At 49.5% G+C, this 57,671-nt stretch carries 51 protein-coding genes (1 of these 51 running past the window's edge); 32 read left to right on the forward strand and 19 right to left on the reverse strand.

From position 1 onward, the window contains the following. Positions 1-367: 367 nt before the first annotated feature. Positions 368-1,285 (reverse strand): LysR family transcriptional regulator, encoded by a 918-nt coding sequence (locus tag ACZND6_RS05530; protein ID WP_489524454.1) that lies wholly within the window; start codon positions 1,283-1,285, stop codon positions 368-370. Positions 1,286-1,401: 116 nt separating this feature from the next. On the opposite strand from ACZND6_RS05530, the gene ACZND6_RS05535 reads away from it, so the two are divergent. Further along, positions 1,402-3,567 carry a flavocytochrome c gene (locus ACZND6_RS05535; protein ID WP_281536922.1) on the forward strand — a complete coding sequence of 722 codons (2,166 nt, stop codon included), beginning with the start codon at positions 1,402-1,404 and terminating at the stop codon, positions 3,565-3,567. Positions 3,568-3,677: 110 nt separating this feature from the next. Here ACZND6_RS05535 and ACZND6_RS05540 read toward each other — a convergent pair whose 3' ends face one another. After that, positions 3,678-4,877, reverse strand: coding sequence for an aminotransferase-like domain-containing protein (locus tag ACZND6_RS05540; RefSeq protein ID WP_008811760.1), 1,200 nt, complete (start codon positions 4,875-4,877; stop codon positions 3,678-3,680). 247 nt (positions 4,878-5,124) lie between these two features. Here ACZND6_RS05540 and htpG point away from each other — a divergent pair, with 247 nt between their 5' ends. Continuing rightward, positions 5,125-7,029 carry a molecular chaperone HtpG gene (gene htpG, locus ACZND6_RS05545; RefSeq protein ID WP_489524455.1) on the forward strand — a complete coding sequence of 635 codons (1,905 nt, stop codon included), beginning with the start codon at positions 5,125-5,127 and terminating at the stop codon, positions 7,027-7,029. A gap of 112 nt (positions 7,030-7,141) precedes the next feature. Continuing rightward, positions 7,142-7,894 carry a spermine/spermidine synthase domain-containing protein gene (locus ACZND6_RS05550; RefSeq protein ID WP_489524456.1) on the forward strand — a complete coding sequence of 251 codons (753 nt, stop codon included), beginning with the start codon at positions 7,142-7,144 and terminating at the stop codon, positions 7,892-7,894. Here the strand turns inward: ACZND6_RS05550 and nth are convergent. From nth to fdxA, 4 genes are read right to left on the reverse strand one after another with little or no spacing between them, the layout of a single operon-like run. Beyond that, on the reverse strand, positions 7,891-8,574 hold the full coding sequence (gene nth, locus ACZND6_RS05555; protein ID WP_008811763.1) for an endonuclease III: 684 nt from the start codon (positions 8,572-8,574) through the stop codon (positions 7,891-7,893). The genes ACZND6_RS05550 and nth overlap by 4 nt on opposite strands. Next, on the reverse strand, positions 8,543-9,139 hold the full coding sequence (locus ACZND6_RS05560; protein ID WP_008863309.1) for an RnfABCDGE type electron transport complex subunit B: 597 nt from the start codon (positions 9,137-9,139) through the stop codon (positions 8,543-8,545). The genes nth and ACZND6_RS05560 overlap by 32 nt, the downstream gene beginning before the upstream one ends. Beyond that, positions 9,139-9,918: a ferredoxin--NADP reductase gene (locus ACZND6_RS05565; RefSeq protein WP_489524457.1), complete on the reverse strand. Its 780-nt coding sequence runs from the start codon at positions 9,916-9,918 to the stop codon at positions 9,139-9,141. Before ACZND6_RS05565 ends, ACZND6_RS05560 begins: the two co-directional genes overlap by 1 nt. A gap of 2 nt (positions 9,919-9,920) precedes the next feature. Beyond that, complete coding sequence (fdxA, locus tag ACZND6_RS05570; protein ID WP_008811766.1) at positions 9,921-10,250, reverse strand: ferredoxin FdxA; 330 nt, start codon at positions 10,248-10,250, stop codon at positions 9,921-9,923. Positions 10,251-10,470: 220 nt separating this feature from the next. Between fdxA and pncB the strand changes: the two genes are divergently transcribed. The 10 genes from pncB (at position 10,471) to alr (ending at position 21,648) form a co-directional block, all read left to right on the forward strand. After that, a complete protein-coding gene (gene pncB / locus ACZND6_RS05575; protein WP_489524458.1) occupies positions 10,471-11,631 on the forward strand; it encodes a nicotinate phosphoribosyltransferase in 1,161 nt (386 codons plus the stop codon). A 241-nt stretch (positions 11,632-11,872) separates the two neighbouring features. Continuing rightward, positions 11,873-13,294, forward strand: a complete 1,422-nt coding sequence (locus ACZND6_RS05580; RefSeq protein ID WP_278661251.1) for a sodium:proton antiporter — start codon at positions 11,873-11,875, stop codon at positions 13,292-13,294. Between the two features lie 190 nt (positions 13,295-13,484). Continuing rightward, positions 13,485-14,198 carry a hypothetical protein gene (locus tag ACZND6_RS05585; RefSeq protein ID WP_489524459.1) on the forward strand — a complete coding sequence of 238 codons (714 nt, stop codon included), beginning with the start codon at positions 13,485-13,487 and terminating at the stop codon, positions 14,196-14,198. Beyond that, positions 14,195-15,148: a cation diffusion facilitator family transporter gene (locus tag ACZND6_RS05590; protein WP_008811770.1), complete on the forward strand. Its 954-nt coding sequence runs from the start codon at positions 14,195-14,197 to the stop codon at positions 15,146-15,148. The genes ACZND6_RS05585 and ACZND6_RS05590 overlap by 4 nt, the downstream gene beginning before the upstream one ends. 145 nt (positions 15,149-15,293) lie before the next feature. Further along, complete coding sequence (gene pyrG / locus ACZND6_RS05595; RefSeq protein ID WP_278661254.1) at positions 15,294-16,937, forward strand: CTP synthase; 1,644 nt, start codon at positions 15,294-15,296, stop codon at positions 16,935-16,937. Between the two features lie 5 nt (positions 16,938-16,942). Beyond that, a complete protein-coding gene (gene kdsA, locus ACZND6_RS05600) occupies positions 16,943-17,797 on the forward strand; it encodes a 3-deoxy-8-phosphooctulonate synthase (protein ID WP_008811772.1) in 855 nt (284 codons plus the stop codon). A gap of 17 nt (positions 17,798-17,814) precedes the next feature. Continuing rightward, on the forward strand, positions 17,815-19,101 hold the full coding sequence (gene eno, locus ACZND6_RS05605) for a phosphopyruvate hydratase (RefSeq protein ID WP_008811773.1): 1,287 nt from the start codon (positions 17,815-17,817) through the stop codon (positions 19,099-19,101). 3 nt (positions 19,102-19,104) lie between these two features. Next, the gene (locus ACZND6_RS05610) at positions 19,105-19,410 is read left to right on the forward strand and encodes a septum formation initiator family protein (protein ID WP_008811774.1); all 306 of its coding nucleotides are present in this window, start codon (positions 19,105-19,107) and stop codon (positions 19,408-19,410) included. 172 nt (positions 19,411-19,582) lie between these two features. Then, entirely contained in the window at positions 19,583-20,485 is a 903-nt protein-coding gene (locus ACZND6_RS05615) for a ZIP family metal transporter (RefSeq protein ID WP_489524460.1), read from the forward strand. An 80-nt stretch (positions 20,486-20,565) separates the two neighbouring features. After that, positions 20,566-21,648: an alanine racemase gene (alr, locus tag ACZND6_RS05620; RefSeq protein WP_489524461.1), complete on the forward strand. Its 1,083-nt coding sequence runs from the start codon at positions 20,566-20,568 to the stop codon at positions 21,646-21,648. Here alr and ACZND6_RS05625 read toward each other — a convergent pair. Then, positions 21,641-22,402, reverse strand: a complete 762-nt coding sequence (locus ACZND6_RS05625) for a sulfite exporter TauE/SafE family protein (protein WP_278661259.1) — start codon at positions 22,400-22,402, stop codon at positions 21,641-21,643. The two genes, alr and ACZND6_RS05625, sit on opposite strands and share 8 nt — an antisense overlap. A gap of 210 nt (positions 22,403-22,612) precedes the next feature. Between ACZND6_RS05625 and ACZND6_RS05630 the strand changes: the two genes are divergently transcribed. From ACZND6_RS05630 to ACZND6_RS05645, 4 genes are all read left to right on the forward strand, one after another. Next, positions 22,613-24,637 (forward strand): sensor histidine kinase, encoded by a 2,025-nt coding sequence (locus ACZND6_RS05630; RefSeq protein WP_279173551.1) that lies wholly within the window; start codon positions 22,613-22,615, stop codon positions 24,635-24,637. After that, entirely contained in the window at positions 24,634-25,347 is a 714-nt protein-coding gene (locus ACZND6_RS05635; RefSeq protein ID WP_008811779.1) for a response regulator transcription factor, read from the forward strand. Before ACZND6_RS05630 ends, ACZND6_RS05635 begins: the two co-directional genes overlap by 4 nt. A gap of 100 nt (positions 25,348-25,447) precedes the next feature. Continuing rightward, positions 25,448-26,977 carry an FAD-dependent oxidoreductase gene (locus tag ACZND6_RS05640; protein WP_489524462.1) on the forward strand — a complete coding sequence of 510 codons (1,530 nt, stop codon included), beginning with the start codon at positions 25,448-25,450 and terminating at the stop codon, positions 26,975-26,977. A gap of 9 nt (positions 26,978-26,986) precedes the next feature. Continuing rightward, on the forward strand, positions 26,987-27,394 hold the full coding sequence (locus ACZND6_RS05645; protein ID WP_489524463.1) for a cytochrome c3 family protein: 408 nt from the start codon (positions 26,987-26,989) through the stop codon (positions 27,392-27,394). An 89-nt stretch (positions 27,395-27,483) separates the two neighbouring features. Here the strand turns inward: ACZND6_RS05645 and hslO are convergent, their stop codons facing one another. Further along, positions 27,484-28,434 (reverse strand): Hsp33 family molecular chaperone HslO, encoded by a 951-nt coding sequence (gene hslO, locus ACZND6_RS05650; RefSeq protein WP_008863297.1) that lies wholly within the window; start codon positions 28,432-28,434, stop codon positions 27,484-27,486. Between the two features lie 135 nt (positions 28,435-28,569). Here hslO and ACZND6_RS05655 point away from each other — a divergent pair, with 135 nt between their 5' ends. The 8 genes from ACZND6_RS05655 (at position 28,570) to ACZND6_RS05690 (ending at position 34,810) form a co-directional block, all read left to right on the forward strand. Beyond that, complete coding sequence (locus tag ACZND6_RS05655) at positions 28,570-29,415, forward strand: phosphatase (protein ID WP_008863296.1); 846 nt, start codon at positions 28,570-28,572, stop codon at positions 29,413-29,415. A gap of 80 nt (positions 29,416-29,495) precedes the next feature. After that, a complete protein-coding gene (locus tag ACZND6_RS05660) occupies positions 29,496-30,119 on the forward strand; it encodes an L-threonylcarbamoyladenylate synthase (RefSeq protein WP_008811784.1) in 624 nt (207 codons plus the stop codon). A 37-nt stretch (positions 30,120-30,156) separates the two neighbouring features. Further along, positions 30,157-30,810: a site-2 protease family protein gene (locus tag ACZND6_RS05665; RefSeq protein ID WP_278383859.1), complete on the forward strand. Its 654-nt coding sequence runs from the start codon at positions 30,157-30,159 to the stop codon at positions 30,808-30,810. An 18-nt stretch (positions 30,811-30,828) separates the two neighbouring features. Beyond that, positions 30,829-31,419, forward strand: a complete 591-nt coding sequence (locus tag ACZND6_RS05670) for a class I SAM-dependent methyltransferase (RefSeq protein ID WP_008863293.1) — start codon at positions 30,829-30,831, stop codon at positions 31,417-31,419. A 104-nt stretch (positions 31,420-31,523) separates the two neighbouring features. Then, entirely contained in the window at positions 31,524-32,405 is an 882-nt protein-coding gene (dapA, locus tag ACZND6_RS05675) for a 4-hydroxy-tetrahydrodipicolinate synthase (protein WP_008863292.1), read from the forward strand. Positions 32,406-32,498: 93 nt separating this feature from the next. Beyond that, positions 32,499-33,671: an NlpB/DapX family lipoprotein gene (gene bamC / locus ACZND6_RS05680; protein WP_008811788.1), complete on the forward strand. Its 1,173-nt coding sequence runs from the start codon at positions 32,499-32,501 to the stop codon at positions 33,669-33,671. A 64-nt stretch (positions 33,672-33,735) separates the two neighbouring features. Continuing rightward, on the forward strand, positions 33,736-34,212 hold the full coding sequence (locus tag ACZND6_RS05685; RefSeq protein ID WP_008811789.1) for a pyridoxamine 5'-phosphate oxidase family protein: 477 nt from the start codon (positions 33,736-33,738) through the stop codon (positions 34,210-34,212). Positions 34,213-34,291: 79 nt separating this feature from the next. Beyond that, the gene (locus ACZND6_RS05690) at positions 34,292-34,810 is read left to right on the forward strand and encodes an FKBP-type peptidyl-prolyl cis-trans isomerase (RefSeq protein WP_008811790.1); all 519 of its coding nucleotides are present in this window, start codon (positions 34,292-34,294) and stop codon (positions 34,808-34,810) included. Positions 34,811-34,882: 72 nt separating this feature from the next. Here ACZND6_RS05690 and mutS read toward each other — a convergent pair whose 3' ends face one another. Both mutS and ACZND6_RS05700 read right to left on the reverse strand, forming a co-directional pair. After that, positions 34,883-37,528, reverse strand: a complete 2,646-nt coding sequence (gene mutS, locus ACZND6_RS05695) for a DNA mismatch repair protein MutS (protein ID WP_489524464.1) — start codon at positions 37,526-37,528, stop codon at positions 34,883-34,885. A 112-nt stretch (positions 37,529-37,640) separates the two neighbouring features. Further along, positions 37,641-38,570, reverse strand: coding sequence for an inositol monophosphatase family protein (locus tag ACZND6_RS05700; protein WP_008863290.1), 930 nt, complete (start codon positions 38,568-38,570; stop codon positions 37,641-37,643). A gap of 87 nt (positions 38,571-38,657) precedes the next feature. On the opposite strand from ACZND6_RS05700, the gene ACZND6_RS05705 reads away from it, so the two are divergent. Beyond that, positions 38,658-39,455: an RNA methyltransferase gene (locus ACZND6_RS05705; protein WP_008811793.1), complete on the forward strand. Its 798-nt coding sequence runs from the start codon at positions 38,658-38,660 to the stop codon at positions 39,453-39,455. A 17-nt stretch (positions 39,456-39,472) separates the two neighbouring features. After that, complete coding sequence (gene cysE, locus ACZND6_RS05710; protein ID WP_008811794.1) at positions 39,473-40,171, forward strand: serine O-acetyltransferase; 699 nt, start codon at positions 39,473-39,475, stop codon at positions 40,169-40,171. Between the two features lie 70 nt (positions 40,172-40,241). Here cysE and ACZND6_RS05715 read toward each other — a convergent pair whose 3' ends face one another. The 5 genes from ACZND6_RS05715 to ACZND6_RS05735 form a co-directional block, all read right to left on the reverse strand. Then, entirely contained in the window at positions 40,242-42,074 is a 1,833-nt protein-coding gene (locus ACZND6_RS05715) for an AMP-dependent synthetase/ligase (protein WP_008811795.1), read from the reverse strand. Next, positions 42,075-43,922, reverse strand: a complete 1,848-nt coding sequence (locus ACZND6_RS05720) for an AMP-dependent synthetase/ligase (RefSeq protein WP_293738449.1) — start codon at positions 43,920-43,922, stop codon at positions 42,075-42,077. It abuts the gene before it with no gap. Between the two features lie 6 nt (positions 43,923-43,928). Next, positions 43,929-44,228, reverse strand: coding sequence for an addiction module antidote protein (locus ACZND6_RS05725; RefSeq protein WP_008811797.1), 300 nt, complete (start codon positions 44,226-44,228; stop codon positions 43,929-43,931). 5 nt (positions 44,229-44,233) lie between these two features. Then, positions 44,234-45,517: an RNA-guided endonuclease IscB gene (gene iscB / locus ACZND6_RS05730; protein ID WP_489524465.1), complete on the reverse strand. Its 1,284-nt coding sequence runs from the start codon at positions 45,515-45,517 to the stop codon at positions 44,234-44,236. 332 nt (positions 45,518-45,849) lie between these two features. Continuing rightward, a complete protein-coding gene (locus ACZND6_RS05735; RefSeq protein WP_489524466.1) occupies positions 45,850-46,662 on the reverse strand; it encodes a hypothetical protein in 813 nt (270 codons plus the stop codon). A 1,368-nt stretch (positions 46,663-48,030) separates the two neighbouring features. Here ACZND6_RS05735 and ACZND6_RS05740 point away from each other — a divergent pair. From ACZND6_RS05740 to ACZND6_RS05755, 4 genes are all read left to right on the forward strand, one after another. Next, entirely contained in the window at positions 48,031-50,052 is a 2,022-nt protein-coding gene (locus ACZND6_RS05740) for a ribonucleoside triphosphate reductase (protein WP_008811800.1), read from the forward strand. Positions 50,053-50,105: 53 nt separating this feature from the next. Beyond that, positions 50,106-50,285: an anaerobic ribonucleoside-triphosphate reductase gene (nrdD, locus tag ACZND6_RS05745; protein WP_008811801.1), complete on the forward strand. Its 180-nt coding sequence runs from the start codon at positions 50,106-50,108 to the stop codon at positions 50,283-50,285. Between the two features lie 70 nt (positions 50,286-50,355). Further along, positions 50,356-51,123, forward strand: coding sequence for an anaerobic ribonucleoside-triphosphate reductase activating protein (locus ACZND6_RS05750; RefSeq protein ID WP_293738333.1), 768 nt, complete (start codon positions 50,356-50,358; stop codon positions 51,121-51,123). A gap of 164 nt (positions 51,124-51,287) precedes the next feature. Further along, positions 51,288-51,914, forward strand: coding sequence for a thermonuclease family protein (locus ACZND6_RS05755; RefSeq protein WP_293738332.1), 627 nt, complete (start codon positions 51,288-51,290; stop codon positions 51,912-51,914). A gap of 87 nt (positions 51,915-52,001) precedes the next feature. Here the strand turns inward: ACZND6_RS05755 and ACZND6_RS05760 are convergent, their stop codons facing one another. From ACZND6_RS05760 to earP, 4 genes are all read right to left on the reverse strand, one after another. Then, positions 52,002-52,475, reverse strand: coding sequence for a hypothetical protein (locus tag ACZND6_RS05760; protein WP_021867569.1), 474 nt, complete (start codon positions 52,473-52,475; stop codon positions 52,002-52,004). Positions 52,476-52,610: 135 nt separating this feature from the next. Beyond that, the gene (locus ACZND6_RS05765; protein ID WP_293738331.1) at positions 52,611-54,188 is read right to left on the reverse strand and encodes a Na+/H+ antiporter NhaC family protein; all 1,578 of its coding nucleotides are present in this window, start codon (positions 54,186-54,188) and stop codon (positions 52,611-52,613) included. A 301-nt stretch (positions 54,189-54,489) separates the two neighbouring features. Then, positions 54,490-55,047, reverse strand: coding sequence for an elongation factor P (gene efp, locus ACZND6_RS05770; RefSeq protein ID WP_293738330.1), 558 nt, complete (start codon positions 55,045-55,047; stop codon positions 54,490-54,492). Between the two features lie 221 nt (positions 55,048-55,268). Beyond that, positions 55,269-56,357: an elongation factor P maturation arginine rhamnosyltransferase EarP gene (gene earP / locus ACZND6_RS05775; protein ID WP_293738329.1), complete on the reverse strand. Its 1,089-nt coding sequence runs from the start codon at positions 56,355-56,357 to the stop codon at positions 55,269-55,271. A gap of 263 nt (positions 56,358-56,620) precedes the next feature. On the opposite strand from earP, the gene uvrC reads away from it, so the two are divergent. Beyond that, positions 56,621-57,671, forward strand: partial view of an excinuclease ABC subunit UvrC gene (uvrC, locus tag ACZND6_RS05780; protein WP_293738328.1) — the 5' portion only. It continues 839 nt past the right edge of the window; only the first 1,051 of its 1,890 coding nucleotides appear in the window; it begins with the start codon at positions 56,621-56,623; its stop codon lies beyond the right edge, outside the window.

Raw genomic sequence — 57,671 nt, forward strand, 5'->3', positions numbered from 1 at the left:
GGTCTCTCGAAATAAGGGGCTGGCCCGGGAGACCAAATTTAAAAAATCGTAACCTGTTCCGCGGAACAGGGAATGTTGTTCCAAGACCGTATCCTGCGACAGTTTTTCCCTTTATAGAAATGATTCTTTAAAGAAAAGCTTTTGGGATCTAAAAAACAAACTTTAAGAAATTTAAAAAGGTCAATCAAAAGATTCGGAAGGGGGGTAAACTATCAGTAAGTTAACTGTTTAGCATTAAAGAAAGGCCAGAGGTAGGAACAAAATTGGCTTTTCAAATGATGTCGCTTCGGCTTTCGTATTTCTTCCCAACGCCAGGGTACGAGTTTTCAAGACGTCACCGGCTTGATCCTAACTAAGATACAAATAGCTAAGAAGTCAAATGAACGCCTTGAAGCACCTCAAGATGTTTTTTCTCTAAGGGTCGAAGATCATCGACAATTTCTTCATACAAACCTTTTCGACAGATTCGCATAAACTTTAGGGAAGGACCGTCGCTGATAGAAATTTTTGTCAAGGTTTCTGGCAATGATTCCGTAGCAGGCCGAGGTAACAATGCAAATCCTCTCCCTAAGCCAACATGCGCACTTTGCGCAAAATAATTGCGGATGCTATGGTTGGTTTTTATTTCAAACCCCCACTTTCTGGCCAGGGTGCTCATGATCCGATAGAGGTCTGGGGACACGTCAGAAGCAATACATACGCAGTCCTCCCCTTTCAACTGCTTCATTCGAATTTGTTCATAATTTGCTAAAGGGTGCTCATTTGAAACAACACAGACGCATTCAATTTCTGCAATTGTTTCGGTAACTAATCCGCTATTTTCAAAGGGTTCCGCATATGCATAACCGATATCCAATTTTTTATCTTTGAGCAGATTAGGGACATTGATACTCTCTATTTCCAAGAAGTCGAAACGGTCATTGGAGAATTTTTTGCTTAATTTAAGAATGATAGGAACAGCGAATAAATGAATTGCCCAAGAGAAAGTGCCTATTAGGATTTTTCCTCTTTTCCCTGCCAAACTAGCTTGGACCTCCGAGAAAAAGTCGTCTGTTTGATTCAAAAAATTCTCAACTAACGGGAAAAGTCTTTCCCCTTCTTTTGTCAAAGTAAGCTTTCGAAAAGACCGATCTATCAGCTGCTTTCCTAACTTAGCTTCCAGATTCTGAATTTGCATTGAAAGAGGCGGCTGGCTCATATTCGCAATCGCAGCGGCCTTTGTAAAACTCTTTTCCCGGGCGACCAAGTAAAATAGCCAGAAGGCATGTAGAGACTTAAGATCCATATATTAATCGAATGATAGGTATAAGTTAATAGTATTTCCATATTCTACAGAGGGATCCTAGAATACCGCGTGTTAGCTCAGCCTTCGGCATGACTAATTTACCAAGGAGAATTATTATGAAAACCACATCCCTAAGTGCGGCTATCGCATTAGCCGTATTTTCAACCGGTGCATATGCCTACACACCGGGCACTTACACAGCCGCTATTGCTGGTCAGAACGGTCCGGTCAAAGTCGAAGTCACGACTTCTGCTGACAAGATTCTTTCCGTTAAGATCGTTGATCAAAAAGAAACTGAAGGTATCGGGTCCAAGGCAGTTGCAGCACTTCCGGCCGAAATCGTTAAAGCGCAGTCTGCCAATGTTCAAAGCATTGCAGGTGCGTCTGTCTCTTCTGCCGCTATTAAGAAAGCTGTTCAAGAATGCCTGAATCAAGCTCAGGGCAAAAAAGCAGCTCCGCTCGCCCTCAAGAACGGCACTTTTGAAGGAAAGGCTTACGGCAACAACGGTTGGCTTACTGTTGAAGTCACCATCAAAGACAACAAGATTACTGACATCAAAACACCAGGCCAGAGAGAAACGAAGTATTTAGGCGATACAGCTATCCGCGAAATCGGTAAAGACGTTCTTCAGTACCAGACACTCAATGTCGACAACGTCGCCGGTGCTACCGTCACCAGTACCGCTCTGAAAACCGCAATCGCTCAGGCTATTGAAAAAGCCGGCGGTGATATCGCTGCATTCCAGAAACCGGTTCCTGAAAAGATTAAAAAAGTTGTCGGTATTACCAAGGGCAGTGCAGACCTTATCATCGTCGGTGCAGGGGGCGCCGGTCTTTCCGCTGCTGTTACGGCTAAAGATTTAGGCGTCAAGAACGTTCTGGTCTTGGAAAAGATGCCCGTGATCGGCGGAAACACACTTCGCTGCGCATCTGCATTTAATGCAGCTGACCCTGATAGACAGAAAGCGCTTCCGATGACCGAAACACTGAAGGAAGCTGTGGTTAAAGCAATCAGCGAAAAACCTGTCAGCGAAGAACACGCCAAGCTAATGGCCGACGTCAAAGCCAAGTATGAAGCCTACTTGAAGAGCGGTTCTAAGACTCTCTTTGATTGCCCTGAATGGCATGCTCTCCAAACTTATAACGGCGGCGACAAAGTCGGTCAGATTCCTCTGATCAGGCAGTATTCCAACAATGTACTCGATACGCTGCACTGGATGCAGTCTAAAGGTTCTCCTGTGATGGACCGCGTCAGCCAGGGCGCTGGCGCTCTCTGGCAGCGTACACACCAGCTCGATGCTCCTGCAGGTCTCGGCCTGATTGATCCTCTGTATCAGTCTGCCGTCAAACAGGGCGTTAACTTCAAGCTGGGTATGCGCGTTCAGGACCTTATCCTCAATGACAAGGGCCGCGTGATCGGCGTGACTGCAACCGACAAGGTTGGCAATAAGTACGAATTCACATCCAAGGACGGTGTCATTCTGGCTACCGGCGGCTATTCCCAGAACAAAGAAATGCGTCGGAAGTCTGCTCCGCACCTCACTCCGGAAATGGTTTCTACGAACCAGCCGGGTGCAACCGGTGACGGTATTGTTATTGCCACAAGACACGGCGCAGATACAACCGGCATGAACTACGTTCAGGTTTATCCGCTGGCTACTCCGGGTACCGGCGCTCTGCAGGGCCGCGCCCGCAAGATGTCAGGTTTGGACGATGTGATTGACGTCAACAAGAACGGTGAACGCTTCGTCAAAGAAGATGCGCGCCGCGACGAATTCGTTGCCGCGATCAAGAAGCAGCCCGGCGGAGTTGTTTACGATATCAACGATTCCTCGATCGTTAAACCGCTCAACAGCTTTAACGAAGATGTTGAAACTTTGGTCAGCATCGGCCGTATCTACAAGGCTGATTCTTTAGCTGATTTGGCTAAACAGCTCGGTATGCCTGCTGATAAGCTCGAAGCAACGGTGGCTGAATTCAATAAGATGGTTGAAGCTAAGAACGATCCGAAGTTCGGACGCAAACTCTTTGATCGTCCTATCGTTAAACCTCCGTTCTATGCTACTCCGCGTGCACCTTCGATCCATCACACTATGGGTGGTTTGCAGATTTCGACCAATGCTCAGGTCTTGGATAAGAACGGCAAGCCGATCCCCGGCCTCTATGCAGCCGGTGAAGTGACAGGCGGTATCCATGGCTCTAACCGTTTAGGCGGTAATGCCACGGCTGATGTTTTAACGTTTGGCAGAATTGCGGCTAAGTCTGCTGTTGCTCACAAGTAAGATAGAGCCAAATAATTGACGATTGCGGCCGGATTTTTCGGCCGCTTTAGTTTGCTGCATAGCAAAACAGATCCCGAAGGACCTGTTGACATCGCACTGCTTAACGCGGATTAAGCGTTGTGAGCAGCCATTTTTTCCTTAATAAGGTCAGCTAGAACCTTAACGCCTTGGTCAATCTTTTCCGGAGGAACCGTCACGAAGGACAAGCGCATCTGGTTGAACTTCGGCTCATTGGCGTAGAAAGCGGAGCTCGGAACATAAGCGACTTTTCTGTCGAGCGCTTCTTTCATCATGTCGTCGGTGTTGATGTATTCCGGCAGTGTGACCCAAATGAACATACCGCCGTCAGGTTTAGTCCAAGTTGTGCCTTCGGGAAAGTAACGTTCTAATGCATCGAGCATGCAGTGGCACTGAGTTCTGTAAAGAGCGCGGACATCCGGCATGTGCGTCTTCATAAGGCCTTCATCAAGGCAGCGGGCAGAAATCAGCTGCGTGAATGTAGACGTATGGAGGTCAACGGCCTGCTTAATCGTTGTGAGAGGATCAAGCGCAGGCTTCGGCCCGATGATGTAACCGAGACGGAAACCGGGAGACAGAACTTTGGAGAATGTTCCCATTGTCAGAGTACGTTCCGGGGCATAGCAGCGAATCGGCTTCGGAGGCTGACGGTCATACCAAAGTTCGCCGTAGGGGTTGTCTTCCAAAATCCAGAAATCGTATTCACGGGCTTTTTCAGCGAGTTTCTTACGTCTTTCTTCAGTAATCGTGATGCCTGTCGGGTTCTGGAAAGTCGGCATGACATAGGCAAAACGAATGCCGCTGAATTCCGGTCCGATTAAATCCGGGTTCAAGCCATGTTCATCCGTCGGGAGCGTGACAAATTCAGGACGCTGGAGTTTGAAAGCAGACAATGCACCGAGGTAAGTCGGATCTTCGACTGCAACCTTGGAACCTTCATCGATGTAGGCGAGGGCCATTAAATCCAAAGCCTGCTGAGAACCGGAAACGATTTGAATGCAGTCAGGGTCAACGGGAGCACCTAATTCAGCTTCATGAGCGGCAATGGCCTTGCGAAGAGCGGGTTCACCTTCGGTACTGGAGTACTGGAGGGCACGGGTGCCTTGTGTTTCTAAAACCCAGTCGGTCGCTTTTTCAATGGCTTTGACCGGGAAGCTCTTAGGAGAGGGCAGGCCGCCGGCAAAAGAAATGACATCGGGCTGGCTCGCCAGTTTGAGGAGTTCACGAATAATGGAACGCTGAGAGGATCTTGCGCGGATCGATTTTGGAGGTGTTAAAGAATTGTCAGACATAGTGCGCATTCCTGCGATAAATAAAAACATCGGAGCCAAAAAGCTCCAAAAAATAAAGACCTTGTAGTTGAGCTGTTTGTGGCAGCCTTTATTGCGGGTATCGGAAAACCAAAATGGGCAGAAGTGGTGATAATCACTCCCCTTATTGCCCGCATTCAGAAAATCTTACATCAGCAGAGGTTGAAAATACGAAAAGTGACACCAAATAGTGTCATAAGCCTGAATTATTCAACAGAGGTATCGCTTAATGTCTGAAAACAAGAAAGAGACGCTCGGTTTCCAAACCGAGGTGAAACAGATGCTCCATCTGATGGTGCATTCTCTTTATTCCAACCGCGAGATTTTCTTGCGTGAATTGGTGTCCAACGCTTCGGACGCCATCGACAAGCTGCGTTTTGCCGCAATCGACAATCCTTCCTTGCTTGCCGACGATCCGCATCCTTCGATCCGAGTCGGTGTAGATGAACAGAAGCAGGAAATCACGGTCAGCGACGATGGTATCGGCATGACGCATGCAGAAGTGATTGAACACTTAGGTACGATCGCCAAGAGCGGTACAAGAGAATTTTTTGCCCGCTTATCCGGAGATCAGAAGAAAGACTCTCAGCTTATCGGACAGTTTGGTGTCGGTTTTTATTCTTCCTTTATCATCGCCGACAAAGTAACCGTTATTACCCGTAAAGCCGGTGATCCGGCCGATGCCGCTACAAAGTGGGAAAGCAACGGCGAAGGCGAATTTACGGTTGAAAATACAACCCGCGATCATTTTGGTACGGACGTCATTCTCTCTGTTAAGAGCGAGGACCGCGATCTGGTGAGCAAGTATCGTCTGCGCACGATCCTTCAGCGCTATTCCGACCATATCTCCACGCCGATCTTAATGGGCAAGGATGAATACAAGGACGATAAAGTTATTGACACCGGAGAATGGGAAGCCATCAACACCGGTGCAGCTCTTTGGGCACGTCCGAAGAATGAAATTACTGAAGACCAGTACAAAGAGTTCTATCACCACGTTTCTCACGACTCTACTGATCCGCTTTGCTGGACGCACAACAAGGTTGAAGGCAAGAACGAATACATCCAGCTTCTGTATGTTCCGTCTGCCGCTCCGTTTGACCTTTGGGACAGAGAAAACGTACATGGCGTGAAGCTGTACGTGAAACGTGTCTTCATTATGGATGACACGAACCAGCTGCTTCCGCACTATCTGCGCTTCATTAAGGGTGTGATCGATTCCGAAGATCTTCCGCTCAACGTCAGCCGTGAAATTCTTCAGCAGACCCGCGACCTTCGTATCATTCGCGACGGTACGACAAAGCGTGTTCTTTCCATGCTGGAAGACCTTGCCGCCAACAGAGCTTCCAATTACGACAAGTTCTGGGCGCTGTTCGGCAATGTGCTGAAAGAAGGCCTGGGCGAAGATCCGACCAATAAAGAGCGTATCGCCAAACTTCTGAGATTTGTTTCCACGGGAAGCGAAGGCAAGGCCGATGTCACCCTTGAAGGTTATATCAGCCGTATGAAGACCGGTCAGGACACCGTTTACTATGTGATCGGTGATACACCTGAAGCAGCCGCCAAGAGCCCGCTGCTCGAACTCTTCAAGAAGAAGGATATCGAAGTACTGCTCCTCAGCGGCCCGATCGATCGCTGGATGATGCAGTTCTTGACTGAATTCCAGGGCAAGAAGCTTGTCAATATCGCAAAGGGCGACCTTGATCTCGGCGACTTGGCAGACAAGGAAGAAAAGGAAGAGAAAGAAAAAGTTCAAGCCGAGTACAAACCGCTCGTCGACGAATTCAAAGCCGCTTTGGGCGACAGCGTCGAAGATGTTCGTATGACTTTGCGTCTGACCGATTCTCCTTCCTGCATCGTGACGGACCCGAACGGCTTGGATCCTGCTTTTGTCCGCATGATGAAAGCAGCTGGTCAAGACGTTCCCGAACCGAAACCTATTCTTGAACTGAACCCGAACAATCCTCTGGTTTCTAGACTGAAAGAACAGGGTGCCTTCTCTCCGGAATGGGCTAAGCTCTTCCTTGAACAGGCTCAGCTGATGGAAGGTGAACAGCTCAAAGACCCGGCCGGATTCATCAATCGTATGAATACGATGCTGATGGATACGATCGGTAAGAAGTCTGTGAACTAATCTCGGTTAAAAACGGAAACAATAAGCGCAGCTCCAATTCGTTGGGACTGCGCTTAATTTTTTGTTTTCGGCGTTAGACTCACACAAATTCAAAAGGTTACAAGAGCAGGAAATGGCTAAAACTAAGAGAACACCGGTGGACTTCTCCGAGCTCGGAGGTTTCCGTTATCTTCATTTCGGATCCGAGTGGATTCAGGGCGGCATGAGAATTAACCGTCCATACAGTTTGGCGCTGGAATACCAGCAGTACATGCTGGCGCTTCTTTTCTTCCGTCCGGAACCTAAAAATATTCTCCAGCTCGGGCTCGGCGCCGGCGGACTTGCGAAATACACTTGGAAGTATTTTCCCGAAGCGCACACGAAAGTGGTCGAGATTTCCGAAGATGTCTATATGGCTTCGAGGATGTGGTTCAAGATGCCTGACGATGATGATCATTTGGAAGTCGTTTTTGAAGACTGCAAGAAATATCTAGCCCGAGCTGCAAATACAGCCGATTGGCTTTTAGTCGATATTTATGATGCGGAAGCCTGGGGTCCGGTCTATGACGATGTTCCGTTCTATCGACTTTGCAAAAAGGCGTTGACGGACGGAGGCATCTCTTCTTATAACGTGTTCGGCGGGGAAGATTTCACCAAGAGTCTCGATAACATCTCGAAAGCATTTGACGGACGAGTGCTCGTCATGCCGGATGTAGCAGAAGGCAACAGAATTATTCTTGCCAAGAAGGGACCGAAGGAAACTTATTCCGTCGAGCTGCTTGATCAGAGAGCTTCAGAGCTTCAGGCTTCAAGACACCTTCCGGCTAAGAAAATTTGGAAAAAGCTGAAACAGGAAAACAACCTTAGAGGTGAGTTCGAGTTTTAGTCTTCGATAGGAAGCAGACGTTTCTTGGGCTTCTTCGGTTCGGGAGGCTCAAGATTCTTTTCTTTGTATTCGCAGTACTGCTCAATCGGGCACTTCCAGCATTCGGGCTTTCTGGCTTTGCAAATATAGCGGCCGAGCAGAATGAACCAGTGATGAGCATCTGCACGATAGGGGAGCGGAGTGTACCGCTCCATTTTTTTCTGGACGATTTCAGGCGTTTTGCCCTTTGCATAGCCGGTGCGGTTAGCGACACGGAATACATGAGTGTCCACGGCAATGGTCGGCTTTTCGAACGCAACGTTCATGACGACGCTGGCGGTTTTTTGGCCGACGCCGGGAAGCTTGATCAGGGAATCAAAGTCCGTAGGCACCTGACCGTTGTGATGCTCGATCAAGTCCTCACAGAGTTTCATCACGTTCTTCGTCTTGCTTCGGTAAAGCCCGATGTGCTTGATGATGTCCGTGAATTTTTCCGGGCCTAAATCCAAAACGGCCTGGGGCGTATTGGCCAGCGGGAAAAGCACTCGAGTGGCTTCATTGACGCTTTTATCCGTTGCCTGTGCAGAAAGCACGACGGCAATCAGCAGTTCAAAGTTCGAATGGTATTCGAGCTCGGTCTTCGGCGTGGGATTGTCCGCTTGAAGGGCCTTAAGAATTTCGAGGCGTTTTTCCTGATTCATTTAAGATTTTCCGGCGAATAAGATTTGCCACGAAGTCGCGCTTGTCACTCGTCAAGCTCTTGGCATTGAGGAGATTTTCTTCCTCTTGACGAATCTTGGCGCGCCTTTGATTTCGTTTCAGGTAATTTTCCTTAGATTGACGCGCAAGCTCATCCGTCCACTCTCGGTCAATGCGAACCATGGAAATGCAGTCGACAGGGCAAGCGAGCTGACATAAACAGCAGCCGTTGCATCGTTCGGCGTCAACACAATGCATATGTTTCGGGGAGCCGATGATGGCGTCCGTCGGACAGGCGTCCGAGCAAAGTCGGCAGCCGATGCACTTGTTCGGATCGATTTCCGCGATCTCAGGCGGAACATGCACACCGCACTCTTCATTGAGGGAAAGTTCTTCTCGACCTAAAAGGGCGGACAGGCGGGAAATTACCTGAGGGCCTCCCGCCGGGCAGCGATTATGCTGTTCTCCGTTAGCAATGGCCTTTGCATAGTCAGCGCAGTCGTGATAACCGCACTGCCTGCACTGAGTCTGCGGGAGGATTTCTTCAATCTTAGAAATTTCGATCATCACTGCCAAAGGTTTTCTGCGATTAGGTTGCCGGGTTCGCCGCGTCTCGGTGCTTGGAAACCCATAGGTTTAAGCAAAGCGCGGACTTCCTTGATCATGGCAGGGTTGCCGCAAAGAAGCACGCTGGAAAGAGAACTATCGAACTTAACGCCTGCGGTTTCAGCCAAATCACCGGAGCTGATCAAATCCGGAATTCTTCTGGATAAGAACTGTGTTGCTTCTCGTGTGACGATGGGAATATAAACCAGGTTTCTTCCGCTTCCGCCGCCGAGTGAAGAGTCATCCTTGATTTTCTGAATCAGCTGGGTGTAGGTCAGATCTTCAGCCAAACGCACGGAATGGACAAGAACGATCGTAGGCCATTTTTCCCAAACGGATTCTTGGCGAAGAATGCTGAGGAACGGCGCTAAGCCGGTTCCGGTGCTGAGACACCAAAGATTTTGAGAAGCAGGAAGTCTTTCCGGCAGCAGGGAGCCCCAAAGATCGGTTTCCAGCCAAAGTTCAGAGCCCGCTTCCAAGGCGCACAGGCGAGGGGAGACAAGGCCCTGCGGGACTTCGACGATGAAGAATTCAAGGAACGGGTCAGAGGGGACGGAAGCTATGGAGTAGCCTCTGGCGGCGTATTCCGTTTTTCCGTTCTCTTCAATATCCAGTCCCAAACGGACAAACTGTCCGGGCGTGAAGGTAAAGCCTTCCGGTTTGGTCACTCTCATAGAGACCAAACCTTTTCTCCAAACCTGTTTTTGAAGCAGGCGGACTTTGGTGCGATTTTCGGACACGCTTAGAGTTCCTTCTTCAGGTACTGACGCTTATCGAGGACGTCACGCCATTTTTCGGCTTCGTCCGTGTGCGGTTTCATTCTGGTGATGGACGGCCAAACGCGAGCCAGTTCTGCATTTAATGCGATGAATTCCTGCTGATCTTCAGGAACATCTTCTTCAGCCATAATGGCGTTGGTCGGGCATTCAGGAATGCAGACAGCGCAGTCGATGCATTCATCCGGATCGATCACGAGGAAATTCGGACCTTCACGGAAGCAGTCGACCGGGCAAACGTCAACGCAGTCGGTATATTTGCAGAGGATGCAGGGTTCGGTCACTACATGTGCCATTGGAAAACTCCGTTTTCTTAATTCATTACTAAAACTCTATATTTTAGTAGATTCCGATCTGTAGAGAGCTCATACCGTAGCCGAATCAAGACTAAGAAATCCGAAACGCTTTGTTAACTGCGGAGCGTGAAGAAGTCTCAACTGAAAAACTCCTCCGTCCTTTCGGTTCGCGCCAACTCGAGACTATAGAATAGGGAACGTAGTTGCCAAGGAGCATGCTGTGATTATTGATTCTTTATTAGATACAGACTTATATAAATTTACGATGATGCAGTGCGTACTGCATCAGTTTCCGGCTGCTCAGGCGGAATATAAATTTAAGTGTCGGAATCCCGGAACCGACCTTCAGGCTGTGATCGGGCCGATCAATGAAGAAATTGATCATTTGTGTGCATTGCATTTTCGCAAGAATGAGCTGGATTATTTGCGCAGTCTGCGCTTTATGAAGAGTGACTTCATCGACTTTTTGGAGCTCTTCCACCTTAAGCGCTCAAGTATTGTGGTTAAAAAAGCGGAAGGGAGCGACACCGATATCGAGATCCGTATCCGCGGTCCCTGGCTGCATACCATAATGTTTGAGATTCCGGTTCTCGCTATTGTCAATGAATGCTATTACCGCAAGTTCTATCCCAATCAGGATTTGGCGGAAGGGCGCCGGCGCCTAAAAGCAAAAATTGAGTCCATTAAGGATATTCAGGACATCGGCATTTCTGAATACGGCACCCGCAGACGCTTCTCGAAAGCCTGGCAAGAAGAGGTTATCAAAACCATGCAGGTCACCATGGGTAAGCAGTTCACCGGCACAAGCAATGTTTACTTCGCGATGCAGCTCGGTCTCACACCTCTGGGAACCATGGCTCATGAATACCTCCAGGCATGTCAGGCCTTAGGTCCGAGACTTCGGGATTCTCAGAAATACGCCTTCGAAATGTGGGCTAAAGAGTATCGCGGTGACTTGGGAATTGCGCTCTCCGACGTGTACGGCATGAAACCCTTCCTGCTGGACTTCGATATGTACTTCTGCAAACTCTTTGACGGCGCCCGCCATGACTCCGGTGATCCCTTCGAATGGGGCGAACATCTCATCGAGCATTATCGGAAGAACCGCTGCGATCCGAAAACAAAGACATTGATTTTCTCGGACATGCTCGACTTCCCGAAAGTGATCAGTTTGTACAACGCATTCCACGGAAGGATCCGGCTTGGCTTCGGCATCGGTACAAATCTCGTCAACGATTTGGGAATCCCATCGCTGCAGAATGTCATTAAGCTGATTCGCTGCAACGATCAGCCCGTGGCAAAACTATCGGACGATCCGGTAAAAAGCATGTGCGAAGACGAATCATATTTGCGCTATCTAAAAAGTGTTTTCAACATCTGATAAAGCTTACCGCAATCTGAAAGTTACAAACTTAACCCAGTGAATTTGTTAAACTTTTACCTTTTCTTTTAGGCAGTTATTCAAATTTTGACTGTTTGAAGGAGCAGAATTTATTTCTGTTGTTATTAAAGACAAACGGACTTTAAATTCTGCTTTGGTTTTGTTTTGCGGTACATCGAATCATTTGATGGTTTCGGTTCCGGCATTTTTGTTCTGCCGGCCGCGAACGTAGAAAAGGTAAATGATGAACAAGAAAACAACATTCCTCGGAGCAGTGGCGGCGTTATCCGGCTTGCTTCCAATTTCTGCCCATGCGGCGCTTCCCGGTGCCGAACTGAGCTTGTGCTGGGCGATTCCTTTCGCCGGTATTTTGCTCAGTATTGCTCTGGGACCTCTGCTTTTTGCACATTTCTGGCACAAAAACTACGGCAAAGTCGCCTTGATGTGGGCAGTTTTGGCAGCCGTTCCGCTCTTTATGTTCTTCGGAACACAGACTTCTGTCGAAGCTCTTGCACACGCCCTGATCGGAGATTACGTTCCGTTCATTATTTTCGTCGGCTCTCTTTATATTGTGGCCGGCGGTATTCATCTCAGAGGCTCTTTTGTCGGCAAGCCTTGGCTTAATACTACTTTTCTTTTAAGCGGCGCTATCTTGGCCAACCTTATGGGTACCACGGGCGCCGCTATGCTTTTGATTCGTCCTCTACTGAACGCGAACAGAAGACGTCACTATCAGATGCATACCTACATTTTCTTCATCTTCATTGTCGCTAATATCGCGGGTTCTTTGACTCCGCTCGGCGACCCACCCTTATTCCTGGGCTTCCTGCGCGGCGTGACCTTCTTCTGGACGGCCGGTCATCTTTGGGAAGTGACCGGTCTTGCCGTGGGACTCCTTCTGATCATTTACTTCCTTCTTGATACTTGGCTGTACAAGAAAGAACTTAAAGACAACGAAGAACTCAAGAAGCCCGTCGCCTACGTTCCGTTCGGTTTCGAAGGCTCCGTTAATTTCGTTCTTCTTGCCTGTATCGTGGGTGCCGTGCTCATGTCCGGTTTCTGGAAGACAGGCGTCGAATATCACTTCCTCGGTCTGCACATTGCACTTGAATCCCTTATTCGCGATGCTATCTTTGTGACAGCAGCAATTCTTTCTCTTATTCTCACGAAGAAAGAGTACCGCGAGGCCAACCAGTTCTCTTGGGAACCGATTCTAGAAGTCGGCAAATTGTTCTTCGGTATTTTCGTAACGATCGTTCCGGTTCTGGAAATGCTGCGCGCAGGTTCCTCCGGTGCTTTTGCTCCGGTGGTTGCTTTGGTGACCGGTCCCGACGGACAGCCTGTCAACGCCGCTTATTTCTGGCTGACCGGTATGCTCTCCAGCTTCCTGGATAACGCTCCGACATACCTGGCTTTCTTCAACTTGGCCGGCGGTGATCCTGCCTACCTCATGACGACAGGCGCACACACCCTGATGGCGATTTCTATGGGTGCCGTCTTTATGGGTGCGATGACCTACATCGGCAATGCACCGAACTTCATGGTGGTCAGTATCGTTCAGAACCGCGGCGTCAAAATGCCTTCCTTCTTCGGCTTCATGGCCTGGTCGTACGGTATTTTGGTTCCGATCTTCCTGGTTCTTACGTGGCTCTTCTTAATGTAAGCCGCTTAGGATAGATATCCTTCCAGCCGCTCCTTTCATTCGTGATCGGAGCGGTTTGTTTTTGCCGGAAGGAAAGCCTCGGAAAAGAAGAGGCTAACCGCACAACTTAGGATGCAAAGCGTCAGATTCTGTGCTGAGAAAGATACAATGATCGTATTTACGATCAATAGAAACGAACCACACGCAATATATGTCTCACACTCATTACTATCAAGAAGACACCGATGAGGGGCTGAAGATCGCTGCGCTTTTAAATCAGCTGATTGAATCCCCTGGGGCCCTGTCTAAAAAGGAATGGGATTATCTGAATACCTTGCCTATCGGCACGCTGATGCGCGAAGCCGGCATCAGTCGTAAAGAGGCGGTTCATGTTTTTAACCAAATTGATCGGATTGAAGCAGATGTGAGCAGGATCGGGCGGTTTGAACATCTGACGGATGCCTTCATGATGTGGCTCGTCGGAGGAAGCTTCGTACTGGCCGGTGTGCTTCTGGCCTTAATTTCTATTCCTGAAAGTGTGTGGGGAAGAATCACGATTCCGGTTAGTATCAGTATCGGCCTTATCTTTATTTTTGTCCCGTTCATAGCCCGGAAGCGAGCTCTGACTTACGACAAGGACTGTTTCAGACATGCTATTGTTGAAATCTTAGGTAAGGGTTTAATGAAACGCTCGGTTTTAACCACGGACGCGCTGATTCGAGAAATTCAGCCCCACGAGCCGAAGAAAGCTTTGTTGGAAGTTGTTGAGAAATTTGCCCAAACTCAGAATCGGAAGATCTCAAAATATGAAGAGATCAGCCTGATTAAGCAGCTTTTGGACGGTTACAACCTTAAAATTTCTGATCTGCCATTTGAAGTTATTGAGGAAATTGACGGCATTTGTCCGGCAAGAAATCCGGCATGAAAGAAGTAATTGAATCGACCAATTTAGAAAAGCAGCTGACACGCCATCATGAAGGCGACAGCGACTATACCCATCAAGGCACAGGCTCATCCAAAAAGGTATTGATCGCCTCGGTTTGTCTGACCTTGGGATACGCCGTGATCGAAGTCATCGGAGGTTTTCTTTCGAACTCTTTGGCGCTGCTCTCTGACGCCGGTCACATGGTGACGGACTCAGCCTCTCTTTTCTTTGCACTGCTGGCCAATGTTCTTGCAGGACGCCCCGCAAGCGGGAAATATTCTTTTGGCTTTGCCAAGCTGGAAGTACTCGCAGCACTTTTGAATGCGCTTGCCATGTTTGCGGTGGTGCTTTGGATTGTTGTGGAAGCGGTAGAGCGTTTCAGCAGTCCGGAACCGGTCAACGGTTCTAGCGTCTTTTTGGTTGCCACGCTCGGGTTGCTGATCAATATCGCTGTTGCCTGGACGCTTTCCCGCGACCAGAAGAGCATCAACACGCGGGCAGCGCTCCTGCATGTCATGGGCGACTTGCTCGGATCTGTGGCCGCGATCACGGCTGGTATCGTGATTTACTTCGGCGGTCCGGTCATTGTTGACCCGATCCTTTCTATTTTTGTGAGTGCTTTAATTCTGCATTCCTCCTGGGGCGTTGTGAAAACTTCAGTACATCTTCTTTTGGACGGAGTTCCTGACAACATTCCTTATCAGGAAGTCGGTTCGACTCTGGAAGCAATTCCCGGTGTTTATGCCGTGCATGATCTCCACATTTGGGATATGACGGCAAACGAGGCGGCTCTTTCCTCTCATATTGTTTTAGAGCGGATGGATGAATGGCCTCAGGTTTTGGAGAAGGCGCGTGAGGTTTTGGAGAAAAAGTACGGCATCTCACACATTACGCTTCAGCCGGAACCGGTTGAGGAAATGAAAAAGCGTTTCATGTGCATCGGCGAATAGCAGAGAAGCGGACTTGTATCAAACCGTCAGGAGCGGCCTTTTAGAAGTTACAAATAGGCTCCCGACCGCTATAATTGATTGAATTTTGTAAAGCCACGCCTGCTCATTTGAAGCGCGTCTCTTTTTTTTTTCTGTTGAGAATAAGATGACGAAATATGTATTTGTTACCGGCGGTGTAGTTTCTTCCCTGGGGAAAGGTATTGCAGCAGCTTCCCTGGCCGCCATCCTTGAGTCTCGCGGGCTCAAGGTCACAATCATCAAGATGGACCCCTACATCAACGTCGACCCGGGCACAATGAGCCCGTTCCAGCACGGTGAAGTCTTCGTGACCGAAGACGGTGCTGAAACCGACTTGGACTTAGGTCACTATGAGCGCTTCATCACGCCGAAGATGCACAAGGCGAATAACTTTACGACCGGCCAGATCTATCGTAATGTTCTGCGCAAAGAACGCCGCGGCGAATACTTAGGTAAAACCGTTCAGGTCATTCCACACATCACCAACGAAATCCAGGACTTCATTGCCCGCGGTGCTCATGCTGCCGGCGATCCCGATATCGCATTGGTTGAAATCGGCGGTACGGTCGGTGATATCGAATCTCTGCCGTTCCTTGAAGCCGTTCGTCAGCTGTCGTTGAGAGCAGGCCGCAACAATACCTGCTTCATTCACCTGACACTCGTTCCTTATATCGCCAGTGCCGGCGAATTGAAGACAAAGCCGACTCAGCACTCCGTGGGCGAACTCCGTAAGATCGGTATCAGCCCCAACGTTCTGCTTTGCCGTGCCGACCGCAAGATTCCGGACGACGAAAGAGCCAAGATTTCTCTGTTTGCCAATGTTCCGATGGATGCCGTCATCTCCGTTTGGGACGTTGACACGATTTACAAAGTTCCGATGATGCTGCATGAGCAGGGCTTAGATGAAATCGTCTGCCGCTGCTTAGACCTGAATCCGAAACCTGCCGATCTTTCCGCTTGGGAAAAGGTCGTTGATCGTCTTGAACATCCGAAAGACACTGTCAAACTTGCCATGATCGGTAAGTATGACCTGAAGGATTCCTACAAGTCCTTGAATGAAGCTCTGATCCACGCTGGTATCCATACCGGTCATCATGTGGATGTCACCTTCATCGAAGCTGAAATTCTTGAAAAAGAAGGCACTGACTGCCTCAAGGGCATGGATGCTATTTTGGTTCCCGGCGGCTTCGGTAAACGCGGTACCGAAGGCAAGATCAAAGCCATCGAATATGCTCGTAAGAACGACATTCCTTACCTCGGCATCTGCCTGGGTATGCAGCTTGCCGTGATTGAATTTGCCCGTCATGTCTGCGGTCTCGGCGGCGCTAACTCCACTGAGCTGGATCCAGAAACACCGCATCCTGTTGTTGCTTTGATCACCGAGTGGAAAGACCACACTGGCGTTATCGAAAAACGCGATGAAGACAGCGATCTCGGCGGCACAATGCGTTTAGGCAAACAAGTTGTTCCTGTTAAAGCCGGAACACTGGCTGCCGAAGTTTACGGTAAGGAAGTCGGCGAGCGTCATCGTCACCGTTATGAAGTGAACAACTCTTACTGTGACCAGTTCGAGAAGGCCGGTATGGTGATTTCTGCTAGAACACCCGGCGAAAATCTTCCCGAAATCATGGAACTCCCCGATCATTCCTTCTTCATCGGCGTTCAGTTCCATCCGGAATTTACTTCCTCTCCGCGTTTCGGTCATCCGCTCTTCAATAAATTCATTGAAGCGGCTGCCAAGTATCACAAAGAACACGAAAAGGCTGAGTAATCGACATGCAGTTATGCGGTTTTGAAGTCGGTCTGAACCGACCCTTTATTCTTCTTGCCGGTCCCTGCGTCATTGAGAGCGAGCAGCTGACGCTCGATATCGCCGGCAAGATGAAGGAGATCACCGATAAGCTCGGGATCCCCTATGTTTTCAAGGCAAGCTACGACAAAGCGAATCGTTCCTCCGATACGAGCTTCCGCGGTCTGGGTATGACCAACGGTCTTCGTATTTTGGAAGAAGTCCGCCGTCAGATCGGCGTTCCGGTTGTCACCGATGTTCATACGGCCGATGAAGTTCCGGAAGTTGCCGCTGTGGTGGATCTTCTTCAGACGCCGGCTTTCCTTTGCCGTCAGACAGACTTTATTGCCGCCTGCGCAAAGAGCGGTAAGCCGGTCAATATCAAGAAAGGTCAGTTTTTGGCTCCTCAGGATATGAAGCAGGTTGTGCTCAAAGCTCGCCATGCTGCAGCAGCTGCCGGACTCTCTGAGGACCGCTTCATGGTTTGTGAGCGCGGCGCCTGTTTCGGCTACAACAACCTTGTATCCGATATGCGCAGCCTTGTGATCATGCGCGACTGCGATGCTCCGGTGATTTTTGACGCAACGCACTCCGTCCAGCTCCCCGGCGGTCAGGGCACAAGCTCCGGCGGCCGCAGAGAGTTCGTTCCGCCTCTGGCCCGTGCGGCGGTTGCTGTCGGTGTTTCCGGACTCTTCATGGAAACACATCCGAATCCCTGCTGCGCTAAGAGCGACGGACCGAACATGGTTCCGCTGGATAAGATGGAAGCACTGCTGACCAATTTGCAGGGCATTGACCGACTCGTGAAGTCCGGTGAATTTTTAGAAAACCAGTTACATTAACTTTTAAAGAGATAAACATGAGCGAAATTGTTGAAGTCTTTGGCCGTGAAGTATTGGATTCCCGCGGCAACCCGACGGTTGAAGCCGAAGTCATTCTTGCCTCCGGCGTGATCGGCCGTGCAGCTGTCCCGAGCGGTGCTTCTACAGGCAGCCGCGAAGCCATCGAGCTGCGCGATGGAGATGCTTCCCGCTACAACGGCAAGGGCGTTCTGCAAGCCGTTGCCAACGTCAACGACGAAATCCGCGATGAGGTTGTCGGTTACGACGCCAGCCAGCAGACTGAAATCGACCGCGCCATGATCGAACTCGACGGCACCCCAAATAAGTCCCGTCTCGGCGCAAACGCCATCCTCGCTGTTTCTTTGGCCGTTGCCCGCGCAGCTGCAGAAGAATGCGCACTCCCGCTGTATCGCTATTTCGGCGGTATCAACGGCTTCACTCTGCCCGTTCCGATGATGAACGTTGTGAACGGCGGCGCTCATGCCAACAATAATCTCGACATTCAGGAATTCATGATTATCCCGGCCGGTCTTCCGACCTTCAGCGAAGCTCTTCGCTGCGGCGCCGAGATCTTCCATGCCCTGAAGAAGATCATGAATGCTCACGGTATGTCTACTGCTGTCGGTGACGAAGGCGGTTTCGCTCCAAACATCGACAGCCATGAAGCTGCCATTGAATTCATTATCGACGCCATCAAAGCTGCCGGCTACACACCGGGAGAACAGGTTTTCATCGGTTTGGACTGCGCTGCCAGCGAATTCTATGCAGACGGCGTTTACAACCAGAAGGGCCAGGGCCTGAAACTCACCGCTGACGAATGGATCGCTAAGATGACCGAGTGGGTTGACCGTTATCCGATCATCTCCATCGAAGACGGTATGGCCGAAGGCGACTGGGAAGGCTGGGCCAAACTCACCGAAGCTTTGGGCGACCGTGTTCAGCTTGTCGGCGACGACCTTTATGTCACTAACACTTCCATTCTTAAGGAAGGTATTGAAAAGGGCATCGCCAACTCCATCCTGATCAAGATCAACCAGATCGGTACGCTGACAGAAACTTTCGAAGCTATCGAAATGGCTAAGAAGGCCCGTTATACCGCTGTGATTTCTCACCGCTCCGGCGAAACTGAGGATTCCACGATTGCGGATATCGCCGTCGGTACAAACGCCGGTCAGATTAAGACAGGTTCTCTGAGCCGCAGCGACCGTATGGCCAAGTACAACCAGCTTCTTCGTATTGAAGAAGAACTCGGCGACATCGCTGTCTACCCGGGCCTGGATGCCTTCTACAACATCTGCAAGTAATTTATGGCGCGCCTGACGAAAAAGGTAAAGCTGGGAGTACCTCGATTTTTAGTCCTGGTACTCGCCATTGCCGTGGTCGGCATTCAATATCCGTTATGGGTCGGGAAGGGCAGCAATGCTACGCTTCTCGATTTGCAGGACCAGCTCAAAACTCAGAAGGAGAAGAATGCCGCGCTCGAGCTTGAAATTACAAGGCTCGAAGGCGAGGCGGATAGTCTTCGCCATGGCAGTGAAGCCTTAGAAAGTAGGGCTCGTGAAAAACTCAATATGATTCGCGAGAACGAATACCTGATTCGAATTATGCCGTAATCAATTACTTATTAATTAGGGAAGTGCCGGAACTAAAAACTCCGGCCTTTTTTATGTCCGTGTCAGGCGGAAAAGATCCTTCCTAGCCGCAAACGAGAGTAGTCTCGATTTCAAAATTGAGAGTTGAGAGTCATAAGAATGACGAAGTCGGATCTTTTTGTTAGGAGTGAACATGAGTAAACCGATGACGGTGGCACGCTACGCAAAGGAGCATCGCGGATGGTTTTACGGATGTCTGCTTCTGTTTGCACTTGTCGCTTTCTTTTGCCTGAAAGCGATTTACGATATGACGGTTTACGGTGCTAAGGCCCCGCTTTACGCCTTTATCGCCGGTATGGTCGGTTTCGGTGCGACGGCCTTAGGCTCCCTGCCGGGTTTTTATCTTCATAAACTTTCCGATAAAGCCGAAGACTGGATGCTTGGCAGTTCGGCCGGCATGATGCTTGCAGCAGCGATCTTCTCGCTTTTGCTTCCGAGTATCGAAACCAGTGAAAAGCTGTTCACTTCTGAATTAGCAGCAACGCTTTGGGTACTCTTCGGAGTTTTTCTTGGTGTTGTCTTCCTCCTGATCATTAATGCGCTGACTCCTCATGAGCACGGAGGTCAGAATTATGAAGGTCCGGAGATCGAAGTCAAAAGCGGCATCTGGCTCTTTGTTCTTGCCATCATCATTCACAACATCCCGGAAGGCCTGGCGATGGGCATATCTTTTTCAGCAGAAGACATGCAGATCGGTGTGCCGCTCACGATTGCTATTGCTCTGCAGGACTTTCCGGAAGGTCTGGCGATCGTACTCGCTCTTTGCTCGACTCACATTTCACGCGCGAAGGCAGTGGGGATCGGAGTGTTCTCGGGTCTGATGGAACCGGTCGGCGCACTTTTCGGCGTGAGCCTTGCCGGCGGGTTGGGCTATGTCTATCCGCTGGGACTGGCGTTATCTGCCGGCGCCATGATGTTTGTCGTTTTCCACGAAGTGATTCCTGAAACACACCGCAGAGGCCATCACAGTACGGCCACGATCGGTTTGATGTGCGGCTTCGGCCTGATGATGATTTTGGAAAAAATATTCAGCTAGAAAAATCTTTGCTTCGGTCTCTGTCGGTTTGCAGTTCACTCTAAAATATCGCAATAGCTTTCAGCGAGATAGGAAAAAGAATGACAAGACCGATTAGAGCCCTCATCGATACATACGCACTGGAAAAGAATTTGTCTTTGCTTCGCGCAAAAAGCGGCAATCGTTTTTTATGGGGCGTTGTTAAGGCCAACGCATATGGTCACGGTCTGATCGGTCTGCTTCCGACCTTCGACAACTGGGTTGACGGGTTAGCGCTTCTTGATCCGAAAGAAGGTGTGGATATCCGCAAAGCCGGCTGGGCCAAAGCGGTATTGTTAATTGAAGGCATCTTTGCGGCCTCTGACATCGAGATGGCTGATGAGTACGGATTTGAAACCGTCATTCACAACGAAAGACAGATTGAATGGCTGGAAAAAGCCGAACTCAAAAACACGCTTCGCGTGCACTTGAAGTGCAATACCGGTATGAACCGTTTGGGCTTCAGACCGGAGGCGATTCCTCAAGTTTTGTTCCGCCTGAATAATATTCCTAAGGTAGAAGTTGTCGATCTGTTGGCGCACTTTGCCAATGCTGAAGTTACTTACGCACAGGACAAACCGGTTACCGTCCAGAATCAGCTTGCTGCATTGATACAACTGCGCGGACTTCTGCCGATGTGCTTATCCAACACGGGCGGCATTTTGTGGCATGAAGCCGGAGACGAGGCTGTGCGCGCAGGTATTGCCATGTACGGCGTCAGCCCCGACGGCAATGTTTCTTCACAGTCTCTGGGTATTGATCCCGTCATGACACTGGAGAGCGAAATCATTGCCTTCCAGGATCTTCAGCCGGGCGAAGCCTGCGGCTACGGCTCTAAGTTTATTGCTCATCGACCGACGAAACTCGCCGTGGTAGCCTGCGGGTATGCCGACGGTTATCCGCGTAAAGACAATCCGCACAGAGAGGTGGTCGTTGAGGGCAAAAGAGTACCTGTTATCGGAAACGTTTCCATGGACATGCTGACGATTGACGTCACCGATCTGCCCAATGTCCGGTTGGGTTCCAAAGTGGAAATCTGGGGTAAGAACCTGCCGGTCAATGAAGTCGCAAAGGGATTCGGCACGATCGGCTATGAACTTATTTGCGACGTGAACCAGCGTGTACCCCGCGTCCTAATTAAATAACGAATCGCGTTATCAGAGAAATCAGCAACATGACTAACACGAAGTAGAGCATGCTGCGTACGAGCGTCGGACCGATTTTGACGGCATAGATTGCGCCTAAGCGGTTGCCCAAGATGCTGGCAACCGCGCAAGGGAGAGCCAGCGAGTAATAAAGCGTTCCTGCGGAAGCAAACGTTGTGACCGCGCCTAAGTTGGCGGCGATATTGAATGCTTTTGCCGTACCGGAAGCTTTAACCAAACCGGCCTTGAGCAAGAGGTGAATGCCGATCAAAAAGAAACTTCCGGCGCCGGGACCGAAAAAGCCTTCATAGAAACCGACGGACAAACCGATTACCGAGACTCTCCACCATAACCCTTTCTTTGGAAGGTCTTCTTCCGTCAGTTTGAGCGTTCCGCAGAAAAGCGAAAGGAGAATCGCAACTGGCAGAAGAAAAATCATGATGATCGTCATCTTCTCATTGGAAATGAGAAGTGTCGTCGCAGAGGCAATTACTGCGCCGAAGTAAGAAGAAATAACGCCCAATAGGACGACTTCTTTGATGACGGCGCCTCTTTTCCAGAAGGTAATCAATGCCGTAATTGAACCGAGGCTGGAAGCGAGCTTTCCGGTTCCGAGCGTGTAGTGAGCGGGTATGCCCAACAGCAAAAGGACCGGCATCGTGATGAGACCGCCTCCGCCCGCAATAGCATCGACAAAGCCTGCAATAAAGAAAACAACAAAGCAGACGAGTATGACGGTAAGCGTGATGTCCATGATTCGGATCGAGGCAGTGTTTTTGTAATGAAGAAATTATGCTCGTCCGGGATTATCAAAACCTAAAACTTTCTTAGGTAAAAATCCTCAGGGAGTCCTTGAGGGTCTCGGGAGATAATCTAAAAAAGCGATTTCTTCCAAGTTCCCATGCGTTTCCGGACTCTATTATTTTTTATCTCGGCTGCGGCCGTAACCATTCCCTGTTTGGTCATGGGATGGCTTCAATACGTTGCGGTTGAAAGAGAATTCACTGAGGACGATCGCACGAGAGCGGAGATCTCTTTATTAGTGTCTGAGCGTCTGGAAGCCAAGGTCGACAATGCCGTTTCCTTGGTAACCGCTGCTGCGGAAATCTTGAAATCCGAAGAAGGAGAGCCCGCTGAGAAACTGAGTTTGATATTAGAAGAGCTTTGCAAGGCTTCGCCGGATATCCTGAATATGCATTTCGACGATCCCTCCGCTGTGAGCGTGGCTTTTTCTCCTCGAAAAAACAAGCGCGGTGAATCTAATATCGGCGTTTCACATAAAGATCGCTCTCACTGGAAGAATCCTTATGTTAAGGACGGCATATCGGTTTCTGGACTCGTTCAAGCGGTCGGAGCTTCCGACCGTAAGATTGTGAATATTACCAAGCCTGTTTATTCCAACGGACGTTTCGTGGGTTTGGCCGTTGCCGCCCTTGATCTTGAGCAGATTGCCGCTCAGGTTTTAAAAGGCTTGGCCACGGATGCTTATCAAATCGGCATTTTCGGCAGAAACGGAGAGGTTATCTTTTCTTCCGGCAAGTCGGTTCCGCTTCACAATCTCTCGATTGAAGAAAGAACGCACCGCAGCTTCACTTTCTCGAATGCCGAATATTACGGTTATGTGCGTCCCTTAGCGGTTACGGATTGGTCTGTGGGTGTATTCTCACGAACCGTTGATCGAAAGACGGTTTTGGTCCAGCTTTTCATACGCAATGTATTTGTTTGGCTCGCGACTTTCCTAGCTGCGATTGTGATCGGCTTTTTAGCTTCGATTTCAGTAGTTCGGGCTGTTGAAAAACTGACGCGTCAAATGACGGCCGCAAGAATCCTTCCGGATAAAAGCGAAAAAATTAAGTCGCCGAGAGAGCTTGTTCAGCTGCAGCGCACGTACGGACGGATGCAGGAAAGACTACTGACAGCTCAGACACGTCTTAAGGAGTTGAATTCCTCGCTTGAGGCTAAGGTGAAGGCTCAGGTTGAAACGATTCAGCGGCATGAAGCGCTTTTGACTTCTCTCTTCTCAGATATGAATGAAGGGATTGTCTTGTTTAACCAAAAGCTGGAAATGCGTTTTCGTAATCCTTCGGCTGTTCGTCTGCTTAACTTGTCAGAGAACGAAGCACGGAAACGCTTTTTAGCCCTGGTAAAAGAAATGCATCAGAGTCCTGATAAGCATCTTTTCATTCATTCCGGTGTTTATGATTTGGAACTGCGTATGTTTGAGAGCGGGACCAAAGATGTGTTCTGTGTAATCGCTCGCGATGCGACTTCAGAAGTTCAAATTGACCGATTAAAGGATGAACTGATCGGAATCGCTGCCCATGAACTTAAAACGCCGCTCGCCGGGGTGCGCATGGCGGCAGAATGCCTGGTCAAAACGGTTCAGGACCCAGAGAGTAAAGAGACGGCCGCCGAGCTTCTGGAAAGCGCCGACGAAATGAAAGACATGATCTCTCGTTGGCTGGATGTTGCCAAACTTCAGACAGGCTCTTATGAAATTCACCCGGAATTCTGTTTGATTAAGCCCATGATACGAAAAGCGCTCAAACATTTTTCCGGCTTTAAAGATTTTGAATGTTCCTTGGAAATTTCGCCGGATGCTGCGGCTGCCAACGTGGACAAACAGGCATTTATGCAGATCATTCAGAATCTTCTCTCGAATGCCTATAAATACCGGAAAGAGGGCAGTGTCTGCCGAGTGAAAATTCAAACCCGGAAGTTAGGAGATTTCCTGGAACTCATGGTGGAAGACGACGGTATAGGAGTGCCCGAGTCGGCGCTGGATAAGATCTTCGATCGGTTTTATCAAGTCAGAATGGATTCCGCTAGAAAAATCGGCGGAACGGGTTTGGGCTTATACATTACTAAGGAATTGGTGCTTCTGCATAAAGGAAAGGTCACGGTCGCAAGTACTTTAGGCGAAGGAACGGTCTTTACGCTTGAGCTGCCGGCGCTTCCGACAGAGACAGCAAATGAGGAAGAAGAATGACGGAAAGAACGACGATTTTGATTGTTGATGATGAAAGCAAAATCCGCAGACTGCTTTCCCGCTCTCTAGAGGCAGAAGGATTTGATGTAGCCGTGGCAGACTCGGCAATGAGCGCTTCGGAATACTTAAAGAACGGTCATTGCGATCTGATTATTCTCGATTACATGATGCCTGAGATCGACGGTATGGCGTTCCTAGCAGAATTGAGAAAGAAATCGTCAATTCCCGTGATCATGCTTTCGGCTCGAGAAGAAATTGCTAAGAAAACCCAAGCCTTGGAACTCGGGGCCGACGACTATGTCGTCAAACCATTTTCCATCGAAGAAATGACGGCTCGCATCCGAGCTATCCTGAGACGCTCCGGCGGCGTGAAGACCGGGCCGGCAGCGACCGTACAGGCAGTTAACGGACCTCTCGTTATGGATCCCGATAAACGTACATGCCGATACAAGGATCAGGAAATTAGGCTTGCCGATACTGAGTTCCGTCTTCTGTTTATCTTGGTTAAACGGCCGGGAACCATCTTTACACACGAAGATTTGCTTCGGCGAGTTTGGGGGCCTGAGTTTATCGGAGAACTCAACTATTTGCGTGTGTCCCTCTCCAGAATAAGAAAGAAACTGACGGCGGCAGGTTTCCCGGGCTCGGCCATTTCCTCTTATTCAGGGATCGGTTATTACATCGAAGACCTTTCGGAAGAGGACTTGTAATGTTTTTGTAATCTTTTCGATTTTTTTTTGGCGGCGCTGAAAGTTTATTTTTAGAAAATAACAGTCATAGACCACCTCAAACCATAACAAGAGGAAAAATATGACAACATCCGCTTTGAAGCGTCGCTCGTTTCTCCAAGGATCTCTGCTTGCGGCTGCAGTTATCGGTTCCACTCCGGCCGTTGCCGCCGAAGCTGTCAAACCCAAATTCGATGAAAGCTTCGACGTGATCGTCGTAGGCAGCGGTATTGCCGGAACGATGGCCGCACTTTCCGCCGCCGATAAAGGCGCTAATGTTTTAATGATTGAAAAGATGAGCCGCCTCGGCGGTACATCCCGCATCAGCGGTCTGAACTTTGCCTGTGTCGGTTCTCCCGCTCAAAAGGCTAAAGGCGTCAAAGACACGCCTGAGCAGCTCGCCTCCGATATGTATAAAGTCTCGGGCAACATGGGCGATTATGAAAAGGCCCTTGAAATGGCAAAGAACACTGCCCGCGCCGAAGCTTTCATGACACAGCGCGGCGTCAAGTGGGACGGCCGCCTGCTGAAATTAGGCGGTCACTCTCAGCCTCGTGTTCTCGTTTCCGAAGGTGACGGAGCCGGTCTGCTGAATGCTCTGTGGACTTACATGAAAGGTTTGAAGAACGTCACTGTCCGCACCCATGTGAAGGCCGATGAAGTTCTCTTTAACCATAAAGGCGTCGCGGTCGGCGTCAAGGTCAGAGAAAAATATTTCTTTGATACCCCTGAAACCGACGACAACGAAAACAAGACCGGTGTGGAAAAACGCATCGAAGCTAAGAAAGGCGTGATTTTCGCTACCGGCGGCTACGCCAGAGACAAAGCATTCCGCTCTTCAGAGGTTCCGTTCTTAGCAGGCGTTGCAACCACCACAAACCCGGGCGCAACCGCCGGAGCTCTGAAGATTTTAGTTAACGCCGGTGCCCAGCCGATGCACTTGTCTCTCTTTCGCTTTGCTTATCCGCTGCCGACGGAAGATATGATTTGGGGCATGATGGTCGATCCCGCCACCGGTCGCCGCTTCATCAATGAAGGCTTAACAAGAAATGCGCTTGCACAGGCGGTTCTTCTGAAGAGACTGCAGAACGGAGACAAGAAACCGTTCATCATCTACGATGAAAAATCTCTGGGTAAATTCCACAACCTCAACCGTGTCCAGCGCAGCCTTAACGGCTTAAACGGCATCGACGGCACAATGGTCAAGTACGACAATCTGAGCGAACTTTGCAAGGCTTTCGGCGCTGATCCAAAGGTCGTTGAAGACGAGCTTGTTAAATACAACGCCATGATCACGGAAGGCAAGGACGCTCAGTTTGATAAACCGCTTGAACGTTCCGGCCGCAAGGTTGAAGCGCTCGACCTGAAGGGACCGCTCTTTGCGATGGTCATTAACCCCAGACTGAACTACACACCGGGTGGAATCCGCACGGATTTACAAGGCAGAGCAATTGCGCTGAAAGACGGTAAACCGATCGAAGGTTTGTATGTGGTCGGAGAAGCCAGCGGCGGACTGCACGGTCAGGAACGTATGACCGGCTGCTCGATGCCTGAATGCGCAGTCTTCGGCATGATTGCCGGTGAAAGTGCCGCTCAACGCAAAAGTATCTAGGAGGAAGCCATGAAATTTATTTATAAAGCCGCACTCTTAATCTGCTCGTCCGTTTTCGCTATGTCCGTTCAGGCCGCTGGAATGCCGCAGTCCAGCAAGCATGCTCAGCGCGGTGTGAACTGCACGCAGTGTCATACCACCGGAAAGTTTGAACCGGTCGAAACAAAACAGTGTCAGACCTGCCATAACCAGGATCAGCTGGCCCAAAAAACCGACCGCTTCAACTACATTTCACGCATGAAGAATCCGAAGACCGGCGAAGTCAAAGAGCACCTCGCCCGAATCAATCCTCATGACAGCTATCACTTCGGCAAGACGGAAGACTGCACCGACTGCCACCGTGAACATCGTCCGAGCGTTAACGACTGCGCCACCTGCCATGACGTCAAAGCTTGGAATATGAAAGATCCGAAGTAAAAGAATCCCTCCTTGGTCTCTCCTAGAGACCAAAAAAGCTCGACTACTGTATCTTCAGCCGAGCCCTTTTTATGGGAAGCTGTCAAAAATTACTGAGGACGTTTCGGGTCGGTTCCCATGGCGGCAGCATCAATATTCGGCTCCACGAATAAGGCTTCCACTTCTTCGGGTGTGTAAACCTGCTTGCGGTTGCAGAATCGGCAGTTAACTTCAATCTTGCCTTCTGCCTTCAGAATATCCATGCATTCCTGCTTGCCCAACTGCAGCAGCATGCTGTCAGTCTTGTCGCGGGAGCAGTTGCATTCAAAAGTGATGTCGGTTTCTGCGACGGGAACGAGTTTTTCCTGCCAGAAGAGGCGATGAAGAACATCTGTCGCAGGAACGTTGAGCAGCTCATCCTTAGTAACGGTGTGAGCGAGCTGCAGGATTCTCCCCCAGGCATCCGGATCTGAAATTTCGCTAACGTTGCCGCCCACCGACGGCATTTTCTGAATGACAAGGCCGCCGAGTTTCTTGCTGTCAGCGGCAAGATAAAGCTTGGTTTCGAGCTGTTCGCTCTTGGCCATGTAGTTTTCAAGATTTTCGGCAACGGAGTTGCTTTCCAGAGAAACCATGCCTTGGTAAGGCTGAACTCCCGGTCTGCGGTCCTTCGGGTCAAGGATCAGGGCGCAGAGACCTTTACCGTCTTTGTTGATCAGTTCCTGCAGATCCATTTCCGGCTTAATTTCCGCACCTTCACGGATTTCGGCCATTGCGCGAACGCTCATCGGATTGCGGACTTCGGCGTAAATGAAGGCGATCGGGCCGGAACCCTTAACCTGAAGAATCAGGCTGCCCTCAAACTTGATGGTGCTCGAAAGAAGAAGAGCCCCGGCTGTGAACTGTCCGAGCAAAGCGGCCACGTTTTCAGGATAGTGATGGAATTTAATCATCTCCTGCCATTCTTCGGCCATTTGTACGCAGGCACCGCGAACCGGCGCACCCTCGAACAAAAATTTAATCATGCGGTTGTTAAGATTTTCTTTTTTATTTTCTGTCATAGATTGATGTGGTTACCTAAACTTATACATATTTTCACTAACTCGTGAATTTTAGTATTTCGCTCGCTCGGGGTATACCCCCGATATGTTCAAAACGGACAAAGAGCTAAGCGTTTCACTGATGGATGGTCGTTGATGAAGCAAATTAAACGCGCAGATCTGCATATGCATTCGACATTTTCGGATGGTGTGGAAGAACCCGAAGAATTGGTTATTCGAGCTAAAAATAACGGCGTCGAGCTGATCTCGCTGACTGACCATGATGAGACGGGCGGACTTGAACGCATGAAAGCAGCGGCCGCTCAGCACGGGCTCCAGTTTGCGAACGGGGTAGAAATCAGCGCCGATTACGGGGAAGTTTCCATTCATGTGGTGGGGCTCGATTTTGATCCTGAAGATGAAATGCTCCAGGCGCTCTTAGGACGCATCCGCGCTAACCGGTTTGAAAGAGCAGTGCAGATAGCCGAAAAATTAGAGAGGCTTGGCATGAAAGGCGTTTGGGAAGGCGTTTTGGAAATTGTGACGAATCCCCGACTCATCGGACGTCCGCACTTTGCCGCGTGGCTCGCACAAAACGGTTATGTCGAAGATTACAACGCCGCCTTCTCCAAGTATCTCTCCCGCGGTAAACCCGGTTACGTAGAACGCGCTAAAACCTCCATCCATGAAGCAACCTCGGCGATTCTCAAGGCAAAAGGTATTCCCGTTCTAGCTCACCCGGGCCGATACAAGCTTAATGAATGGGAATTCGACAGCATGTTCAAGGAGTTTACCGAAGCGGGAGGCCACGCGATTGAGGTGACGACGGGAAGCCATACCCCCGGACAGAATTTGCTTTTTTGCGATTTCGCTCAGTCGAGAAATCTTTGGGCCTCTACCGGCAGTGACTTCCACCGTCCTATGAACCGCTGCGAGCCCGGTCTTCAAGGCGATTTACCGAGAACAGTTGAGCCCGTTTGGAATCATTTTCGCGCGTCATGAACCGCACACCTATACAATACTGACCTAAAAATCAGGCGGTTTCTCTTCGCCCGAATTTATATATAGAAAAGGTCAAAGTAATGGGATACATATTGCAAGTGATGCCTGAGAGCCCTCAGCCTCATCGCATCGAACAAGCCGCGAAGCTCCTGACAAAAGGGCAGGTGGCTGCTGTTTCTACCGACACCGGTTTTTCTTTGGTTTGCCGTTTGGACGACAAAGAAGCGCTGGATAAGATTCGTCTGATTCGTCAGCTGAGCGAGAAGAAGCACTTCACGCTTTTCTGTGACTCTCTGTCTCAGATGAGCAAGCTCGCTCGCGTCAACAATACCGGCTACCGCATGGCAAAAAGCGTCACGCCGGGGCCATACACCTTCATTTTGGAAGCGACTAAAGAAGTGCCCCGTCGCCTTTCTCATCCGTCTAAGAAGACCATCGGTTTAAGAGTTCCGTCTAATAAAGCACTGCACGCTTTGCTGGAAAAGATCGGAGAGCCTCTTGTCGGCACGACGGTCATCATGCCGGGCGAGGAGGAACCGCTTTCTTCCGCTTGGGAAATTCAGGATCGAATCGGTGACCAGCTGGCTTTCATTTTGGATGACGGCACTTCCGTAATCGGTGATACGACAGTGGTCGATCTTTCCGGAGACGAACCCGAAGTTATCCGTGAAGGCTTAGGCTCGGTTTCTGCCTTAGGCCTTTAACAAAGCTCCCATCTAATCAGCTCCTCTAAAGAAGCATATGGACATTTCTTCAATTGTTCAGACGATCGCGGTTTACGCGATCCCTTTGATTTTTGCGATCACGATTCATGAAACGGCGCACGGTTACGTCGCTAAGCTCTGTGGCGACCAGACGGCCTACATGCTCGGCCGCTTAACGCTGAACCCGATCAAGCATATTGACCCGGTAGGAACGATCTTGGTTCCGGGTGCGCTGCTGATCGGCAGTGCGCTGACCGGCATGAGCGGCATTGTGTTCGGTTGGGCAAAACCCGTACCGATCAATTTCCGCAATCTGCGCAATCCTAAAACCGACATGATCTGGGTGGCGGCAGCCGGTCCCGGCGCCAATCTGATCCAAGCCATCCTTTGGGCCATCGCACTCAAAATTTTGATCTCCATGGGCATTTACGAAGACTTCTTCATAAAAATGTGTGTGGCCGGCGTCAGCTGCAACATCGTGCTCATGGCATTGAACCTGATTCCGATTCCTCCTCTGGACGGAGGCCGCATTGTTACCGGTCTTCTGCCTCCGGGAATGGCTTGGCAGTACTCAAGAATCGAGCCGTACGGAATGTGGATTTTGTTTGCGCTGATTCTGACGGGAACTTTGTCCTTCCTTATGCATCCGTTCATGAGGATGGGACAGGCAATCGTTCAGTGGTTCATTTAGTTCGAGGATAAGCACATCATGAGAGCACCTTACATTCCGTCCGAGCATGCCGTTAAAGGATTAAACGCTGAGCCTTCTGCGTGGATCAAACGTTTTTGTCCGCTCTTTTCTCCCAACGCTAAGGTGCTGGATATGGCCTGCGGCGCCGGCCGAAACACTAAGCTCTTGGCTTCTTTCGGCAACCAAGTGACGAGTTTGGATATCGATGAGCGCTGCAGACCTTACATTGAGGTAATTCCGGGCGCGACGTTTATGCAGGCGGATTTAGAAGGGGCTCCGTGGCCGTTCGAGGATGAAGTATTCGACGTGATCGTCGTGAGCTTCTACCTGGAGCGCTCGCTTTTTCCGCATCTGGTCAAATCGTTAAAGCGGGGCGGATACCTTATTTATGAAACCTTCATGCTTCCCTTTGAAGGGTTTGACGGCAATCGCGCAAAGAGCCCGGATTTTGTACTGGAGCCTTTGGAACTCATTGATGCTTTCCGGGATACGCTGGAAGTGTTCGCATACGAAGAGTCGCTGATTGAAAAGGGCGACTGCTTCCAGCGGTTTGTGGCTAGAAAGCCGATCAACGGGAAAAATGTTCCGGTGATCCTGCCAAAAGAATAAATCTTAGTGAAATCAATGATTATGGAGCCTCGTTAGGCTCCATAACTTCTATACAATGAATTTGATAAACCAACCAAGGATCTCACCTCAAGGAGTGACTGATAATGATTAAAGGCAGTATTGTTGCACTGGTCTCGCCGATGTTCGAAGACGGCACCATTGACTACGACTCTTACCGCAACCTCATTGAAATGCACATCGCCGCCGGCACTAACGCCATCGTTGCCGTCGGTACAACCGGCGAAAGCCCGACGGTTGATTATGACGAACATAACGAACTTGTTCGTGTCGCCGTTGAAACGGCAGCCGGCCGCATCCCCGTGATCGCCGGAACAGGTTCTAACTCTACGAAGGAAGCCATCGAGCTTTCCGCTTATGCAGCTTCCGTCGGCGCAGATGCGACACTTCAAGTTGTTCCTTATTACAACAAGCCGACACAGGAAGGTCTCTTCCAGCATTTCAAAGCAATTTCCGATGCAGTTGATATTCCTATTATTCTCTACAACGTTCCCGGAAGAACGGTTGCCGATTTGAAGAATGACACGGTGCTTCGTCTGCTGGAGCTTCCGAACATTATCGGTTTGAAAGACGCAACCGGTGATTTGGGCCGCGCTTCCGAACTCTTGAGCCGTCTGCCGAAAGATCGTGAATTTGCGATTTACAGCGGCAACGATGATTCCGCTTTAGCTTTGATGCTGATGGGCGGCGCCGGTGTTATTTCCGTGACTGCCAATGTGGCTCCGGAACTCATGAGCCGCATGTGCGCGATGGCCTTGGCCAACGATGTCATGGGCGCTCGTGAAATTAATGATCGCCTGATGCCGCTGCACAAAGAACTTTTCTGTGAACCGAACCCGATCGTTCCGAAGTGGGCCCTTCACAGAATGGGACTCATTCCTCCCGGAATCCGTCTCCCGCTGACACCGCTTTCCCCCTCGAAACACGAGCAGGTTGAGCGTGCATTGATGGTCGGCGGATGCATCTAATTCACTGAGCACCACGAAAGAGGCGGTATAAGCTAAAATTACCGCCTTAATAGTTTTAATTTTCCCGATTTTCCAGGGAGTTGGAGTGACTAAATGAGCAGATTTCCTCTGCGTGCCTGTACTGTTGCCGTCATTGCGGCCTCTTTGACCGGATGTCAGTACTTGGGTTCTAAATTTACAGACGAAAAGATTCAGTACGAGAGCACAACCAGCCGCGCTCCGTTAGAAATTCCGCCTGATCTTTCACAGCTCCCGATGGACGATCGTTTTACCGTTCCCGGTAAGACTCAGACCGTTACGGCTACTCAGGTTGCTGAAACCGAGCAGGCTCGCAAGAACGCTTCCGGCGCCGCTGTTGAGAACGGCACCGCTCCGGTTCTTCCCACAACCGTCGTGACAAAAATTGTTAAAGACGGCAGTGAAAGATATATCCAAGTCAACCTGCCTCCGGAACAGGTTTGGGAATCTCTGCTGGACTTCTGGCCTTCAGTCGGTCTTCAGGTTGAACGAGAAGATCCGCGCGCCGGCGTGATGGAAACCAACTGGGCAGAAAACAAAGCCAATTTGCCGCAGGACATTATCCGAGCTACGCTCGGCAAGCTTCTCGACTCCGTTTACTCCACCGGCGAACGTGACCGTTACCGCACTCGTATTGAACGCAATGCAAACGGCGGTACCGATATTTACATCACGAACCGCCGCATGGTTGAGGTCTATACCAGCTCCAGCGAAGAACACACTGCCTGGCAGCCGGCTCCGGCTGACAAAGAACTTGAAGCCGAAATGCTGACTCGCTTGTCTCTGCGCTTGGAAAATGACTTCAATCCGAAGCAGAAGACCAGAGAAGAAATCGAAAAACAGCCTGCACTGCAGAAAGCCGCTCCAGTTTATATCAGCCGTGAAATCAAGGGAGCTGACGGCAAGACGGAAGCCCTGGAAATCGACGAAGACTTTGACCGCGCCTGGAGACGCGTGGGCGTCGGCCTTGATCGTGTCGGTCTGAACATTGAAGACCGTGACCGCTCTGCCGGTATCTACTACATCCGCTATCTGGATCCGGACTACGAAGTTAAGAAGCGCAACGACGAAGGCCTCTTCAGCCGCTGGTTCTCGAAAGAAAAACCCGTCGATGCACCGCTTTATCGTGTCAAACTTGTTTCTGACGGCAATAAGACAACTGTCACCGCAATGCCTGACAGTGATAAGACCGATCCTTTGAGCACTTCTGCAAGAATTCTGAATCTGCTCCAAGAACAAGTCAGATAAAAATTCAAATCAAATTCGAAGCCGGCGCCCTTAAAACGTCGGCTTTTTCATAGGAGAAAATAAATTGCGCCGAACTGACCGCGAAGTTACTGATGTTCAGAAGATGAAAGTGATTCTTGATCGCTGCAAAATCGTGAGCTACGCCATGTGGGATGGAGAAAAACCGTACGCAGTGATCATGAACTTCGGTTATGAATTTACGCCTGAAGGGAAGCTTCGCCTCTACAGCCACAGCGCGCTCGATGGTAAAAAAGTTTCCATCATCCGCGGCATCTGCAATAAAGTGGCTGCGATTATGGAGTGCGGAGAACGCGTCGTCATTGATCCCGAAATTCCTTGCAAGAGCGGCTCGGCTTTCCAAAGCATCATGGCCAACGGAACGATGAAAATCCTTCAGGGCTCGGAAGCCCGTCACGCGCTCGAAGTTTTCTATCGCCACCAGACCGGAGTGGTGCCTTCCTTCCCGGAAGGTGCGGAAAACTTCGTCACGATGTTCTGCTTAGAGTGTGACGAATACAGCTGCAAGATCTGCGTGAAATAACCGTTCTGAGGTGATCGAAAGCCTTTATAACGCTTCAGACTGGTAGGATGAGCGCAGTCAAAAAGGAAGGTTTAAAACCATGGCAGAAACAGTAATTGGAAAAGATACGGTTGCTTGGCTGAAGATCGATGTTTTTGATCTCACCGGAAATCAATTACAGGAAGGCCCGGAAGAAGGCTGGCAAGTGTTGTTCGGACACAATGATATTTTCCCGAAACTTGAACAGGCCTTGATGGGTAAGAAGGCACGAGATACCGTTACGCTGACGCTGGAGCCGGAAGATGCTTTCGGGGAAAGCGAACCGGAACTGATTCGCTCCGTTCCGCTGAATTTACTCGGTGACAATGTTGAACCCGGTATGAAAGTCGAAGGCGTTCCCGGAGAACCGAGCGACGGAAGATTTTATACCGTGATCGGCAGCGATGAAAATCACGTCTTCTTAGACGGTAATCATCCGTTTGCCGGCTGGGCTCTGAAGTTTGTCGTTAGAGTCCTCAAGGTCGAAAAAGCCACGCCGGAAGAAGTCGAAGAAATGGAAGCGCCGGAACTGCTGGAGGTCGCAGATCTGGTCAAAGAGGCTTCAGAAACCAAACACTGATTCACCGAAGAATCAAATATGCGAATGGCTCGACAAAGGTCGAGCCATTCGCATTAAAAAGACAGAAAAATACTATTTCGTCTCTTTGGCTTTCTTTTGCAGATCGGCCAATAATTCCCAAGCCTGGCGCGGAGAGAGATCATCCATGGAAACATCCGCGAGCTGGTCTCTGAGTTCGAGCAGAGTCGGATCTTCTTCGGGGAGTTCTTCTTCCGGGAAGACTGTTGACGAGGCCTCAGACGCAACAAAGAGGTCGAGCTGTTTATCATCCGTTTGAGCCGCACGTTCTTCAAGTTTTAAGAGCACCTTTTGTGCACCTCGAATCACACTTCTCGGAATGCCCGCCAGCTTGGCTACAGCGATACCGTAGCTTTGATTGGCGGCGCCGGGTCGGATTTCGTGCAGGAAGACAATGTTCTTCGAACTTTCAGCGGCCGCCACATGAACGTTGACGACATCTGGGAGCGTCTTTTCTAACTGCGTCAGCTCAAAATAATGCGTTGCAAACAGCGTCAGGCTTCTGCAGTTCACAACTAAATCTTCCGCGATTGCGGCTGCCAAAGACAATCCGTCAAAGGTAGAAGTTCCGCGTCCGACTTCGTCCATAAGGACTAGGCTCTTATCGGTCGCCTGGCGGAGGATCGAAGCGGTTTCGGTCATCTCCACCATGAACGTGGAAAGTCCCCTTGCCAGATCGTCTGCGGCACCGATACGAGTCAGAATTTTATCGATGACGCCGATGTCCGCGCTCTCTGCGGGAACAAAGCTACCGCTGTAAGCTAAAAGAACAATCAGCGCGATGGAACGCATGTACGTTGATTTACCACCCATGTTCGGTCCGGTAATGACGTGCAGACGGTGCTGGGCATCGAGGTCGCAGTCATTCGGTACGTAGTTCTCGATCGTTTCTTCGACAACCGGGTGTCGGGCACCCTTAATCTCCACAGAGGTCACCGGAACAAAATTCGGTTTAATCCAGCGGTAGGTATCGGCGTGCTGAGCAAAAGAAGAAAGCGCATCAAGGGCGCTGACGCCGTGAGCGGAATTCAAAAGATCCTGGCAGAAGGGCTTGCACTTAAGAATGAGCTCTTCGTAAAGCTGCTTTTCCAAAGCTTTGGATCGTTCCTCTGCGCTGACGGCTTTGTCCTCAAATGCTTTGAGTTCCGGCGTGATGTAGCGTTCAACGTTTTTGAGGGTTTGGCGCCGGCGGTAATCCGCAGGGACTTTATCAATTTGGCCTTTAGGGACTTCAATGAAGTAGCCTTGAACGCTGTTGAATTCCACTCGAAGATTGGGAATGCCTGTTCGTTCTTTTTCACGGGCCTCGTAGTCAACTAAGAATTGACCGCCGTGATTTTTAAGGGCGCGAAGTTCGTCAAGCTCAGCATTAAATCCTTCGGCAATAACATTGCCGTCGCGGATAAAGGTGCTCGGTTCTTTTTTTAGAGAAGCGCAAAGAAGCTGATAAAGCTCTTCGGGGAGCGGCAACTCTTCCGCGGTTTCTTTGAGAAGTTCGGAATCAAGATCCGACAGGTTCTCGGCTATTACGTTGAGCGACGGCAGCGCGTCCCGCAAAGCAGCAAGTTCACGAGGTTTGACTGAGCCTAAAGCGATACGCGTAGCGGTTCGTTCAAAGTCGGGAATGCTTTTTAGGAACTCGTTAATGTTTTCCAGCTTTTCCATCGAGCCCAAAAGAATCTCGACAGCATCCGACCGTTTGGTGGCTTCAGACTGATCTCGACAGGGCGAAGTCAGCCAGGAAGCAAGACGGCGGCTTCCCATCGCCGTCCGGCAATGGTCCAACGTCGAGAAGAGCGTATTGGTCTGCTCTCCACGCAGCGTACGGACAATTTCAAGGTTTCTGCGGGAGGCAGCATCAAGGCCTAAGTGGTCGTTGTCCGTCTCGCGGGTAATGGCCGTGATGTGCGTTAAGTCGGTTCCCTGGGTGGAACGGGCATATTCCGCTACCACTCCGGCCGCAGTAATCAAGAGGTCGGAGTCGGCGATTCCGAAAGGCTCAAGGGTGGAGGTTCCGAATTGCTTCAGCAGGGTCTTTTCTGCTCGAATTCGATCAAAGTGCCAGTCGGGAAGGGCAGATACAGAACGATCCGGGAAACGCTCTTCAGCAAGTTCGCGGTCATGGTCTGCAATCAAAATTTCAGACGGATTGATGCGTTCGATTTCGTTCAGAAGACCGGCCTCGGTGGTTTCCATCGCCTTGAAGACACCGGAAGAAATCGTCATCCAGGCTAATCCGACAGCGCTTCCCTTGCCTTGAATGTACACGGCGAGCAGTGTGCTCTCCGAGCGGTCGTTGAGAAGGCTTTCGTCTGTCAGCGTTCCTGGCGTGATCGTACGAACCAGCTTTCTTTCCATCAAACCTTTGCCCGGGGTACCGAGTTGCTCGCAGATGCCGACACTGAAGCCTTGATTGACCAAACGGACCAGATACTGATCCAGCGTCATGTAGGGAATGCCGGCCATTGGGATACGAGTCCCGGAGTTGGTGGACGAACGCGAAGTCAGCGTCAGCCCGAGCACTCTATGGACGAGTTCGGCGTCTTCGAAAAAAGTTTCGTAGAAGTCGCCCATTCGATACATGATCAATAAGGTCGGATTGTCGCGTTTGATTTGAATAAACTGACGCATTGCAGGCGTAAAGCTCAGCAAATCCTGTTCACTAATATTGGCAATCGAGGCGATAGACTTGTCGGACATTGATACTTGGATAATAAGTGGCGTTCGTTGATGATATCTCAACGGACAAAAAATCGATAAAAAAAGCCTTCGGACGGTTCGCCGAAGGCTTTATCAAAATTTGTGCTAAGGATTAAGCTTGGCGGCCCTGAATGACGTTAACCATTTCCGGGAAGATCTTCGGAGCGGCGGCAATGATTTCGCCTTTCTGAAGATAATCACCTTCGCCGGAGAAGTCGGTAACGAAGGCGCCGGCTTCACGGGCAATCAGTGCACCGGCAGCGATATCCCAAATCTTGATGCCTTTTTCCCAGTAGCCGTCAAAGCGGCCGCAGGCTGTCCAGCAAAGATCAAGAGCAGCAGAACCGATGCGGCGCAGACCGCAGGTCTTTTCCATCATGACCTTCATGGACTTGATGTAAGCATCGTAGTTATCGCCTTCGCGGAAGGGGAAGCCGGTGGCAAGCAGGGCATCCTGCATGGAATTGCAGCCGGAGACGCGGATACGGCGGGAATCAAGGTAAGCACCTTTGCCTTTGGTTGCGGTAAAGAGCTCATTGGCCATGGCGTGATAGACGACAGCATGGAGCGGCTGACCGTTTTTCAGCAGAGCGATGGAAACGGCAAACTGAGGAATTCCGTGAATAAAGTTCGTCGTGCCGTCGAGCGGATCAATGACCCAAGTGTATTCGGCGTCTTTCTTGCCGCTCTCACCGGTTTCTTCACCGAGGAATGCGTGATCGGGGTAGGCGGTCTTAAGTGTTTCTACAATGACGCGTTCGCATTCTTTGTCCACTTCAGTGACATAGTCGCCGAGACTCTTGTTCGAGATCTGAAGATTGCTGCGGTCACGGAAAGCGATGACCTGAATCTTGCCGGCGTCGCGAGCGGCCTTAATTGCCATGTTGAGCATGCCTTCATTCTGCATCGGCAGAGATGGAGCAGGGCGGTAATGTTTCTTCTGATCGCCGTTTTCAGCGCTTTTACGGCTGGTGGAGCGAGGAGCGCGCTTTTTATCGGTGGCCTTTGTCGTTTTTGCCATCGGCTTAGTTGTGGTTGCCATTTATTCCTCTGATGAACTTTTTATGCACCGCCTCAGCGGTGAAGTAAACTTTAGAGTCAGAAATTTTACCTCAAGAGACAGTAGTTTATGGACTTCCTTCCCCAACGAGGGCGTATCCGCTTCGTTCTCGTTTCACCCAGCCACCCGGGCAATATCGGCTCTGCCGCAAGGGCGATTAAGACCATGGGATTTGACCGTCTATACGTCGTGAGCCCCCGTCATCCCGAGTACCGCACCGATCCGGATGCAATTGCTTTTTCTACTCATGCTGTCGATGTTCTTCAAAACAGCGTCTGTACTGAGACACTTTTAGAAGCGTTAAAAGATGTTTCTTTTGCCTGTGCGCTCTCCGGCTACGATCGGGAATTCGGACCTCCTCTGGCAGACTTGCAGACTTCCTGCGAAATGGTCAAGACATGTTTGGAAGAAAATCCTCAGGAAGAAATCGCCTTTGTCTTCGGAACGGAAAGAAGCGGCCTGACGAACGAAGAGATGATGCTCTGTCAGCTCTGTACCGCTATCCCGGCTAATCCTGAATGCGATTCCCTGAATCTGGCCCAGGCTGTGCAGGTGACGGCTTATCAGGCTCAGCAGACACTTCGCGGAAGAGCCTTGGATGCGCATGCCAGCCGTTTTGAAGGTGAGGCGCCCGCAAGTGTGGAAGCCATTGAAGGGCTCTATGAACACCTTGAAGAGGCAATGATCGCCTGCGGAGCTCTGAATCCCGAACGTCCTAAGCTGATGATGCCCAAACTGAAAAGAATTTTGTCTCGTTCCGGTTTAAGCGTACCCGATGTCGATATGCTTAGGGGTATCTGCGCTGCGATTATTTGTCCGCGGGCGGAACGCAGCGGAAGAAAATCGAAAAAAGACGGACAGCAATAAGAGATTCAGAGGGAAGGATGTTTTCGAGAATCAAAGGAGATGTCAACTCCATTTATGAAAGGGATCCTGCCGCGCGTTCACGCTGGGAGGTTCTTCTTTGCTACCCCGGACTGCATGCCATCATTGCACACCGAGTGGCACACTGGCTGTGGAATAAAGACTGGAAGGTAAGCGCAAGAGCACTTTCCCAGTGCAACCGCTTCTTAACCGGAATTGAAATCCATCCGGCAGCAAAGATCGGAGACCGCGTGCTGATTGACCACGGCATGGGAGTCGTGATCGGAGAGACGGCTGAGGTCGGAGATGACTGCACGATTTATCACGGCGTCACGCTGGGCGGAACTTCTCTTGCCTCGGGAACAAAACGGCATCCGACGATCGGTAAAAACGTCATTGTCGGCGCCGGCGCCAAGATTCTCGGCGGTTTTGAAATCGGCGATAACTGCCGCATCGGCAGTAACGCCGTGGTGATCAAGCCGCTCCCGCCCAACTCAACAGCTGTGGGCAACCCGGCTCGAATCGTGGATAAATCCAAGAAAGCGGTTCCGAAGAAAGAGCCCGAGCCTCAGCCTGACCCGAAAGCCCAGGTTCGTTTAGCTGCCTATGGCGTCGTTGCTAACGAAGAAGACCCGTACGTAGAGAAGATTAAATCGCTCGAGAATTTGCTTCAGGAGCAGCAGGCACGTCTGGACGAAATGGAAAAGAAGATCAGCTAAGCACACCTGATCTAAGCCCAAAACAAAACGTGCAGCCCGAAGGCTGCACGAATCAAAGAATAATCTCTGATTAAACGTTGTTCTGCGGGACGGTGTAGAGCTCGTCGATCTCAGCGCGGAGTTTTTCGCGGATGATCGGACGGCGAAGCTTCATCGTGACCGTCAGACATCCGTTGTCAACGGTCCAATGTTCCTTCAACAGGCGAATATTTCGCGGAATACCGTACTGCGGGAAGCGAGAAGCAGCTTTCTTTAAACGCTTCAGCGCGGCCATGCGGATGTCGCGACGCATGAGCATGCGGTCGTCTGAAGGATCCACATTGAATTCCTTAGCAAACTTCTCCCACTCGGCTTCGTTGACGACAGCTAAAGCTGTGATGAAAGGACGAGCTTCGCCCACCACCATGACCTGCTCAAAAAGCGGATCTGTCTGAATCGCAAGTTCCATGTCGGTCGGAGGAATCTTCTCTCCGGTGGAAGTTACGATGATTTCTTTGATTCGACCTTTGATGCGGATGCGGCCGGCATCCGACAAGTCAGCTTGGTCGCCCGTTCTGAACCAGCCGTCTTCGGTAAAGACTTCGGCTGTTGCGTCAGGACGCTTCCAGTAGCCTTTCATGACAGTCGGGCCTTTAACCTGCAGCTCTTCTATGTCGCCGAGACGAATTTGAAGTCCGGGAATCGGCTGTCCGACCGTGACGGGATTGTTGCAGTTCTCGCGATTCACGGAAATAACCGGAGAGGTCTCGGTCAGACCGTAACCTTGGCGCAGTTCAACGCCCATGGCGTTGTAGAAACGGCCGATAGCGTTGTTTAACGCGGCACCGCCGGCAATCGCGATTCTCAATCGGCCTCCGAACACATCGCGGATCGGGAGCACGATGCGGCTTTCCAGCATCGGCCAAATGAAAGAATCAAGCCAGGAAGCGGAAGAAGAGGGAACGGCCAGGCCGTTACGGCGGCAGAATCTTCTCCAGCCGATCATTTCGGCTTGATCGGCAAGCGTGGCGGCAATGCTTCCCTTGGACTGAAGACTCGCTTTGATGCGGCTATGAAACTGCTCAAAGACGCGAGGTACGGCCACAAAAATCGTCGGACGGATGATCTTCAGGTCTTCGGCAAGTTTTAAGACGGAGCGGGCAAAACCGACTTCGGCGCCTAAGAACAAAGTGAAGTAGAAAGTGACGGTTCTTTCGAACGTATGAGAAAACGGCAGGAAAGACAGGAAGACGTCATCGGAACCGACGTCAATCACCTGAGAAAACGATTTCACGTTGCTTAAAACGTTATCGTGCGTGAGCATGACGCCTTTCGGTTTACCGGTGGTGCCTGAGGTGTAGACGATGGCAGCGAGGTCATCGGGATCAATCGAGACTTCTTTAAGGTCGGTGTTTTCTCCCTGTTTGAGCCAATCGGAAAGATTGACCACAGGGACAGGAGAGTCTTCTGAAGCACCCTCGGCATCGTTTCCGGTCGTGACGACGAGTTTGAGGTACGGATATTCTTTTTGCGCGTTCAGCATGGCGTTCCAGCGCAGAGTACGCGGAACAAAAAGAATCTTAGCTTCCGAATTGTTCAGAATGAAAGCGCTGGAAGACGGCGTATCAACCGCGTGCAAGGGAACCGGAACCATGCCTTGCGAAAGGATGCTCAAGTCGCAGGCGGTTGCCGTGATGGAATTGGGCAACAGGACAGCTGCGTGGTCGCCTTTTGATAAGCCGGAGGCCGTAAAGGCTTTGCGCCAGCTGCGAACCATATCAGCGAATTCTTTCCAAGTTACGCTGATCCAAGTCTTAGATTTGTCGTCAAACTGGCGATAAGCAACCTTGTTCGGGCGAACTTTTTCGTTGATCGCGAGCAAGTCCGGAATGACGCGCATGTTGTTGAGGTTGTCTGCTGTCATTTACTTTCCAAAATTTTCATAAAGTTTCTCGATTTCGTCACCGTGTTCGGCCACGATAACGCGGCGCTTCAATTTCAGCGTAGGCGTTAAAGAATCGTTTTCAATTGTCCAAGGTTCTTTGAGAAGAAGCACGGAACGAGGTACACCATACTGCGGAAATGATTTGCAGGCGGTCTTGATGCGTTTAAGGATTTCCCTGATAACTGCCTTGTTGGTAAGGATTTCAGGATCTTTGGGATCCAGGTTCAGAGAAACGACAAATCGTTCGAAGTTATCTTTGTTCAGCACGAGGAGGCCGACGATAAAGGGACGATTGTCGCCGTAGACCATGGCCTGATCAAAAAGCGGATCCCTTTCGATGGCTTGCTCGATGTCGACAGGGGGCACCTTCTCGCCGGTAGACGTCACGATGATCTCTTTAATGCGGCCTTTGATCTTCAGGTAGTTGCCGGGAAGGATGTCGGCTTGGTCACCGGTAGAGAGCCAGCCTTCGGGATCCAGAGTCTTGAACGTGTCTTCCGGACGCTTCCAGTAGCCTCTCATGACCTGCGGTCCGCGCACTAAGAGCTCGTCTTTTTCTCCCAGTTTGGCTTCAATACCTTCGAGGATCGGCCCGACAGTATCGGGATGATTGGCTCCGATTTTATTGACGGAAATGATCGGGGAAGTTTCGGTCATGCCGTAGCCTTGGAAGATTTCAATTCCTAAGCCGATGATCGTTTTGGCAACTTCCGGGCTCAGGGCTGCACCGCCGGAAACCGCGACGCGCATGCGGCCTCCGAAGGAGTTCTTAATCTGATTGCGAACGAGTTTGTCGTAAAGAGGATCCATCAGACGATCGAAGGCTGCCGGGACAGCGGAGTCGACAGGCAGGCCGTTGCAACGGCAGAAATTACGGTAACCGGCGTCAACAGCCGCGTTGAAGACTAGGCGGCTCACGGCGCCTTTTTGTTTCAGACGTTCGTTGATCTTAGCTGCGACTTTTTCAAAAACTCTCGGAACGGACATCATGATGGACGGACGTACAAGTTTTAAATCGTCCAGAATGCGTGCAACTCCTCGGCTGAAAGTGACTTTATTGCCCATTCCCAGGCCGATGTAATAGGAAGTGGTGCGCTCGAAGGTGTGAGACAGCGGGAGGAAGGATAACCAGGTGTCGGAAGGATTCGGCGCGATGTTGTAAAGCAAGGCCGAAATATCGCTCATGATATTTTTATGTGTGAGCATGACACCTTTAGGTTTACCGGTTGTACCGGAGGTGTATACCAAAGCGGCCAAGTCTTCCTCTTCGGGTCCGGGCGGAAGGGTTAAGACGGATTCGCCTTCTTTCAGCCATTCAGCAACGTTAACGCTGCGAACCTCTTTGCTTTCAGGTTCGGATTCATCATCGATGTAGACGACTGTGCGGAGCTGAGACAAATCGGCGCCGGTTGCTTGAATGGCATGCCAGCGTGCGCGGTTAACAGTGACGAGGAGCTTCGTGTCCGAATCTTCCAGAATGTAGGCGCAGTTGGCCGGCGTGTCGATGATATGCAGCGGGACCGGAACAAGGCCGACGATCAGTGCGCCCTGATCAAAACAAACGGCATCAATGCCGTTTGGCAGAAGCATGGCGACTCGATCGCCTTTCTTTAAACCGGAGGCTACAAACGCGTTGGCCCAATCTAGGGCGCGAGCGTAGAGCTCTTTAAAAGAGAGCGTTTCCCATTGTTTGGTTTTGGCATTGAATTGACAAACGGCCGGATCATCTCCGCGGATTTCTAGGTGATGAGAAATAAGCTCAGGAATAACGCGGAGCTTTCGAATCTCTTCAGCGCGGGTAAATTCATTATCTTGTGGTTGCTGCATGATTGATTATTTTGAAGAAGAGTTGTCCGTAACCGCAAAGTTCAAATTCAGGGCACGGATGATTTTGAGAATGGTTGAAAATTCCGGAGAACACTGTCCCGAAAGCGTGCGGTAAAGGCTTTCTCTGGAGAGTCCAGTTTCTCGGGCAAGGCGGGACATGCCGTAATTCTTGGCAATACGCCCGAGTGCCGCTGCAATTTCCGCAGCGTCGTTCTGAGCGCTCTGGAGCATTCGATTGAGCGAATTGACGAGCTCTTCCGTGTCTTCCTTAAGAGAAGAGGAAGGAGTTTTTGTCGATAAATTCATCAAATTTAGGCGCGGAGCCCCCTGCCTTCAGGCAGGGGAGGAAGCGCCTCCTCCTTTCGAATTTCTGTTAAATAGGTTCGTCTCTTTTCCAGCAGATGCAGCTTCTTGCAGCTGATGCCGGCTGAAATGCGGGTTCCGTCAAGTTTTCGAACATCAAAGAACCCCGATGATCGACGGCCGAAAATGAAGCTTTCTTCTCCCTGGCAGGCAACTTTGTCAAAAAGACGGAAGCCTTTGACCTCAAAGGGAGCCTGATTGCGCTTTCGAATGCCGCCTTTGAGGATGGAGAGCTTGTGAATCTGCCGGTTGTTCCGGCGCGTCTGCTTCTGGAAGAAGAATTCGCAGAGCCTTTCGGCGCCGAGGTTGCCGGCGATGCAGAAAGCATCCGCACAATGCGACTTGGCGATGCCGTTCGCGATTCGTGCGTGCTTGGTCCGGTATCCATAGGTGTTGCTCACCTCAATCCCCGGATGCAAAGCTCTTAGACGGTTGTGTACTTCCCTGCGCATAATTCCCATGAAGGCTTCCGCACGGAACGATTTCCCTCGCTTGGCCTTCAACGTGATATCGCCGCGGTGAAGTGCCTTATGGCACGTCTCACAAAGCGTAATCAGGTTGCCGGGCGAATCTCCACCGGTACGTCTGCTTTCCAAGTGATGAACATTGAGCACCGGATCTTTCGATCTGCCGTAACAATGCTGACAAACGTGCCCGTCTCTGAAAAGAACATACTCGCGGACGTTCCAGAAGCCGAGCTGCTCGCCCTCTTGGTACTCTTTCCCTGCAATGTCTGGATTCTTCAGCAGCTGCATGTCGAAGGAAGCCGTTTCCACGGTGATCTTCGTGACCGGCAGCAGTCGAAGAACCGCTTCTATGCGCGACAAGTGCGCGTTGATTCGGTTTTCAACCGACGGAGCAAGCCAGCCTTTGCGCTTGGTGCGGAGACGGTTGTTGAACCTCGGCGCGCGGTAGCGCGTTTTGCGGTTACAGCGCGACTGCCGTAACGCGCGACGAGCAGAGAGCAGATCAGAGACGTCCTGACGGAGTTCGACTTCTGATGCATAAAGCTCAGCCTTTTCCGTTGATGCGGAAAGGCCGACATGTTTGTACCCGGCATCAACACCCAGAGTCACCGGCTGTTTGGACTCACCCGTTGCAATCGTCAGCTGAATAGTGAAAGGCGTTCGCCTCTTCACAATAGCTTTCTTCTCTTTAAGCAGAAGGCGCGCTTTTGCCGGTGAACAGGGCATCAGCGGTTTTCCGAGTTTGTTTAGGACAAATACTCTCAAGTTTTATCTCCTCGGTCTTTCGACCGGTTGTGATCCTTCGCCAATGTTGGAAGGGGTTTCAAGCCGACAGCACCGCTCCTGCCTCTCAGAGCTTTTAACCATCGGCCGCAGAGCGCGGGACTAGGATCTGCATCCCGCGGTGCCTATAGGTTCCCGACCAACGTAGTCCGCCAAACGACGGCCTGAGGCTAGTCAACTAGAGGCTTTTTCAAGCCTCGGCCTTTAGGCCGAGGTAGTTGACAAGGTCGGCAAATAAGAAGAAATTTTGCCGAGTGTAGCTTATAGGCTACAGAAATTCAAAAAGTCGACGAGATTACAGCCAGATGGTGCGTTTAATTCGGCATGATCGGCAGCTTCATCGGCTGCAGGATCATCGAAGTGATTTCTTCGGAACGGATAACATCCGGAAGCTCCTTGTGGGAATCACGAAAGTAATCCATCACAACTTTGATGCATTCCGTGTAGTAGCGCTGCGCGATATTTTCCATGAGGTCGTAAGTTTTGCCGCTTTCGTCATGGAAATTGGGATAGTCAAAGAGAAAATAGTCGATTAAATCTTCGACCGTGAGCATTCCTTTGCTGACCGTGTAGTACTGAGTCAGAGTTGCAAAGGGCTCGTTTTGTTTGTTGTAAAGACGAGAAGTGAGAACGAGGTCTAGCGAATCTGAGGAAATGTCTTCGTCGCTGTCCTCGTCGCAGAAAGTCTCGGGTTTGACGCTTTCAATGCGCAAAGAAGCCTGATTGATCATGCTCCACAAAGCATGGCAGTCGTATTTCTTTAAACGATAGCTTTGAGCCTTGATACGGAAAGTAGCGTCTCCGTCTTCGTCATGACCGAAATCAGCAGTGAAATTGTTGATTAAATCATCAGCGCGCTGAAGAGCCTCTTCTTCGGAGAAGTAGGCGCCGGCGTCAGCGAGGAAAGATAAATACTTCTGCAGACGGCGGGTGTCATAGCCTTTACGGTCAAGCTTCACTTGTTCGAATGCATACTGGCCGGCAATCATGCCGGGCGTAAAGGTCACTCCGTCCTCAACGTATTCTCCGCTGTTGTTGATGAAGTCCGCGACACGATCGAGCTGTCCGCAACCATAGATTGCCAAACAGATCGACGGGATCGTACGACTCGGAGAAGTGAAACGCATTTGAAAACTCGAACAAATAATGAAACAGGGACGATCATTTTAACGACTCCGAGACAGGGAGGAGTATAAGACGAGTCATGAAAAAATCTGAATTTACAATTCGGCCTCCGTCATTGAGCCCACAGGCTTGAGCGATTTATAGGGCTGAAAACAATAGAAAAAATTCACAAAAAACGGCATGAAATTACCCTCGTAGTCAGTTGTGATATTAAGGAAAATACTAATATAAGGAATGACAAATTTTCTTTGCGCTATTAAAATAGTGACAGATAGAAATGTTTTTTAGCAGAAGGATTTTAAGAAAATTGATTTATTATCTTTTGTTATTTATAAATTCATATATACAAACGGATGAAGAATTTTCTTACTAACTGAATTTTCTATATTTTATTTAAAAATCTTGCTAAAAAATAGGTATTCTATTCATACAGTCTTACGAAAGCGTTGCTCCTCAAACATAACGCTGAACGGTTTGGTTGGTCCCGAGCTGTTCAATAGACACCTAAAAGCCGTCGAAAACCTCGACGGCTTTTTCTTATCCGAAATCTTTTAAGAAAATTCTTCTATTTAATATTCGGGTCAAAAATTCTCGAACCCCGCGTGGTTTCCCGTCGGACATGGTCTAGTAAAGAAAAATTTGTCCGATTTTTGAGTTAAATCCCTGACAATTGAGCCGAAAGTAGAGGTATAAAGCAGAGGTAGAGGACTATTAGTAATTTCCCTTAGTTTATCTCATATTATTTCATGAATATGACAGATATTTAATCTGACACTAATTAAGAAGATGATCGGAGGTATGAAATAGAAAATATAATCAAATAAGATAATAAATAGATATAATTTTAGATTTTTCGGTTTTTGTAAGGGCTTTTTGAGTTTTTTGACTAGGAAGCTAAAGATCCTGACAAGTTCTTGAATCTACAACGAAAAGAGAGGAGTTACATTTCTACTCGATCCTACCTATTTTGAGTGATCAGAGCTTCGAAAAAAGCTGAGCAAAATAGACGGTTACAAAATCAGCTTAAAAAAAACGAATCTCAACCTATTGTGTTTTTCCTCTTCCGTCATTTTTCACGTCTTTCGCGCAGGTCCTTTTATCTACAAGGTTTTTGATTTTTTCCTACAGTTTTGACCTACACAAGAGATTTTTAATATCCCCTCTTATTTCCGTATATAGTTATCTTTTTATTGTTCCCACACCATCTGTTGTATGAGATTATCATTTGGAGTAGATTTACTGGTCCGATAGCTCAAACTTTGTTTGGACTATCGGACCACCCTAAAAGTTTTTAAATGGCTTAGCAGTACATGACTATTTTTAAATTAATGTATTTGCGAACATGAACTATAGATAAGGAGACAAGGCAGATGAGCCCTACGATGGAGACGCCGATGTACGTCATTAAACGTGACGGCACGGTAAAGGACTTCGATATTTCAAAGATTGCAGCCGCCCTCGAAAAAGCAGGTAAAGCCACCGGTGAATTCGATGCCGCGACCGCAAACCGCATCACTCATATCGAAGTGATGAACCGTCTGGCTCAGCAGAATGTTGCGACTCCTACTATTGAACAGATTCAGGATGCCGTAGAAAACGCGCTCTTTGATACCGGATTCCGTAAGACCCTTCGTGCTTATATTGTTTACCGCGAACAGCGCGCAAAGGCCCGTGATGCTCGCCGCAGCCTCGTTGATGTTGAAAGCTCTATGAATGAGTACCTGCAGCATCTGGACTGGCGTGTGAACGCCAATGCCAACCAAGGCTACTCTTTGGGCGGTTTGATTCTCAACGTTTCCGGTAAGGTTGTTGCTAACTATTGGCTCAACTATATTTATCCTCCGGAAGTCGGCAATGCTCACAGACAGGCCGATATCCATATCCACGACTTGGATATGCTTTCCGGCTATTGCGCTGGCTGGTCCCTGAAGACACTTTTGAATGAAGGTCTGAACGGTGTTCCAGGCAAGGTTGAAGCCGGAGCACCTAAGCATTTAACCAGTGCTGTCGGTCAGATCGTAAACTTCCTCGGTACGATGCAGAATGAGTGGGCCGGTGCTCAGGCTTTCAGTTCGTTTGACACCTATCTCGCTCCTTTCATCCGCATCGACAACCTTGATTACAAGGAAGTCCGTCAGTGCATTCAGGAACTTATTTACAACCTGAATGTCCCGAGCCGCTGGGGTACACAGACTCCGTTTACAAACCTGACGTTTGACTGGGTCTGCCCGCAGGACCTGCGCGATCAGCATCCTTTGATCGGCGGAGAAGAAGTTGACTTCACGTACGGTGAGCTCCAGAAAGAAATGGACATGATCAACCGTGCGTATATTGAAGTGATGCTTGAAGGCGACGCTAAGGGCCGCGTTTTTACATTCCCGATCCCGACGTACAACATGACGCCGGACTTCGAGTGGGACAGCCCTAATGCACATTTGCTCTTTAGCATGACTGCCCGCTACGGTCTGCCGTATTTCCAGAACTTCATCAATTCCGAACTCAAGCCGAACATGATTCGTTCGATGTGCTGCCGTCTGCAGCTGGACTTGAGAGAGCTGCTTAAGCGCGGCAACGGACTTTTCGGCTCTGCTGAACAGACCGGTTCCTTAGGCGTTGTGACAATCAACTGCGCTCGTTTGGGTTATGTTTTTGCTCAGGATGAAGAAGGTTTGTTCAATCGTCTGAGCTACCTGCTTGACTTAGCCCGCAACAGCCTTGAAATTAAGCGCAAGGTCATTCAGCGCCATATGGATCAGGGCTTGTTCCCGTATACAAGACGTTATCTCGGCACGCTGCGTAATCACTTCTCTACGATCGGTGTGAATGGCATCAATGAAATGATCCGCAACTTCACACAGGACGAAGAAGACATTACGACGGAAGCCGGCCACGCCTTTGCCGCTAAAGTGCTTGATTTCATCCGCGACAAGATGGTCATGTTCCAGGAAGAAACCGGACACATGTACAACCTTGAAGCCACACCGGCTGAAGGTACAACTTACCGCTTTGCCAAAGAAGATAAGAAGCGTTTCCCGAAGATTCTTCAGGCGGGTACGCCAGATCATCCTTACTACACCAACAGCTCTCAGCTGCCGGTTTCCTATACGGACGATCCTTTCGAAGCTTTGGAAATGCAGGAAGACCTGCAGAAGAAGTATACAGGCGGCACCGTACTGCATCTGTACATGAATGAAGCCATTTCGAGCCCCGAGCTCTGTCGCGACATCGTTCGCCGCGCTTTGACACGTTTCAGACTGCCGTACATCACGATCACTCCGACATTCTCGGTTTGCCCGAAACACGGTTATATCCCGGGCAACCACGAGTTCTGTCCGAAGTGCGACGCAGAATTGATTGCCAAAAAGAAGCTTGACATGGCTTCCAACGGTTAAGAAACAGTAAAGATTAATTTTTTAGGATTGATTTATTCACACAGGAGACTGCAATGAATGAAAATGTTAAAGACACAAACATCGAATTGAAAGACGAAGAACGCACAAAATGCGAAATCTGGACCCGCGTGATGGGCTACCATCGTCCGATCTCTTCTTTCAACATCGGCAAGCAGGGTGAATTTGCAGAACGCAAATACTTCGACGAAAAGAAGTGCGGCTGCAGCAAGTAATCTTTGATTAAAAGAAATCCTCTCGTTGCTTCGCGCATCGGGAGGTTTTTTATTTGGGATTTTTCTTTTTATGAAAGACGTATTTATTCCTATTGAACCTGAAGTGAAGGACAAACCTGCTGAGGAACTTCTGGTGGGCGGCGTAACACGCATGACCACCATCGACTTTCCTGATTGTTTATCTGCAGTGGTCTTTATCAAAGGGTGTCCGTGGAAGTGCGTCTATTGTCAAAACGAGGATCTCCAAAGCCGAGAGATGAACGAAGGGGACGGTTACGTTTCCTGGGAATACATTGATCATTTCCTTGACAGAAGAAAAGGTTTAATTGACGGCGTGGTTTTCAGCGGCGGAGAACCCTGTGTTGATCCTGCGCTCCCTGACGCCATTAAAAGAGTCAAAGAGAAGGGCTATAAGATCGGGCTGCACACCGGAGGAATGTATCCGCGCAGACTGAGAGCGATTCTTCCGTATTTAGATTGGGTCGGATTAGATATCAAGGCTCCTTTGTCTGATGAAGCTGCTTATGAAAAAGTCGTTCGCCGCAAAGGCGCAGCAGCCAAAGTTCGTTCTTCTCTTGAAATGCTGTTAGAGGTTGGTGTTTCTATAGAAACACGTACGACCGTGCATCCCGAATATCACACTGAAGAGCAAATCCTTCAGCTCGCCAGAGAACTGTCTGATGCAGGAATTGAAACTTACGCACTTCAAATTTATCGCCAGCCCAGAGGACTGCCGGAGGAACATCTTCTTGAACGTGTCGGAAGTGACTATCCGCATGAAGAGACTTTAAAAACGCTCGAGTCCTTATTCAAGAAATTTATTTATCGCCGCAGTTAGCGTTTTTTGAGAAATAAATTTTATGAGACTGGCTCGAAAGAACATTCGGGACCGGTCTTCTTGCTTTTCGGACAAAGCATTGAACTCAACTTCGGCGGCATATTTTCTTTAAGACAAATCTCCTTGTTAGACTTTGACCAACCATTTTCGGACGGAGCTCATCGATGAAAAACAACGGCAATTTTAAAAACGCCGGATCTTCTCGCGCCAAGACGTGGAGAAACATTCTCTTGATTTTGGGTGCGGTTGCTCTTATTGCCAGCTACATTGCAGATATTCGTGACCCGCATCCGGGTACGGAAACTCAGGATAACCGCCCGTTTGTAGAACAGGTGCTCAAAGATGGCTTTCAAACACTCCATGCCCGCGTGACTCGTGTGGCTGACGGCGATACCGTTTACATTAAAGATGACGAAGGAAAAGAAGCTCGAGTTAGGCTTCTTGGCATCGACGCTCCGGAGAGCAAACAAGCTTACGGAGTTCAAAGTGCGGAACATCTAAAACGCAATCTGAGGGACGCTGAGTATCACGTTCAAGTGATTTACCGCGGGAGAGACCAGTACGGCAGAATTATCGGAAAACTGGTAGCCGATGGAAAAGATCTAAATCTCGACCAGGTCAGCACCGGAAACGCCTGGGTCTATAGAAATTATCTGAAAGATCTTCAACCGGGAGATAAAAACCTCTATTTGAAAGCCGAGGACAATGCGCGCGCAAAGAGAATCGGCTTATGGGCGGACCCCAATCCACAGAACCCTCGCGATTGGAGGAGAGAGCATCCAAGGAATTAAGACTGCAATAGTCAGCAAAACAAAGCCTGCCGAAGGGCAGGCAAAATAAAAGGCCGTCTTTGTTGAAGATTCGGCCTTTCTTGTCGGTTAATTCAGCATTTGCTTGTCCGGGAAATCCGGATTTTTCTCGAAACACTGAGGAGCAACCAAAATCGCTACTTTTCCTTCGTCTCCGCGAATGGATTCGGTTAGGAAAGGAATGCTAAGAGGCGACTCCCCGCCGACAGGCTTCGGATCCTGCATGGAAACCAAGATTTCGGGAACACTGGTCAGGAGGGCTTCTGAGCCTTTTTTCAGCCAATATCTCGGAAATTCATTCGTGAAAAAGGATAAGGTCGATTCGGCAAGTTCTAGTTCTTCGACATTGGCCATTTTTCGGCTGCCGATATACTCCAGATTTGCCACCAAATTATCTAATCTGCTCGGGACAATGCAGTGCTTGAGCATATTCATCGCTACCGGTTTGAAACGGTAAACCGGAAATGGATCGTATTTCTCATCCTCAAAGTCGATATCTTTGCCCTTGAAGGAGCAGAAGTCATCAGGATTGTCTATCGTCATTTTTATGCCCGTACTTCTAAAACTACTTGCATCCATATTATCAAAGAGTTTTGATTCTTGTTGATTACCGATAACTGAATTAGACGCCAAATGAAAAACGCCCCGAAGGGCGTTTTGAGAGGGTTTCAAATCGGATTAACCGATATTGATTGGACTATGAATGTTCTTCGCAAAAGCGCGAACATTAAAGCTTCGATTCCACATGAAGGCTAAGAAGCCGACGAAGCAGACTGCTGTTGCGCCGAAGCTGATGATCCAGCTGCCTTTGCTGAAGCCGGCAGCCACGTAACCCACGAAGCAGCAGCAAGCTACAAACCAAGCATACGGTAGCTGTGTTGAAACGTGCGAAATGTGACTGCATCCGCTGCCCGCGCTCGACAGAATCGTCGTGTCTGAAATCGGAGAGCAGTGGTCACCGAAAACAGAGCCGGCTAATGTGGCAGACAAGCAGACGATGGTAAGAGAGGGATCGACGGCAGCTGCAACCGGCACAGCGATCGGGATCAGGATACCGAAAGTACCCCAGGCAGTACCAGTGGAGAAACTCAGGAATGCGGCAACGAGGAAGATCGCGGCAGGAAGGAAAAGGTCAAGACCGGAACCGCTGGAAACCATACCTTGAACAAAAGTTTGGGTAGTAAGCAGGTCGCGGCAAACACCGGAAAGCGTCCAAGCCAAAACCAAAATCACGTTGGCAGGAAGCATGAGTTTCATACCCTCGATGGTGCCTTCCATGAAGTTATGGAAAGAAACCACGCGGCGCGGGATGTACATGATGAATGCAACGCCTAAGGCACCGAAGGAAGCCCAAACCAGAGCTTTGGAAGCGGAGCAGTTGCCGAGCGCAGCAGCGACTGTGTGATAGGCAGCATCTTTACCCCAGTACCCGCCGTCATAAAGAAGGGCGAGAACAGCAAAAACGATCAAAGCAATGAGAGGAAGAAGCATGTCCCAAATCGTGCCTTTATCACTTTGCGCATGTTTGGGTTCCTCGACGGTGGCTCCGCTGCCTTTACCTTCTACTGACTTAAGGAGAGCGTTTTCTTCTGCTTTTTTCATCGGACCGAAGTCACGATTGGTCCAGGAAAGATAAAGAACTAAAAGCAGGCAGAAAATTGCGTAGAAGTTGTAGGGAATTGTCGAGACGAATGCCTGGAAGTCACTCTGGAAAGCGCCTGTGGATTTCAAAGAACTTCCCACGGCGGCAGCCCAAGAAGAAACCGGAGCGATGATACACATCGGAGCTGCTGTCGAGTCGATGATGTAAGCCAGCTTCTCGCGGGAGACACGATAAGAGTCGGTGAGCGGTTTCATGACCGTACCGACAGTCAGGCAGTTGAAATAGTCGTCAATGAAGATGAAGAAGCTCAGACCGCAGGTGGCAAGAACCGATGTTTCTCGGTTTTTGATTTTTCTTCGGGCAATTTCACCGTATTTCTTAGTGCCCCCTGACATGTTCAGAACATAGACAAGTGCTCCTAAAAGAGTACAGAAGAGAAGGATCTGGAAGTCGACTTTTTGGCCCATGAGCGAAAAAGTAACGTCAAGCATCTTGATTAAAGGATCAGGCACGCCGGAGCCGAATGTGTAAATGGCGGCGCCGGAGAAGATGCCGATCAATAAAGAAGAAAACACTTCTTTGGTGATCAGAGCAAGGACGATGGCAATGATTGGAGGCAGGATTGATAACCAGCCGGCTGCATAAGGTTCCATGGTCGAAGGTTTAAATAAGTTATTAATGGATATTGGGGATTGTAATTGATTGTTTTCGGTCAACCCCGCATTTTCGGAAAAATTACCGCACAATCCGGAAATAAACCGTGATTAAGCGATATCAGGCACCCGTTTGTCAGTGATATCGATTAAGAATATGGAGTGAAAGTCCAGTTGTCCAAGAGAATAGGCAGATTGAGAGTTCTATGTTTCTGGACTTTTAGGCAAGAAAAAAGCCAGACCCGAAAGCCCGGCTTTGGATTTTCAGTAAACCTCAAAGAGGAATTCTGAATCCGACAAATTACATAACGCGGCTGCGGTATTCGTCAGTTCTTGTGTCGATTTCGATCTTGTCGCCGGTGTTAACGAAAGCCGGAACCTGAATGATGTGGCCGGTGGCCAGCTTGGCAGGTTTCATGACTTTACCGGAAGTGTCGCCCTTGACAGCAGGTTCTGTGTAAACAACTTCACGAACCAGGATTGTCGGGAGTTCGATGGAGATGGGGCGGCCGTTGTAAAGAACAACTTCAGCCTTCATGCCGTCTTCAAGATACTTGAGGACGTCTTCCATAACTTCGGCTTCGACTTCGTACTGGTTGTATTCGTCGTCCATCCAAACATACAGAGGATCGCCGAAGTAGGAGTAAGAAACTTCTTTCTTGTCGAGGATAATGTCTTCGAAACGGTCATCAGCACGATAAACAGTTTCGGTACCGCCGTTGGAAAGAAGGTTCTTCATTTTGAGTTTGACAGTGGAGGCACCGCGGCCGCCCTTGCTGTATTCAGACTTCAAAATGACCATCGGAGTGTTGTTGATCATCACGACGTTGCCGACGCGAAGTTCTTGTGCTGTTTTCATATTAATACTTAAAAATGAAAGGTTAATGTCTGCGGTCGCTGTGAATAACGGCCGAACTAAAATTTTTTAAAGCAAAGATTTTAGCTTTAAAAACAGTGCTCCGTCAAAATTTTGGTACCGTCTATTGCAACTTCTAACGATCTTTCAAGATTGTTAGATAGGAGTATGCGCGGGAGAAGAAAAGGTTCTCCCGCGATGAGAATCTTTTTTGAAAAACGACATTAGATTTTGCTTTCCACGAAGAGAAGAAGATTATCTGCGAGGGAGCCCAAGGAAACCAAATGGTCTCTCCAGTGCTGGGCGGCTTCTTTCATAAGAGGCAACTCATGGCACCATCGCTCCCAACAGCAAGTTAAGTCTCTAGAGGACTTATTCCAGGATAAATTCATATCTATCCAAGTTTGATAACTCTCTCCGTAATAAGGGCGGATTCTCTCGCCGAAGGCTTCTAATTTTTTAATGTGCGTTTCTTCGGTTTGAGGGTAGATATTCCAGATGAACGGCTTACCGGATAACTGAGCCCTGACGAAAGAGTCCTCTCCGCGAATGATTAAAGAATCCGAGGCCCATAAAAATTTGTCAAATTCAGATTGAGGAACCATCTTTGAAACTCCAAACTGAATATTTCGGGATGGATGTTCCTCATAAAGCTTGGACAGAATATCAGTAGCTGCACCCTTCGGAAGAAGCAGATTGATTTCTTTGCCGCGCTGCCGGAGTGCTTTATAAAATTCAGCCAACGGCGCGCCGGGATAGCAAAAGACGAAAACCGTGAACAGGGCGGGGTCCAGATTGAAACTCTCTAAGAATTTATTTCTGTCTTTTGCAAAACGTTCTTGTCTTATAAATAGATCTTTCTCGATCATTAGGCCGCCGGTCTTTTTCGTGACGCCGGGAAAGAAATAATATTTATTGACGTTTAAGGACGGATGTGGAGAGGGCAGACTATGGCAGCCTTCCACCCAGTCTTCGGCTGATAAGTATTCAAGGTTGATCCAAATCGGCTGCGGACGCGCGGCTGAAATTTTATGCTCGAATGCGATCGGGAGGCGGCATCCGAAGGTCTCTATGACAACTTGGGACGGCTCGCTCGTTTCCGCGTCTTTCCAGTCGTGAATTTCCACGCCTTGGACAAGGCACGGTAATTTTTTTGGGTCTAAGCCGGCCGTGATTTTAGAAAGCGTTTCTGCGTCATTAATATAGAGCTTCACTGGAAAACCGTGCTCGCAGGAAAAAATGGAGGCCAACCTCCAGCAGACTCCGGCATCACCGAAATTGTCGATAACGTCACAGAAAATATCGATGGTCATGCTTTCTAGAAAATAGATTGGAAAAAATATCTCTCAATCTTAACCTTAACTCAAGAAAAACAATCGATGCGGTCGAAGCTGCGCAACGATTGGTTACGCCAATTTTTTGCGATGTTCGATAGTATTTTGTCTTTTAGACCAAAGTGATACAACTCAGAGCACCAGCATCTGGCTGCTTCCTATAATTTAGGAAATGTTGATTGACTGTCGACACGTATTTAATTAAATCCGTATTCAAGTTCAAAAAGACCTACCAAAGGTATATGGAAACTGCTCTTAAAGAAACTGAAGGAAAGCTTGTGAACCTGCCGGACAAGAAATTTGATTCGGCCGAGTTTTTAAAGAATCTGCCTCATTTGCCTGGCGTTTATCGATATTTCGATAAAGACGGTAATTTGCTTTACGTAGGCAAAGCAAGGGACTTGAAGCGCCGCGTCTCCAGTTACTTCCAAAAAACGCTAGCGCCTCGTACCAAACTGATGGTAGATCAGATTGCGAGCGCACAAATCACGGTCGTGAACAGCGAAGCCGAGGCTTTGATTCTTGAATCGAACCTGATTAAGACTCAGGATCCCCGCTTCAATATTCTTTTCCGTGACGATAAGTCGTATCCGTACCTTAAATTAAGTTCCGGAGAGTATCCGCGCTTGTCTTATTACCGCGGAGCGCTCGATAAACGCAATTCATATTTCGGCCCGTATCCCAATGCGAATGCGGCTAAAGACACCATGCTTTTGTTGCAGAAGGTTTTTCAGCTGAGAACTTGTGAGACTTCTGTTTTTAATAACCGCTCCCGTCCTTGCCTGCTTTACCAGATCGGGCGCTGCAGCGGAGGATGCTGTAAAAAAGTGTCGCCGGAGGAATACGGTAAGTCGGTTGACCTAGCAAAAGAATTTCTAAGAGGATATTCTCAAAAGGTCCAGGAAGATCTGACTCGCAGAATGAACGAGTACTCGCAGAAACTCGACTTTGAGCGGGCAGCTGTAATGAGAGATCACTTGGCAGCGATTTCCAATGTCATTCATCAGCAGTCTATGGAAGCTGCGCCGGATGCCAATGCAGACATTATTGCCGCGGTTGCCGCTCAAGGCGAAGTATGTGTGAATTTAGCGATGGTTCGAGGAGGTCGTCATCTTGGTGACAAGGCATCTTTCCCATCTTTAGGTCGGAATGCCGAATTACCGGAACTTGAAGAAGTGCTTGAGGCATTCATTACTCATCACTACACGCAGATGGATGTGCCTCCCGTGGTCATTATCAATCTGGAAGAGCGTTCTCCAAGAATTGAAGAGCTCCTCAATACGATTGCCGGTA

It is taken from the genome of Parasutterella sp. (assembly GCF_057870745.1).

Bases quoted from the DNA above. Each gene is read 5' to 3' on its own strand.
- ACZND6_RS05635 (WP_008811779.1), top strand. From the start codon at position 24,634: ATGACGGAAAGAACGACGATTTTGATTGTTGATGATGAAAGCAAAATC.
- fdxA (WP_008811766.1), bottom strand. From the start codon at position 10,250: ATGGCACATGTAGTGACCGAACCCTGCATCCTCTGCAAATATACCGAC.
- ACZND6_RS05705 (WP_008811793.1), top strand. From the start codon at position 38,658: ATGGACTTCCTTCCCCAACGAGGGCGTATCCGCTTCGTTCTCGTTTCA.
- ACZND6_RS05585 (WP_489524459.1), top strand. From the start codon at position 13,485: ATGTCTCACACTCATTACTATCAAGAAGACACCGATGAGGGGCTGAAG.
- ACZND6_RS05560 (WP_008863309.1), bottom strand. From the start codon at position 9,139: ATGATCGAAATTTCTAAGATTGAAGAAATCCTCCCGCAGACTCAGTGC.
- earP (WP_293738329.1), bottom strand. From the start codon at position 56,357: ATGACCATCGATATTTTCTGTGACGTTATCGACAATTTCGGTGATGCC.
- ACZND6_RS05765 (WP_293738331.1), bottom strand. From the start codon at position 54,188: ATGGAACCTTATGCAGCCGGCTGGTTATCAATCCTGCCTCCAATCATT.
- ACZND6_RS05625 (WP_278661259.1), bottom strand. From the start codon at position 22,402: ATGGACATCACGCTTACCGTCATACTCGTCTGCTTTGTTGTTTTCTTT.
- ACZND6_RS05610 (WP_008811774.1), top strand. From the start codon at position 19,105: ATGGCGCGCCTGACGAAAAAGGTAAAGCTGGGAGTACCTCGATTTTTA.
- hslO (WP_008863297.1), bottom strand. From the start codon at position 28,434: ATGACAGAAAATAAAAAAGAAAATCTTAACAACCGCATGATTAAATTT.
- ACZND6_RS05760 (WP_021867569.1), bottom strand. From the start codon at position 52,475: ATGACGATAGACAATCCTGATGACTTCTGCTCCTTCAAGGGCAAAGAT.
- htpG (WP_489524455.1), top strand. From the start codon at position 5,125: ATGTCTGAAAACAAGAAAGAGACGCTCGGTTTCCAAACCGAGGTGAAA.
- ACZND6_RS05660 (WP_008811784.1), top strand. From the start codon at position 29,496: ATGGGATACATATTGCAAGTGATGCCTGAGAGCCCTCAGCCTCATCGC.
- ACZND6_RS05755 (WP_293738332.1), top strand. From the start codon at position 51,288: ATGAAAAACAACGGCAATTTTAAAAACGCCGGATCTTCTCGCGCCAAG.
- ACZND6_RS05665 (WP_278383859.1), top strand. From the start codon at position 30,157: ATGGACATTTCTTCAATTGTTCAGACGATCGCGGTTTACGCGATCCCT.
- ACZND6_RS05580 (WP_278661251.1), top strand. From the start codon at position 11,873: ATGATGAACAAGAAAACAACATTCCTCGGAGCAGTGGCGGCGTTATCC.
- ACZND6_RS05725 (WP_008811797.1), bottom strand. From the start codon at position 44,228: ATGAATTTATCGACAAAAACTCCTTCCTCTTCTCTTAAGGAAGACACG.
- mutS (WP_489524464.1), bottom strand. From the start codon at position 37,528: ATGTCCGACAAGTCTATCGCCTCGATTGCCAATATTAGTGAACAGGAT.
- efp (WP_293738330.1), bottom strand. From the start codon at position 55,047: ATGAAAACAGCACAAGAACTTCGCGTCGGCAACGTCGTGATGATCAAC.
- ACZND6_RS05540 (WP_008811760.1), bottom strand. From the start codon at position 4,877: ATGTCTGACAATTCTTTAACACCTCCAAAATCGATCCGCGCAAGATCC.
- cysE (WP_008811794.1), top strand. From the start codon at position 39,473: ATGTTTTCGAGAATCAAAGGAGATGTCAACTCCATTTATGAAAGGGAT.
- kdsA (WP_008811772.1), top strand. From the start codon at position 16,943: ATGCAGTTATGCGGTTTTGAAGTCGGTCTGAACCGACCCTTTATTCTT.
- ACZND6_RS05630 (WP_279173551.1), top strand. From the start codon at position 22,613: ATGGGATGGCTTCAATACGTTGCGGTTGAAAGAGAATTCACTGAGGAC.
- ACZND6_RS05670 (WP_008863293.1), top strand. From the start codon at position 30,829: ATGAGAGCACCTTACATTCCGTCCGAGCATGCCGTTAAAGGATTAAAC.
- ACZND6_RS05740 (WP_008811800.1), top strand. From the start codon at position 48,031: ATGAGCCCTACGATGGAGACGCCGATGTACGTCATTAAACGTGACGGC.
- ACZND6_RS05615 (WP_489524460.1), top strand. From the start codon at position 19,583: ATGAGTAAACCGATGACGGTGGCACGCTACGCAAAGGAGCATCGCGGA.
- ACZND6_RS05535 (WP_281536922.1), top strand. From the start codon at position 1,402: ATGAAAACCACATCCCTAAGTGCGGCTATCGCATTAGCCGTATTTTCA.
- alr (WP_489524461.1), top strand. From the start codon at position 20,566: ATGACAAGACCGATTAGAGCCCTCATCGATACATACGCACTGGAAAAG.
- ACZND6_RS05645 (WP_489524463.1), top strand. From the start codon at position 26,987: ATGAAATTTATTTATAAAGCCGCACTCTTAATCTGCTCGTCCGTTTTC.
- dapA (WP_008863292.1), top strand. From the start codon at position 31,524: ATGATTAAAGGCAGTATTGTTGCACTGGTCTCGCCGATGTTCGAAGAC.
- ACZND6_RS05750 (WP_293738333.1), top strand. From the start codon at position 50,356: ATGAAAGACGTATTTATTCCTATTGAACCTGAAGTGAAGGACAAACCT.
- ACZND6_RS05700 (WP_008863290.1), bottom strand. From the start codon at position 38,570: ATGGCAACCACAACTAAGCCGATGGCAAAAACGACAAAGGCCACCGAT.
- nrdD (WP_008811801.1), top strand. From the start codon at position 50,106: ATGAATGAAAATGTTAAAGACACAAACATCGAATTGAAAGACGAAGAA.
- ACZND6_RS05720 (WP_293738449.1), bottom strand. From the start codon at position 43,922: ATGCAGCAACCACAAGATAATGAATTTACCCGCGCTGAAGAGATTCGA.
- ACZND6_RS05590 (WP_008811770.1), top strand. From the start codon at position 14,195: ATGAAAGAAGTAATTGAATCGACCAATTTAGAAAAGCAGCTGACACGC.
- ACZND6_RS05640 (WP_489524462.1), top strand. From the start codon at position 25,448: ATGACAACATCCGCTTTGAAGCGTCGCTCGTTTCTCCAAGGATCTCTG.
- ACZND6_RS05550 (WP_489524456.1), top strand. From the start codon at position 7,142: ATGGCTAAAACTAAGAGAACACCGGTGGACTTCTCCGAGCTCGGAGGT.
- ACZND6_RS05530 (WP_489524454.1), bottom strand. From the start codon at position 1,285: ATGGATCTTAAGTCTCTACATGCCTTCTGGCTATTTTACTTGGTCGCC.
- nth (WP_008811763.1), bottom strand. From the start codon at position 8,574: ATGAATCAGGAAAAACGCCTCGAAATTCTTAAGGCCCTTCAAGCGGAC.
- eno (WP_008811773.1), top strand. From the start codon at position 17,815: ATGAGCGAAATTGTTGAAGTCTTTGGCCGTGAAGTATTGGATTCCCGC.
- ACZND6_RS05735 (WP_489524466.1), bottom strand. From the start codon at position 46,662: ATGCGTTTCACTTCTCCGAGTCGTACGATCCCGTCGATCTGTTTGGCA.
- ACZND6_RS05690 (WP_008811790.1), top strand. From the start codon at position 34,292: ATGGCAGAAACAGTAATTGGAAAAGATACGGTTGCTTGGCTGAAGATC.
- pyrG (WP_278661254.1), top strand. From the start codon at position 15,294: ATGACGAAATATGTATTTGTTACCGGCGGTGTAGTTTCTTCCCTGGGG.
- bamC (WP_008811788.1), top strand. From the start codon at position 32,499: ATGAGCAGATTTCCTCTGCGTGCCTGTACTGTTGCCGTCATTGCGGCC.
- ACZND6_RS05715 (WP_008811795.1), bottom strand. From the start codon at position 42,074: ATGACAGCAGACAACCTCAACAACATGCGCGTCATTCCGGACTTGCTC.
- ACZND6_RS05655 (WP_008863296.1), top strand. From the start codon at position 28,570: ATGAAGCAAATTAAACGCGCAGATCTGCATATGCATTCGACATTTTCG.